A 42,098-nucleotide genomic window follows, 5' to 3' on the forward strand; every position below is an offset into this window, starting at 1 on the left:
CAGAAGGTCTCCGGCTACTGGCACACCCTGGCCACCCTCACCCGCTACTGCCGCCTGCGCACCTACCTCATCAGCGCACGCAACCACGGCGTCCGGCCCATCGACGCCATCCACGCCGCACTCGCCCGCAACCCCTGGCTCCCACCCACAACCACAGCCTGATCACGGCTCACCCCGTGAATGGACACCGTTCCATCGCTGCGCAGGGGTCGGCTGGACGAGGGTCAGGGCGTTCCGAGGATCGGGGGGTCAGCATGGTGAGGCGGGTGGGGTCGGCGTAGATGTCTAGTTCGGCGATCTTGTTGTTGACGACGGTGAAGGCCATTACGGCTATTGGTTCGTCTTCGGTGGCGACTATGAGGCCTGCGGCGCCGTTGATCAGGGCTGGGCGGGCGAACTCTGAGCGGAAGGAGAAGGCGATTGCGCGCTCGGCGATCGTTGTGGCGCCTCGGAGGTGCACGTACTCGCCGTCGGCCTCGGCGTGCAGGATGATATCGGGGGCGAGGGTCGCGACCAGGGCCTCTAGGTCGCCGTTCTTAGAAGCGGTCAGGAAGGCGTCCACTACGGCGCGTTGGCGGCTCATGTCCGGGTCCGGGACAGGGGCCGAGCGGACGCGGCGGCGAGCTCGGCTGGCCAGTTGTCTCGTGGCCGTTGAGGAGCGGTTGAGGATGCGGGCTATCTCGTCGAACGGCATCTGGAACAGGTCGTGCAAGACGAAGGCCAGGCGTTCGGCGGGTGTCAGGGTGTCGAGGACGACGAGCATGGCTACGCCTACCGCGTCGGCGAGTAGGGCCTGTTCTTCTGGGTCAGAGCTTTCCTGGGTAATCAGCGGCTCGGGGAGGCGCGGCTCGTCCAATGGGTCCTCTCGGCGGGACGTCCGGGTGCGCAGCATGTCGATGCAGATGTGGGCGACGGTGGTCGTCAGCCATCCGCTGAGGTTCTCGATGCGGTCGGTGTTGGTGCCAGACAAGCGCAGCCACGCGTCCTGGACCGCATCGTGCGCCTCGGCCGGTGAGCCGAGCATCCGGTAGGCGAGCGCGACGAGGCGCGGACGGTCAGCCTCGAACCGTTTCGCGAGTTGTTCGTCCTGCACGGTCACATCCCTCCCGTCGGGTCCGTCATACCCATGACGGATCGTTCGGGGCGAATGTGACTTCATCGGGAGGAGACATGGGCGCTTTTGTGAACAGCATCGAGATCAACCGGGCGGCGGACGAGGTGTTCGCCTACGTGGTCGACCCCACGAAGTTCCCCGAGTGGCAGCTGGACGTGATGGATGTCAGCGTCGAGGGGAATCGGGTTGGCTCGCGCTTCACCACCGTGCGGAAGGTCGGTGGTGCTGAGCGGAGTATGACCCAAGAGATCACCGAGAACGTGCCGCCGCGCAGTTGGGCGGCTCAGGGTGTGGATGGGCCGGTGCGTCCGAACGCCACTGTGGGTGTCGAGTCGCTCGGCGTCGGCCGGTGCCGGGTGACCTTCGGGCTCGACTTCGACGGACGTGGGATGGCCGCAGCCCTGGTGCCCATGGTCCGGCGTATGGCTGCCAAGGCCGCTCCTGCCAGCCATCAGCGGTTGAAGGAACTGCTTGAGGGTGCGGCTTGATCGCGCTACGGGACGATGACGACCTTTTCGCGGGCGCGTCCGGTCTCGATATGGCACAGGGCGGCCAGGGGTCTCGGCGAGCGGGTACGTCTTACCGACGACCGGCGCCGGCTTCCCTGATTCGATGAGTTCGGTCAGTTCGGCCAGATGCTGGCGGTTCGAGGTCGCGATGTACCTTCGCAGTTTCTGGCGGGTGAAGGGTGAGAGCAGGAGCGGCTGAATCAGGCTGCCAGTGCCGTTGTTGCGAATCAGGGGTCCGGTCGGTGCGAGAGCGCGTCGGCAGTCGGCCAGGGAGTGGTTCTCCACGTTGTCGAGGATGAGGTCGTATCGCCGCTCGCCCGTAGTGAAATTCTCTCGGGTGTAGTCGATCACATGGTCGGCGCCGAGTGACCGCAGCAGGTCCGCGTTCGCCGGGCCGCACACACCGGTCACGTCCGCTCCATATGATGCGGCGATCTGTACGGCGAACGTACCCACGCCTCCAGATGCGCCATTGATCAGGACCTTCCGGCTCGATTCCACCGCTCCTACATCGCGGATGGCGCGCAGCGCAGTGACCGCTGAGGTCGGTATGGCCGCTGCCTGCTCGAAGGTGAGACTGGCAGGCTTCAAGACGAGCCGGTCTTCCCGGGCGCACGTGTACTCCGCGCACGAACCGTTGGACGTGCCGAACACCTCGTCGCCCGGTTGGAACCGCGTCACGGCGTCGCCGACCGCTTCCACCTCGCCCGCCACGTCGCGTCCCGGAATCCCGTGCCTCGGCTTGCGCAGGCCCACGGCCAGGCGGATTGGCAGTGGCACACCCCGCACGGTGAAACAGTCACCTATATGGAGGCCCGCCGCGCGCACGCGTAACAACACTTCCTTGGACTTGGGCCGTGCCCTATCAATCTCCTTGAGTTCCAGGACGTCGAGTGAGCCGTAGGTCTCGTGGACGATGGCCTTCATTCTGTCTCCGCGTAGGTTGCGTATGCGGGGGGTGAAACCAGCAGCACGCCGACCATTTCTTGTCGAGCAAACCTGACCTGCGTGGCGTAGGCAAGGCCCAGATCGGCCCCTTCGGGACGCAGGGCGCTCGTAATGTCCGACGTCCTGCCTAGGGTGGACGGGTGGCTGAGGACCGGGTTGCTTGGGACGAGCTCTTGGCGGCGGGCTTCCTGCATGGGGTGCGGGAGGCTCACCGCGAGGCGACGCTCGCACTCTTCAATGGATTGAGCCGCGCCGCAGGGTTCAAGGAGCGGACGTACGGCGTCGGCGCGTTCGAAACGCTGGCGAGCCACCTCGACCGCGTCTTCGGCCGTGGCGAGTTGGCGAAGCAGGTCGTCCGGGACGATCTGAACGGTTCGCCCGGCTGGCGGTACGGGCCCTATCGCGTCCTGCTCAAGCGGCACGAGTTCGGGAACGTCCAAGGGCTTCGGTGGGATCGGGACAGCCCCACCAAGCAGGCAGTAGCGCGACAGGGATATATCGAAGACCCGCAGCTGACGCTGCCCCTCGGCCTGGAGCCGCACGACACGCCCGGCGTCGTGACCTTGGTTCTCGCGCACAGCGCCACCGACGAACCCCTCGAAATGGAACTCTTCCTGGGCCGACCCCGGTGGAACGCCGACGGCGGGACGGCCTGGCACTGGGTGAAGCAGCTGGACGACACCATCGGGCCCGATCCACGTCGTAAGCTCGTCGAGCGGACGATGCCGCTCTGGGACGACAAGGAAAACGACGTCCCCATGCGGCTCCGCGGGGAGACGAAGACGGCCTAGCAAAGGATGGCGCAGGGTGCTGTTCGACTGCGAGCGGCTGACGCTGGCCCGGCGGCTCAGGGGGATGCGCAAGAACCAGCTCGCGGACACCGTCGGGACGACGCCGAAAGCGATCGGACGGTACGAGGCCGGCGTCCATCACCCAGACGAGATGACGATGAAACGGCTCGCCATCGCGCTCGGAGTGCCGGTCGTGTTCTTTCAGAGCGGACGCAGCCCCGTTTCCATGGACGGCGCTCATTTCCGGTCGCTCAGGTCCACCAGCCAGATCGAGCGGGACCAGGCCCTCGCCTACGGACGCATTGCCACCGACATCGTCGCCGCCCTCGAAGACCTCGTCGACTTCCCTGAAGTCGACCTCCCCGAATATCCGGTGTCACCGGACGAGATCGCCGGCCCCGGCCCCATCGAGGCCGCCCGGCTGACCCGCAAGGCCCTCCTTGAACAGCCCGGCCCGGTACCGCACGTCGTCCGGCTCCTCGAAACGCATGGCGTGATCGTCCTCGTTCTGCCGCAGGCGGCCGAGCGGGTCGACGCGTTCAGCGTGGGCATCCACCCGAGGCCTATGGTCTTCTTCAACCCGGCCAAGGGCGACTACTGGCGCAACAGATTCGACGCGGCCCATGAACTGGGACATTTGGTCATGCACGCGGACGCCGAACCCGGTGAAAAGGTCGTCGAAGACCAGGCGCACAGGTTCGCGGCCGAATTCCTCATGCCCGAGCAGGACATCGCCGCCGAATTGCCCGCCGCCCCCGACTGGGACCGCCTCGCCCACCTCAAAACGACCTGGGGGGTCAGCATGGCGGCGCTCCTCTACCGGGCCCGCACGCTCGGGATCATGAAGGAGCCCGCGTACCGGAACGCGATGAGCACCATGAGCTCGCGCGGCTGGCGGCGGCAGGAGCCGGGGCCGGTGAAGCCCCTTGAGCAGCCCACGATGCTGACCCGGGCGATCGAGATCGTCGGCCAGGCCGGCACCGACCGCGACCGGGTCGCCGAGCGGGCGCGGGTGCCGCGGGCCGATCTGGACCTGCTGGTTTCGCGGCGGTGACGGCCTAATTGGCCTGTTTGGAACGTTCCCGTTTTCCCTTCCGCGGTTACATATCTCTGTCCGAAGGTTTCCTGCGCGTCCGCCATTGCCTGTGAGACCCTCCGAGGGTTGTCGGAACGTACGGGACGCTGGAGACCTTGTGCTGGACAATCGGCAGGCCAGTCCGACCGCGTTGCGCATGCAGATCGGGGCACGGCTCCGGCGGATGCGATAGAGGAAAGGGATCGGACGGGCGGAGGCGGGGGACGCGATCCGCTCGTCGGCGTCCAAGATGAGCCGGCTTGAGCTGGGACGGCACGGTTTCAAGGTCCGCGACGTCCTCGACCTGCTCGACCTCTACGGCGTCCAGGACGAGGACGAACGCGCGAGCTTCATCGAACTCGTCCAGGCGGCGAAGAAACCCGGCTGGTGGCAGAGCTACGGCGACGTGCTGCCGAACTGGTTCGAGCAGTACCTCGGGCTGGAGCAGTCGGCGACGACCGTCCGCACCTATGAGGTGCAGTACATCCCCGGCCTCTTACAGACACGCGACTATGCGCGGGCCGTCATCGGGCTCGAACACCATGACGCCCCGTACGACGGGCTCGAACGACGGCTCGCCGTCCGGATGACCAGGCAGAAGATCCTGCACCGTCCGGTCGGCGCGACAACGCTGTGGGCGGTGATCGACGAGGCGGCGCTCCGCAGGCCGTTCGGCGGGCCGGCCACGATGCGCGCCCAGATCGAGCACCTCATCACGGTGTCGGAGGGCATGCCGAACGTGCGGCTGCAGGTCCTGCCGTTCTCGGCCGGCGGGCACCTGGCCCTCGGCGGACCGATCACCATCGTCCGCTTCGCCGAGCACGACCTGGACGACATGGTCTACCTGGAGCAACTGACCAGCGCCCGCTACCCCGAAGGGGACGAGGCCGCCCAGTACCAGAAGATCATGGACCTGCTCGCGATCCGCGCCGCCCGCCCCGCCCGCACCACCACCTTCCTCAAGGACCTCCTCAACGACTTCTGACCCGGGCCGATGCCACGTCCCCGCACACCACCGCCCAACCAGGCGTGCTCCACCTGGCCAAGAACAGCCCGCGACCGATCCCGCACAACCACCCGCCGGAGCCCCGCCCAGGCCCGTCGCCGCTCCGTCCAAGTCCCGGCCAGGCCCCGTCCAAGTCCCGGCTAGGCCCCGTCGCAGAGCCCGTCAGGCCCCGTCGCAGAGCCCGTCAGGCCCCGTCGCAGGCCCGCCGGGCTCGTCGCAGGCCCGCCAGGCCCCGTCGCAGGCCCGCCAGGCTCGTCGCCGCCCCCGTCACAATCTCGTCCAGGCCCTGCGCCGCGGGTGGTTGCGGGACGAGCGCGGGAGTCTTCCAGGACGTCACGAAGGGTGTGTGGGGCGTTCTTCCACGCTCTCGTCCGCACACAGCGTGTTGGCAGACTCGGCTCCGGGGGCCGTCCGACCGGCGCCAGGGCCGGCGCGGGGGCGGCGCAGGGCGGTCGGGGTCAGCAGGAATGCGGCTGCTCCGACCGGCATGGCTGCGCCCGCCAATGCCACCAGGCCTGGCACGGCTGATTGGGCGACGCCCCACGACGATCCGAAGAACGCGAACCAGCGGGGCCTTTCCGCCTCGGGCGCGACGTCGGCGATCATCGCCTGCCAGCGGCCCTGCAGGACGCTGTCAGCGACCGCCCACGCCAGGTACGCCGCGACCGTGAGCGGGACGGCCTGGCCGACCGTCAGTACAAGCGCGAGCACGCCGAGCACACCACTCCCGACGACGAGGACGTGCTCGTGTTCGAACACGTCCAAGCGACGGCGTCCCAGACGCCCGGTCAAGGGCGCCAGCAGCGCGGCGCCGGTCAGCGTCAGACCGGGAAGCCACGCGGGCGCACCCCGCTGGAGTAGGACGAGCGGCATGAACATCAGCACGGCCAGGTAGCCGCACCCGAACACCGTGCCCGCTACGGTCAGCCGAAGCAGTCGCCTGGACGGCCGCCAGCGAACTCCCGGTGTCCGCTTTGTCGGAGGTCCTCGTTCGACGAACACGGCGGCCACACCTGCCGCCAGCAGGCACGTCGTCCCGTCCACGACGGCGAGCCAGCGCGCGCCGAGCGGCAGCAGGACGGCGGCGAGCAGGCCGCCGACCGCGCCCGCGGCGACCAGCGACGTGCCGAGCAGGCCGTACAGGTCGCCGCGCCGTCCGCTGACCCTGGCGAGCGACTCCTGGGTCGCGGGCTCCTGGATCTCGAACGTCAACCCGACCAGTGCGACCGCAGTTAAGACCTGCACGGGCCCCTGTGCGACGGCGAGAACCAGCAGCGCGATGCCCGTTGACGCCAGGCCGGCGACGATGAGCGTCCGCGGCGCGAACCTGTCGAGCAGTACGCCGCCGAGCCAGCGCGAGACCAGTGCCGCCAGCCCGAAGACGGCCAGCGCCGCCGCGGCGAGGTCGGCGCCCGCGAGCACGGCGAGGAACGACATCACGTATGCGCCGAGCTGGTTGATCACCCGGACGCACACGAGCGCCTTCGCCGGTCGCGGCAGTTCCCCCATCACGCGGGAAGACTACGATCCGCCACCGACAGAACACACTACCCGACCTAGATCGAACACATGTTTGACTGAAACCGGTACAGTGGCGGCATGTTCCAAGGCTCGCTGCTGGACTCCACGGACGAGAGCGGCCCGCGTCCGCTGACGTCGGCGCGGCGCACGCGGCTGGCCCGCAGCGCCTGGGTGGACGTCCTGCCCGGCTGGATTCCCGGCGCGGACGCACTGTTCGAGCGCCTGCTGACGTCCGTCCCATGGCGTGCCGAAAGGCGACGCATGTACGAGCGGGTCGTGGACGTCCCCCGCCTGCTTGCCTTCTACGACGAGGGCACGCCGCTCCCCGATTCCGTCCTGGACGAAGCGAAGACAGCGCTCAACGACCACTACGCCGACGAACTCGGTGAGCCGTTCCGCACCGCCGGCCTCTGCCTGTACCGGGACGGCCGCGACAGCGTGGCATGGCACGGCGACACCACCGGCCGTGGCGCCACCCACGACACGATGGTGGCGATCCTGTCGGTCGGCACACCGCGAAGCCTCACGCTTCGCCCGCGCGGCGGCGGCCAGACGATCCGCCACGAACTGGGCCATGGCGACCTCATCGTGATGGGCGGCAGCTGCCAGCGGACATGGGAGCACGCCATCCCGAAGAGCGCCCGAGTCACCGGTCCCCGAATCAGCATCCAGTTCCGCCCACGCGGCGTCCGCTGACCCTCGCCCCCGCACAGCGACTGCCGTACGTGGGCAAAACGTGCACAGACCGATCAGCAATCGAGAAGCGCGGAGGCCCGAGCCCACCTACTGTGACCCCTATGGCTTCCGTCGAATTCGTCACCCTTGAAGTGGGCGACCCCACGGCCGCCGACCGCTTCTACACCGCCGCCTTCGATATGGGCACCAAGCTGCGCCTGCGAGCATCGGACGCACCGACGACCGGCTTCCGCGGGTTCACGATGTCGCTCATCGCGTCCCAGCCAGCCAACGTCGACAACCTCATCGACGCCGCCGTTGAAGCCGGTGCGACGGCGCTGAAACCGGCCGCGAAGTCCCTTTGGGGCTACGGCGGTGTCGTCCAGGCCCCGGACGGGACCATCTGGACGGTCGCGTCCTCATCGAAGAAGAACACCGCCCCGCCCACCCGGCAGATCGACGAAACCGTGCTCCAACTGGGAGTGGCGGACGTCGCCGCCAGCAAGCGCTTCTACGTCGACCACGGCCTGACCGCGACGAAGAGCTACGGACGCAAGTACGTCGAGTTCGCCGACCCGTCGAGTCCCATCAAGCTGTCGCTCAACAAGCGTCCCGCCCTCGCCGAGGCCGCCGGCGTCACTCCCGACGGCACCGGATCGCACCGGCTCGCGATCGGCAGCGACGCCGGGCCCTTCACCGACCCGGACGGCTTCGAATGGGTGCCACTCCCGCCGCCTTCGCATGATCACCCTCACTGAGATCACCGCCGCAACGACGGCCTTCCTGACAACCGCGGCACAGCTGGACGATTCCCACGTGCGCGCGCCGTCCCTCCTCCCCGGCTGGACGCGCGGGCACGTCCTCACCCACGTCGCCCGCAACGCCGACGGCGGCACCCGCCTGCTCACCTGGGCCCGCACCGGCGTCGAGTCGTACGAGTACCCGAGCCTGGACGCCCGCGCCGCCGAGATAGAAGCGGGCGCCGGCCGCCCCGCCCGCGCCCTCCTGGAGGACGTCCGCCAAAGCGCCGGCCGATTCGCCGAAGCCTTCACCCTCATGCCGGACAAGGCATGGGACCGGACCGTCCAATGGACCACAGGCGCCCGCCACCCGGCCGCCCGCGCCGCCGACGCACGCCTCACCGAAGTCCTCATCCACCACGTGGACCTCGATGCCGGTTTCACCCCCGACGACTGGCCGCCCGACTTCACCAGCCGCCAACTGACCAGCGTCACCGCCGCCTTCGCCCGCCGCGACAACGCCCCGAACCTTCGCCTGCACACCACCGACACCGGCCAAGACCACGGCAACGGTGACCACCTCGTGACGGGCCCCGGATCGGCCCTTCTCGCCTGGCTCCTGGGCCGGTCTCCCGGTACCGCCCTAACCGGCGCCGACCAGATCCACATCCCCTTCCTCTACTGAGGCGATGAGCCAGGGCTCACCCGCGCCAGGGCCCACCGATCGACTGGGCGCTCCGCCCGCCCGCCGGCGGCCTCCCGGCGGCACGATTCGCCAAAGCACCGAGGAACTTCACCCGGACCGTTCCTTTCCGGGCGAGTTCGACCAGGCAGTAGATACGCAGTACGAGGGGAAGCACCATGAACGACACCATGAAGACGTTGAAGGGAACGTCATCGTTGGGAATCTCGTCGGAACCGTACCTAATGCTGGAATAGATCGCGATAGGAATCATCCCAGCGACCATGTAGACCATGGTCAGCAGATCGATGAGCGCGCATTGAACCGCGTGGAACCTGATTTCCCGGCTCCGGCTGAACAGGAGCAGCAGGCTGGTGAAGAACGGCATGAAGTACGCCAGCACCGATCTTCCGTGAAGTGGCTCGCCATGGCCGTCACCCGTTACAGAAACCGGGGGCGGAGTTGACGGCTGCCACGGAAGCGGGGGCGGGGACGAGTTCACGGAAGCTGGCATGGTCGGCGGCGTCCACGTTTCCACAGGCTGTGGATGACCCATCGCCCCATGGAAGGGCGCGCTGTCGACTCGCGGGAAAGGACGGGCGCGCTCGATCTCCACGATGGCCGCCTCCGCAGTGGACGTCACCATGCGGCTGTCGTCATTGAGCAGTGCCTTCAGCCGTCCGTAGGCCAGTCGCCCGACATCGTCGCCTTTCAGAGCCAGGTCCCTGAGCGTACTGACGGACGCGGCGCGCACGCGGGCCAGAGGATGCTCGATCGCCGAGGACACCTCGTCCGGCAACTGCGCCGGACGGACGGTCCCGGGGCTGTACGCGACGATCAACTCCCCGCTCACATCGGAGAACTTGGTCGGCGTCTGATTCGGATTGACGGCGGTGACCTCCGTGAACGTGTAGTCGTACAACTCGTCTATGGAGATGCGCCCGTCGCGGTTCCGGTCGGCCCTCCCGGTCGTGAGGCCGCGCACCAGCGCCTCGGTGAAGACCGACGGGCCGTCACCACCCCGGCTCTCCGCCCCGACCTGCGTGATCTCCTTGGTCACACGCTGCCTGTCGAGCTCGAACGAGTACTCCAGCGCCGACGACGAGGAGAGGATCGCCCTGCCGGAGCCGCTCAGCCTCTCGTTGATGCCGACGCTGCCGCCGCCGCGCACGACCATTCCCTCGACGAACGCCCCGCTGTAGCAGCAGTCCAGAAGCAGGACGATGTTGCGGGACATGCTGTTCGTCATCTGCTCGCTCACGAACGACGATGCGATTCCCGTCGAGCCGAGCCTTCTGACCCGCGTGTTGGACGTGGCGAAGTAGAGCCGTCCCCCATCGTCCTTCACTCCGTGACAGGACACGTAGAGCAGCAGCACATCGTCGGGCTGCTTGTCGCAGAAGAAGTCCTCGATCGCGGCGTTGACCTCATGCGCCTGCCGGTTGAACACCTGGTCGACCTTGAACCCGCCTATGCGCGGATCCGCCAGGACGGCGGCAAGGGCCGTCACATCGTGCACGGGCGAGCGCAGCGAACCGAGATCCGGGTCGTCGTAGCGGTCGGAGGCCACCAGAAGCGCTAGCCTTCTCGGCCGCCCTGTTCCCGTTCCCGTGTTTCCTCGTGACATGTTCGCAGCCATTCGATGAGTCGTCGCTGTTCCTCCGCGGTCGCGGCGGACAGCTCGATCGAGCCGTCACCGCAACTGATCTTCACGCTCGCTCTTCGGGGCCCCAACCAGGCGAATATCCCGTTGACGAGAGCATTCGCAGCGGGCGTTCCGGCGAGCGCCACGAGCAGGCTCGCGACGGCCACCGCCGATCCCGATTTCGCACCGTCCGGCGCCTGGACGGCAGGGCGCTCGATCTGAAGTCCATGTCTTCGCAGGTCGCCCAGAAGCCGGCGAGTCATCTGGTCCAGCCGCGCCGCGTCGGCGTTCGACTCTGAAATCTCGACCAGCACGGTCGGTGCCATAGATCGTTTTTTCCGTTCCACTCAGGTGATCTTGATGTGCCCTCTTCCCCGTACCCATTGGGACGCGACGGGTGTTGTCGATGATGCCAGCCACATTGTCTCAACTTGGACTACACTCACAAGTAACCCTTGCAATAGTCCCAAATTCCGTCTTTTCCCGGAAGATCGATTGTCGCAGGGGAAAAGATCATTAACCGGCCATTTGCGCCGAGCCCGACGCGCGGCGATCTGCACCCCACAAGGACAAGGACACAGCGATCGGGCCGAGCCTGGATCTCCGGTGAGGTCTCCGGCAGGTCGAAGGCCCTCGGCGAGGAGGTCACGCCCGGCACGTCGCCGGAGGCCGTCCAGGGTGCGCGGAGCGGCATGGGAAGAAGCGGAGCGGCGTCAGAGACGCTCACGGCGGCCGGCTGCGGGGAATCGCGCGGGACGACGCAGGGGGACACGTTGACGGCAGCGCGCGGGATCTCACGGTGCGGCGGATCGCGGACGTCGCGCGGCGAGGCGACGGCGCCCGCCACAGGGGCGGCCCTGTGGCGGGCGGCATACGCGGTTGTTGCTCAGACCCGGCGGGGATGGGCGGGAGTTCCTCGGCCGTCCAAGCAGCGCCGAACTCAGGGCCCGGCCCCGGCGCCGGCCGGGCGGCGCCCGCGGTTGTCAAAGATCGCCGGTAAAGGCGTCAGAAAGCGGCAATGGTCAATAACCTCTGACGGGGGCGGGGAAAATGAGTCACGTGACTCAGACCAGATCCAGATCGCCGCCCCGGACGGCGTCCACGAGCGCATTCCATTGGGCGGGGCGAAGAGCGATGACGCCCGCGGAGTGATCGCGCGAGTCGCGGACCAGCACCGACGAGCCGAGCGCCGCCAACTCGACACAGGCGCTATCGTCGGAGCTCGCGCTGCTCTTCCGCCAGTTCAACGCGGCTCCGCGAGTCGACCGGTAGACCATCCAGCAACCTCCGTCCATTGCCGGCGGGTGCCGTCTCGCCAACCGTTCGGCCGAGAACACCCGCCGGACGAGCACCGAGCAGGGCACGACAAACCACGACCTTGTGGATAATTTCCCGATCACGAGTGTAAACGGTTCCAGTTATCCCGCCTACAAGGGAACACAAGATCACGCTGCGTGTTATGACGGCCACTCGCCTTGTCGGATGTCCGCTGCGGCCCTCACCTCCGGTGGAATCGAGTTGCGGTCGCTCAGTCAGGCCATGAGGTCTTCGGCGGCGGTCCGGATGAGCGCGATCGACTGGTCGGCCGGCAGCGCCTGCTCCAGCAGGAGTTCGAAGGTGTCGCGGTACTCGGGGATCCGGTCGTCCTCGCCGGTGATCATCAGGCTGGCTCCCGGACGTCCCTCCAGGTAGAGGACGTCGGCCAGGTCGCCCTCGAACTCCAGGATGGTGAACGGCCCTTCCAGCCCCAGGTGCGCGCCCGCGCTGAAGGGGACGACCCGCACCGTCACATCGTCGCGCTCCGCCAGGTCGGCGATGTGGTTGAGCTGGGCCGGCATGATCGCGGGGTCGCTCCTGATGCCGACATGCCGGCGGACGACCGCCTCGTCGATGATGTAGTGCTGGCGCGGCGGGTTCTCCCGCTTGGCGAGCTCCTGCTGCCGCTGGATGCGCAGCTTCGCCGCGAGGACCCGCGACCGCTCGGACGACTTGCCGGTCGACAGGACCTCGGCGTACTCGGGCGTCTGGATGAGCCCGGGGATCACCGTCCCGTGGAACTGGCGCATGAAGGCCGCGCCCGCCGAGTACCCGACGTAGTTGAGGAAGGTGGGGTCGAGATCGCCGCGGTAGGCGTTCCACCAGGCCGGCTCGCGGGCGCCGCGGGCCAGCGCCTGCAGCCGCTCCTGGCGCCCCTCGGAGGTGACGTCGTACACGCCGAGCAGGGCCTGCAGGTCGGTCCGGGTGATGGCGTTCTTTCCGCCTTCGACCCTGATGAGCTTGGACGGGGACCACTCAAGCTGGCGCGCGACCTGCTCCTGCGTCAGCTTCTTCTCCTTGCGCAGCCGGACGAGTTCCGAGCGCAGCAGCGCACTCTGGACGATCGGCCCCTGGTCACTGGACATCGTGTTCGCTCACTCTAAGTAGTTAGTGCCACCAGCCTGGATGCTACATGGCAAACCGGGACCCGACATCCCGCTTGGCACCACAGCGCCACATTTCTTGGTCATGCGATCTTCGCGCCATGCGCCAGACCCCGTCATATCGCCCAAAACCCGTGTCGGAAGCTTCCAGACTGCTGCATACCTCGCGACTATGTTGTAATGTGCTAGGTAGCAGAATAACAGACGACGTTGTGCAACGGGACGCGGTGCCACCTCCGGCGCCGACGATCTTGACGCAGGGTGAGGTTCCCGGCGGGACGGCGTGTCCCCTGGCCGGGGCACTCGCCACCGGCGGACCCGGGCCCACGGGGTGGTCCGGCCACGGGCCACCCGCCACGGGGCGCCGCAGCAGCAGAAAGCACGAACGGGGAGGCCAGGAACACGAACCAATACCGGCCGCAACAACAGAGTCGCCCGCCACTTTCGGCCGATCACCGGTTGGCAGCCAAGACGATCGACGAAAGTGGAGAGCGACTCCCGGAGCCGCGCGAAAGCGCGCCGGCGGGCCTGCGCAGATACCCTGCGGAAACGCAGAAAGATCCGGGCTGACCTGCCAAAACGTTTTCTGCGGACTCACCCAGTCTAACCGCGATCTCGCGGAACGGGCTATAGGTGAAGCGACTTCGGCCACCGCGATCCGGTGCCGGACGATCCCGGGCATCGCGCAGGGAACCGAAGTCGCGATTCGAGGCATGGGGTCCCTGACATGTCAAGACAGCAGATCCATCCCCCGACCTTTGACGTCCACCCCACCAACTCCGTCCGGTCGATCGTGAGGCGGGTGTGCTGATGGGCGAACACGACCGCCGGCACGACCCGGACCAGATCGTCCTCCCGGAGACGCACGCCGTCGCTCCCCCGCCGCCACGCGGCGAGGCCGCGCACAAAGGCCTGGAGAACACGGTAGTCCAGCCGGACGGGCCGTCCAAGCGGCCCGGATTCTGGCTCTCGCTCACCACCATCGAACGGGCCGAGTTCCTCGCGACCGCGCAGGAGGTCGTGTACCCGGCCGGCGCGGTGCTGTGGGAGGAGGGGCAGGCCGCCGACCACACCATCGTGATCAAGTCCGGCACGGTGCGCGTCTGCGTGGAGCGGGACGGACGCGAGCGCATCATCGCCTTCCGCGGTCCCGGCGACATCATCGGCGAGCGCGCCGCGCTGATGCTGCGCCAACGCTCGGCGACCATCGTCGCGATGGAGCCGCTGCACGCGCTGAGCCTGACAACGCAGCAGTTCGTCACCTACCTGAGCAACCATCCGCGGGTGGTCGCCGTCCTGGAACGCGAGATGTACAACCGGCTCACCGAGCAGTCGGGTTCGATGGACGACCCACAGAACGGCGAGGTGGGCCACGCGTACTCGTATGGCCCTCCCGTCCAGTACGTCACACACCAGGCCTACGCGACGGCCTACATACCGATACCTCCGCTCTGGCCGCACTCCCCCTACGCGCCCACGCCCGCGCCACCCGCCACGCAGCACACACCACCCACTCCGTACGGCGCGTCCCCTGCGGGACACAGAACCGGACCGCATGGTGCGACCGGAAGGCAACGGCCGAGCACCCGGCGTCACGCAAGCAACCGGCACGGCACGACCGGCCCGCGTCCCATAGCCGGACCCCACACCGATGGGTGGGGCTACGTGGCGGAGACGTACGACACTTCCTGGGAGCCGCAGACTGGCCCTGCGGCGACCGTGCACGTCCCACGCCAAGGGCACATGGCGATCGCTTCGTCCGCCCCCAAAGGCGCGTCGTGGGCGGGACGGAACTGCACGATCGTGTACACCGACATCGCCGGTTTCAGTTCGCGCGTCCGTGACGAGGACGACCGGATCGAGGTGCGGCGCGCCATGTACACGGCCCTGCGGGAGTCGTTCGAGGAGTCGGGCGTGCCGTGGGACGCCTGCTACAGCGAGGACCGCGGCGACGGCGCGCTGATCGTCGTCCCGCCCGAGATGCCGACCGCCGCCGTCATCGACCCCATGATCGCCGCGCTGGGGCTGCGGCTGCGGCGGCACAACCACCGGTCGAGCGAGGCGGTCCGCATCCAGCTCAGGGTCGCCATGGACGTCGGCCCGGTGGTGCCCGATCCGCCCGGCATGTCCGGCTGGACGATCATCAACGCGGCCCGGCTCCTCGACGCCGCCCCGCTGAAGGCGAGGCTCGCCGCGACCGGCGCCGACCTCGGCGTCATCGCGTCGAGGTTCGTCTACGACTCCGTCATCGCCCACAGCCCCGGCTACGTGAACGCCGACGAATACGAGCCGATCGCCTGCAGGGTGAAGGAAACGGACATCGAAGGCTGGATCCACCTGCGCGGCCTGCCCGCACGATCCGCCATCGGACCCTTGTAACGCGCCCGCCTCCGGCCCGTCCCCGCGCGGGCCCCACACACCCCCCGCCGACCCCGCGCGCACCGATGCCGCGGGGTTTTCCGCGTCCAGCCCCAGTGCGGGCGGTCAGGCGTGGTGGTTGGGACGGTTCGGGGGATTCCGCGGAAGCCGCAGGACGAAGCGGGCACCGCGCATGCTGTCCTCGATCGTGAGGCTTCCGCCGTGCAGCCGCGCGATCTCCCGTGCGATGGGCAGGCCGAGGCCGGTGCCGCCCGGGTCGCGCGCCTTGCTGGCCTCCAGCCGGGCGAACCGCTGGAAGACGAGGTCGCGTTGCTCCTCGGCGACGCCCGCCCCGTCGTCCAGCACCTCCAGGACGGCCTGGCCGTCCGTGCGCCGGACCGTGACGTCCACTCGCGTCTCGGCGTGCCGCTCGGCGTTGTCCAGCAGGTTCGTGAAGAGGCGGACGAGCCGGAGCCGGTCGCCGCGCACCGTGACGCCCTCCTGGAGGTGCGGGACGATCCGCTTCGTCCGGTCCGATCTCGCCACCTCGATGGTGACCATGGCGCCGAGGTCGACCGTCTCGACGTCCTTCCAGGCGGCGGCGTCCAGCCGGGCCAGCTGGAGCAGGTCCGTGACGATCGCCTGGAGCCGCTCCAGGCTCTGCAGGACGCCCCGCGCCGTCCGCGGCCAGTCGACGTCGTCGGGGAAGAGGAGGGCCTCCTCGATCTGCGTGCGCGCCGCGGCGATCGGGCTGCGCAGGTCGTGGGACGCGTCGGAGGTGAAGCTGCGCTGCCGGGCCAGCGCGCCGTCGAGGCGGTCGAGCGTCGCGTTCGCGGCCTCCGCGAGCCGCCTGATCTCGTCCTGGTTCGCCGGCACCGTGACCCGGCGGCCCGACTGCTGCGCGGTGATCTCCGCGAGCTCGGCGCGGATCGCGTCCACCGGGGCGAGGGTCTGGTCGACCGTCCCCCAGGCGCGCAGGCAGGCCAGCAGGGTCACCAGCAGCGAGACGCTGACCAGCAGCATGATGAGGCCGGGGGCCACGTACCAGGGGACGGTGGGTGCGGCGGCGTAGACGAGCCAGTCCCCGCCCGGCTGGTAGACGCGGAAGCCGATCACCCACGCGCAGCGCGGCAGGTCCACCGACGAGCAGACGTTGCGGGTGGCGTACACCTGGGCCTTGGACGGGAGGAAACGGGCGATCGGCGGCCCGTCCAGCGACGGACCCGGCGTGCCCGCGATCACCGTCCGGTGCTCGTCCATGACCTGGATGACCACGCCGTCCGGCGCGCCGAGGTCGCCGCGCACCGGGCCGCGGCGCATCTCGTAGCTGATCCGCAGCGCCGCGGCCGTCGCCTGGCTGCGCTTGGTGTCGGTCTCGGAGCCGCGCACCTCCACGAGGATCAGCGTGGCCACGATGGCGCAGATCACCGCGGTGACCATTCCGGCAATGACGGTCATCCGCACCCGTATGGACCATGTGCGCCGTCCGAACACCCGACCTCCCGCAGGTGAGGTATTCACCGCTCAGCCCGGAATCAGTCCTCTGAACTGCAGTTACGCCCCCAAGAAGAGCCAAAGAAATGGTTGCCGACGGCTCCGGCCCCCGCGCGGCCGGGCCGAGCCTGGCCAGAAGCCATGGCGCTGGACCGACGTCCGGCTAGCATGGACGGTTATGGAGCTGCGCCAGCTGGAGTACTTCGTCGCGGTGACCGAAGAGGCGAGCTTCACCAAGGCCGCCGCCCGGCTGCACGTCGCCCAGCCGGGCGTCAGCGCCCAGATCCGGCAACTGGAGCGGGAGCTGGGCCAGCCGCTGCTGGACCGGTCCGGGCGGACGGTCCGGCTGACCGAGGTCGGCGCCGCCGTCCTCCCCTACGCGCGGGCGGCGCTCGCGGCCGTCCAGGGCGCGCGGCTGTCGGTGGACGAGCTGACCGGGCTGCTGCGCGGGCACGTCACGGTCGGCACCATCGACTGGATCCGGTCGCTCGACCTACCCGGCATGATCGCCGAATTCCACCGCGACCACCCGGACGTGGAGATCACGGTCATTCAGGAGGACACCGACACCCTGACCGACGGGCTCCGCACCGGACGCGTCGACCTCGCGTTCCTCAGCCTCGGCGCCGAGCCGCCCGAGGGCATCGCCACCAGGGTCGTCATCGAGCAGGACCTCTACGCCGCCGTCAACCTCGACCACCCGCTGGCGCGCCGATCCACGATCACGCTGCGGGCGCTCGGCGACGAGGCGCTGGTCAGCCTGCCAAAAGGGACCGGCGTACGGGCCGTCCTGGACACGGCGTTCGCGGACGCCGGCCTGCGCCCGCGCATCGCGTTCGAGGCCGGCGAGCCGCCCGTGCTGGCGCAGATCGCCGCGCACGGCCTCGGCGTCGCCGTCCTGCCCGAGTCCGCCGCGCGCGCTCTGCCGGACGCGCTGCACGCGATGCCGATCGTCCGGCCCCGGTTGAGCGGGCGGATCGCGCTGGCCTGGCGCGCCGAGGGGCCGCGCAGCCCGGCGGCGCGGGCGCTGACCGCCCACGCCCGCCGGCTGCTTCCCTGATCAGGCGGCCTCTGCCTGGCGCGTCCGGGGCGCCCTCAGGACGTGGCGCAGAACGTCCGGCTTGTTGGTGATGATCCCGTCCACGCCGAGGCGGACGGCCTTCTCCATGTCGCCGCGGTCGTTGAGCGTCCAGGTGAGCACGTCCATCCGGGACGCGTGCACCTTCTTGACGTAGGACGCGGTCAGATCGCCGAACGTCGGGTTGATCTGGTCGGCGTATTTGGCGAGTTTCGGCAGGTCACCGGCCTTCGGGGTGCCGAGCAGGCCGGTCGGCACCTTGGGCAGGACGGCGTGGAAGCGGCGCACCGAGCCCCAGTCGAAGGACTGCACGGCGAGGCGCCGCTCGCTCGGGTCGTGCCGGAGCCAGGACCGCTCGTGCTTCAGCGCCGCGGCGATGCGCTTCTCGATGCCCGGGTAGAGGGCCGGGCTCTTGATCTCCAGCAGCATGCCGAGCCCCTTCCCGCGCATCGCGGTCAGCACCCGGGGCAGCGTCGGGACGCGCTCGCCCTTGTACTTCGCCGCGAACCACGACCCCGCGTCCAGCTTCTCGATCTCGGCGAGGGTGAAGTCGGCGATCTTCCAGGGCTTGCGGTCGGGGTAGACGTCCTCCACGTTCGTCGTCCTGGCCAGCGTGGTGTCGTGCATGATCACGAGCTTGTGGTCCTTGGTCTCCTGGACGTCCAGCTCGAACATGTCGGCGTGCTTGGCCTTGGCCAGCTTGAACGCGGCGATCGTGTTCTCCGGCGCGTAGGCGGACGCGCCGCGGTGCGCGACGTCCACGATCCGCTCGCGCAGCGCGGTCCCGGCACGCGGCCGCGGCTCCGGCGCCCCCGACTGCGCGGCCCCCGGCTGCGAGCCGGGCTGGGCGGCACCGGGCTGTGAGCCAGGCTGGTCAGTGCCAGATTGCGCAGCGCCGGACTGGTCAGCATCGGGCTGCGCCGCGCCGGGCTGCGCGCCGGACTGCCCGCCGGCCTCCGCGCCGGGCTGGGTAGCGCCAGGCTGAGCGGCGCCGGGGCGCGGTGCGCCGGGCTGCGGGGCGATGACGGGTTCGGGACCGGGGTCGGCGGCGGCGGCCGTCGCCGGGACGACGAGGGCCGTGGTGGCCGTCACGGCCATGAGCGCGAGACGATTCCGTCGGTGCATCTGTCACCTCTCGGGAGCGGGGCTGTCCGCCCCAACCCTCGGGCCGTCCGATGACACCGGAGTTACGGGCCGGTAGCAGACCGTGTACACCCGGCGACGATACGCATCCGGCCCGTCCGGGACGGGGAGGACACGGCGCGTGGCGCCAGAACGGCGGCGACGCTACTCCGGCTCGTCCGACTTGTCCGGCATACGCGCGCTCTTGGCCGCCTTCGAGAGGACCAGCGCGCCGAGCAGCAGCCGCCGGCTCCGCCGCAGCGGGCGCGGGAACCGGACACGCCGGGCGACCCGCTCGATATCGACCCCTGCCTCGGGCGGACGGCGCGGCGTACCGAGCCGTGTCGGACGGCTCCGCCCGCGCAACGTGACAGACCGCCCGATGTCCCACTCGTCCGACTCGGCCAGATGCGCCAGGTCCAGGACGGCCGCCGAGGCCAGTACCCGCCCGCCCTCGTCCTTCGCCAGATCGCTGAGCCGCGCCGCCTCGTTCACCGGATCGCCGATCACCGTGTACTCGAACCGCTCCTCCGCGCCGATGTACCCGGCGACGACCGGGCCCGCGGACACGCCGATCCCCGCGTCCAGCATCGGCACCTCGGCGCGCAGCCGGACCGCCAGCTCGCGGGCCGCGCCGAGCGCCCCGCCGGCCGAGTCCTCCAGCTGCGTCGGCGCCCCGAAGATCGCCAGCGCCGCGTCCCCCTCGAACTTGTTGATCCAGCCGCCGTGCTTCGCGATCACCGTCACCACGACGCCGAAGAACCGGTTGAGCAGCCCGACGACCTCGTCCGGGCTCCGGGTGTCGGCGAGCCGGGTCGACCCGGTCAGGTCGACGAACAGCACCGCCACCTCGCGCGTCTCGCCGCCGAGCGTGATGTCGCCGCGCTCCAGCGCCAGGTCCGCGACCTCCTCGCCGACATGCCGGCCGAACAGGTCGCGCAGCCGCTCGTTCTCCCGCAGCCCGGCGACCATGTGGTTGAACCCGGCCTGCAGCTGCCCGACCTCGCTCGCGTCGTACACCGCGACCTCGGCGCCCAGATCGCCCCGCTCGACCTGCGCCATCCCCTTCCGGACGGCCTTGATCGGATCCGCGATCGCCCGAGTCGCCATATAGGTGACATAGACCCCGGCCAGGATCGCCACCCCGCCGAGCCCGAGGATGGTGATCGCAAGCTGCTCGACGTTGATGTCCGGCGCGGCCAGCGCGGCGATCGCGACGCAGATCAGCCCGAACACCGGGATCGCCGTCCCGAGCGCCCAAGCCAGCATCACCCGCGTCGTCACACCGGGCAGCCTGAACCTTTTCGGACGTTCCGTCCCCAACACGAGCGCAGCCGCCGGCCGCAGCAGCCGCTCCGACAGCAGGTACACGATCGTGCAGGTCGTCCCCGCACCAAGCAAACACGTCAACCCGGTCTTCACGGCCAGCCGCCCAGTGAACAGCACCAAATCGAGCACCGCCCACCCAAGGGCACCGACCGTCCACAAGGCACCGATGAGCATCGTCAACCGGAGCGGCCCCAGCAAGACGGCCCGCCGCTGCTGCCGATCAGGCTCTCCACCATCCCGGACGAACATGACGACGGGCCGCCATAGCCACAACCCCATGAGCAGCGCCACCGGAGCGGCCACCACCGGATAACTGAAGAACGCCACCGCGTTCACCATGTGGACGTAGTCGCGGTCGTCCAGCGGTGGGTCGGGCACGACGAACGTCGCGAAAAGCAGCACGACCAGCGAACCGATGACGTTCGCCACGCCGACCACGACCAGCAGGACCCAGCGCACACGGATCTCTAGCTTGCTGGTCACGCGCGCCTCCGGAGGGATGGAACCGCCATACGGGATCATCCCACGGAGGTCAGGCGCTGGCGCTCTCCACCGCCACCTTCGTCTCGGCGCCCTGCGAGTTACGCCGGACGAACGGCCACCCGATCACGATGAGCGCGACCCACGCGGCCATCACGTACAACGCGACCCGTGTATCGGCCTCCCACGCGATCGTCACCGTGACGAACACGAAGAACGCCAGCACGACCCAACTGCTGTAGGGCGCCCAAGGCATCCGGTAGTACGACCTAGGAAGCACCCCAGCCGTAGCCCGCCGCCGGTAAATCATGTGCGCGACCAGAATCACGGTCCACACCAGTAGGGCACCACCGGTCGAAACCGACGTGATGTACCCGAACGCCTTGTCCGGCACGATCGCGTTGACGACGACCCCGATTCCCATGACGAGCGCCGAAATGACGACCGTCAGTACAGGAACCCCACGCCCGTTCAACCGCGAGAGCACCTTCGGCCCATCACCGTTGACTCCGGCCGTCCTGAGCATCCTGGACGTCGAGTACAGCCCGCCCGCGTTGCACGACGACAGCGCAGCGGTCAGCACCACGAAGTTGACGATGTCGCCCCCGCCCGGAATGCCGATCTTGTCGAACGCCAACACGAACGGACTAGCGCCGCCCTTGAAGGCCGTCCACGGCACCACAGCCAGGATGACCAGCAGCGACCCGAGGTAGAACAGCGCGAACCGCAGCGGCAGCGCATTGATCGCCCGCGGAATGTTCCGCTCCGGATCCTTGGCCTCGCTGGCCGTCACACCCACCAGCTCGACACCGAGATAGGCGAACATCACCATCTGCAGCGTCATGATCGTGGCCGAGTACCCCTCGGGGAACACACCACCGTGATCCCACAGATTCCCGACCCCCGCCGTGTCGCCCGCGTCGCTGAACCCGAAGACCAGCACCCCGATCCCCACGAGGATCATCATCACGATCGCCGCGATCTTGATCGCCGCGAACCAGAACTCCAGCTCACCGAAGAGCTTCACCGAGATCAGGTTCACCACGAACAGCACGACCAACGCCACCAGCGCCGTCTGCCACTGCTCGACCCCCGGCCACCACTTCTGGATGTACTTGCCGGCCGCGGTCAGCTCCGCCATGCCGGTCGTCACCCAGATAATCCAGTACGTCCAGGTCGTGGCGTAGCCCCAGAACGGCCCCAGGAACTCCCGGGCATACCCGGCGAAACCACCCTCCGTCCGCCGGTACGTCAGCAGCTCGCCGAGCGCCCGCATGACGAAGAACAGCGCCAGCCCGGCCACCGCGTACGTCAGGATCAGGCTCGGCCCCGCCTTGGCGATGTTCTCCCCGGCCCCGAGGAACAGCCCGGTGCCGATCGTCCCCCCGATCGCCAGCATCTGGATCTGCCGCGTACCGAGCCCTCTCTGGTAGTCCTCGGCGCTCTGGTCTGGGAGCTTTGCGACCACGCCGACCTCCCTTCTAAGGCCGTCCTGACACAGAACGGCGCCACCCTCCGGTCACGCACGGTTGCGCAACCCGGACAGACTAGGACCCCAAGCCGCAAACGCGTAGCACCCGCCAGCAACCCGCATTCACCCGATGCCTCTCCGTTACCGCTCTATCCCCCGCGACCTCCCCCGTTAACGAGTTGGCGCCGCCCTCAGCCATCGCGTATGCTCTCGGACGTGCCAAACGCCGGGGCAACCGGCCAAGACACCCCTCCGAAGCCGCTAAGCTCGGAGCAGCAAGGTCCTGTGGAGCAGTTAGGAGTGCTCGCCACCCTGTCAAGGTGGAGGCCGCGGGTTCAAATCCCGTCAGGACCGCCAGACGCACCACGCGTCCTGGGCAGGTAGCTCAGTCGGTACGAGCGTCCGCCTGAAAAGCGGAAGGTCGGCGGTTCGACCCCGCCCCTGCCCACTCTCACGACCAGCCAAAAGGCCCGGAACCACACCAGGTTCCGGGCCTTTTGACAGCAACGGTGACAGCAACGGCCTCAGCCGAGCGCATCCCCCAGCTTCCGAAGCGCCGCCCGCTTCTCGTCGACGGCCGCATGAGCGTAAATCGTCATGGTCACCCCGATGTCGCTGTGACCGACGATGTCCCGGACGATGTGCGGCGGGACGCCGAGGTCCAGGAGCAGCGTGACGCAGGTGTGCCGCATGTCATGGAAGCGGACGCCGTCGAGTCCGGCCGCCGCGCGGATGCGGCCCCAGCTACGGCGAAGGTTGTCCGGCTCCATGGGAGTGCCGAGGCGGGACGGGAAGACGAGCCCGTGATCCTGCCAGTCCGGCCAAGCGTCGGCCCGTTCGGCATCCTGCTTCACCCGGTGTTCGCATAGCGCGGTGATGCACAGATCCGGGAGCGGGACCGTGCGCTTGGAGTCGACCGTCTTGGGCGGGACGAACCGCAGCGCTCCCCCGACCCGTTGCAGCGTCTGGACGACTTCGAGCGTGGCCGACTCGACACCGGATTCTGTGCACCGGCCGCACGGGTCGCCGTCGAGGGTGCCGCCCTCACCGCCGCAGGCCCGGCAGCCGACGAGCCGCACGTCTTCCCAGCGCAGCCCGAGCAACTCGCCGCGCCGCAGGCCGAGGCAGAGCGCCAGGACGTACAGGGCGTAGAGCCGTTCGTCCTGGGCCGCCTTGAGGACGTCCCGCACCTGGTCGACCGTGAGGCCCCGATTGACCCCGTATTTGGGCGTGGAGACGGTGACGAGCTTGGCGACATTGCGCGGGATGATCTCTTCCCGAACGGCCGTCTGCAGAGCGTTGCGCAGGACCGCGTGTACGAACTGGACCATGCGCGGCGACAGCCGGGAGCCGCAGCACTCACCACCCTTGAGCGAGCAGCAGCGCGGCACCTCCCGAGCGTCGTCCCAGCCGTTGCGGCAGCACTGGCACGCCTCCCGGATCCGGGTGAAGGCCAGGCGCACGTCACGAGCGGTGAGCTTGCCGAGCCGCCTATTGCCCAGTTCCGGGACCAGGTACCGGCGGACGGCCCCCTCGTATCCCTGGTACGTCTTGGGCCGCCGCTCGACCTGGACGACGTTCTTGAGCCAGTACGCCAGGTACTCCGCCACCGTCCAACTCTCGGACGAGACCGGGATGCCCTGGTCGGCCTGCTCCAGAAGCTTGGTCAGCTTCTTGCGAGCGTCATCGTGGGACCGGGCGTACCCCTGGACGCGCTTGAGGGTGCCGGCGGTGGTGGGGACGTAGGCGGCGAAGCCGTACCGGCCATCCTTGCGGAGCCAGATGCTCCCCTCACCGTTCCCCCGCTTGCTACGCCTCTTGCGGGACCGTGGCCGTTCTGGTTCGTCGGGAGTCCCGAGCGCCGTTGTGGTCATCAGGCAGCAACCTCCGAGAGCTTGTCGAGGCATTCGGCGAGGGCGTTGACGGGGACGAGGCGGCGGCGGCCGATCTTGACCGTTCGGAGCTGGTTGGAGCGGATGAGGTTGTAGAGCGTCCAGCGGCTCACGCGCAGGCGTTCGGCCGCTTCGTCGACGGTCAGGACCAGGTCGGTCAACACGTGCTCCCTAGTGGCGAGGTGGACGGGTCGAGAGGAGGCATGGGCTTACCGGTGAGGGCAGCGGTGAGCAGTGCTTCGCCGGGCGTCATCCCTTGGCCGAGGTAGCGCCAGTGCGCAATCACAAGGACCTGGTCGTCGTCGAAGGGCAGACGACCGGTCGTGATCTCGTCAGCGTGTTCGCGCTGGCTGTGTTCGATGCGTGCGGCGCGCAGGCGGCCGAGGGTGGTGGAGTAGCGGCGGGATTTGGTGGAGAAGTGGCCGCGGAAGCCGAGCATGTGGGCCCACTCGGCGAGGCGCAGCCCGGCGTATTCCTCGATTGCAGCCAGGCGCAGGCATTCGGCGATGAGCCGCCGCGCGTGGCCGGACACGGGGAGGTCGGCTAGGTCGTCGGTGGGGCGTATGCGGCGGTCGAGGGTGCCGACGCATTCGGCGGCCTTGGTGGCGTATTTGGCGATGTAGCCCGCCACCGCGCTATCCGTCAGTTCCCCCGAGGTGGTGATGGGGCGTACGTCGATCTGTGAGCCCCACACGTGCTCTGTGGCCGGGACGTCCCCGGCCGCAGGAGTCGACACCGTGACCGCGCCCGCCGCGTGGTCCACGGCCGCCTTGAGCAGGTCGAGGGACGCCCAGGCCGGAGGCGGAGCGTCGGGGCCGCCGGGTCCGTCGAGGCGGATGACCGCGTGGAAGTGGACCAGGCCGCGCCGCTGATATTCGGCGACCTTGGCGAACGAGACCGTGAGCACGTCCCGCAGGTCGGACACCCGCAGGCCCGCCGACCGCGCGACGTACCGGCGGAAGGCCAGGGTGAACCGGCGCCATAGTTCCGGGGCGTGCGCGTTCCACAGCACGGCCCCGGCGTAGTCGAAGCAATCGGGGCAGATCGGTTGCCCGAGTCGCGGGTCCCCATCGGAGTGCCGGACGGTGCAGGACACCGGCCGCCCATGCGGGCACGTCCCGCCACCCCGCCGAGGACGGCAGGCCACCACGCCCCCGCCCTTACCGGTACGCCGGGTGTGGACCGGGCCGAAGGAGGGCGCGGTCAGGGTGACGAACGCCGCCGGATGCGCCGTGACAGTGTCCGGGACGCCCTTGCCGCCGACCAGGCCCGCGCGGACGAGTTGGTAGGTGTCGGCGCGGTAGGTCTCGGCGCAGGCCGGGCATCGGGACGCGCGCCGGGTTTTGCAGGCCACCCGCAGCGCCCCGCCCGGTTCCCGCGCAGTGGAGTAGTGGCGCAGGATCTCGCCGGTCTGCGGGTCCAAGTGAGTGACGCGGCCACGCAGGTGGACCGGTTGGGCACAGCCCCCGGTGGAGTGCGCGCGGCGCGCCCAGGCCTTGAAGTCGGCCCGGTTGTACCGGTTGGCCATGTCGCGGGCTGCAACACCGGTGATGAGTGGTGCCGGGTCGGGCATGATTGGGCGGGTCTCCTCGTCCGTTTCAGGCGGGTGGTGGGATGGCCCGGCGTGGCCGCGGATGCTTGCCGGCGATAGCGGCCACGCCGGGGGTTAGAAGGCGGTGGTGAACCGCGCGAGGGCATCGGCGACCAGGGCCAGGCCGCCGACGATGGCGCGGACGGCGTGCGCGGCCCGTTCGGGTTGGCGGCCCAGGACGAGCCAGAAGCAGATGAAGGCGCAGCGGCGCAGGGACATCGGGACGTCCCCTCAGACGGTGTGGCCGTGGCCGTTGCAGTCGGGGCAGGTGGAGCCGTCGGAGGCGACCCCGCCCCCGCCGCACGTCCCGCACACCCAGCCGAGGACCAGCCCGACGAGCCGGACGAGGATGGGCAGCGGTCGCGGGTGGCCGGTACGGGCGCGCATCAGGCCGCCTGCCCGGTGTCCTGGCCGCCGTTCTGGTCGTCCTGGTGGGTGTCGTCGAGGGTGATGTTGTCGCGGTAGCTGGTCTCGGCGCGGTACTGGTGGCGGCGGCGTTCGGGGATGTGGACCATGCGGTAGGTGATGCGGTCGAAGGTGCGGGTGGCGATGTAGTGGCCGCCCCGGTGGGTGTCGTCGGTGACCTCGACGTCCAGGAGCGCCGCCGTCCAGTCGACCAGCGCGACGGCCGCAGCGTCGTCCATGTTGCGGACGCTGAAGGTGAGGTTGTAGCCGTACTCCTCGACGGGCACGGCCGGGTTGGCCTCCAGGAAGTCGGCGAGGGCGCGCAGGCCGGTGATGGTCTGGTGGCGGGCGAACAGGTCGCCGGGCACGATCGGGGTCGTCTGGCCGGTCGGGTGGGTGTGGGTGGTCATGGCGGTTTCCTCCAGCGGGTCAGGCGAGGGATGCGGTTTCGGTGCGGAGTTGGCGAAGCAGGTCGGAGGCGAGCTGGTTGGACACCCCCAGGCGTGCGCGCAGCGCGTCACGGGTGATCGGCCGCCCGTGCTCGGTTTGGTGTTCGGCGACGACACGGCGCGCGAACTCGACGAGCGGTCCGTCCGGACCCGGCGAGGACGAGGCGGACGGCGTCGAGGCGGAGTGTTTGGCGGGGACGGGGATGGAGGTCTGGCCGTCCTGCTCGTCCTCGTCCCGCTCGGTGGTGTGGTGCTGGACGGCCGGGACGGCGGCGGCGACCGTGGGCCGCTCGTTCTCCCACACCACCCACGGCGACGAGACCGAGGACGGTACGGACGAACGCGCCGAGGAAGGCGGCGGGGACGGCGTCGAGGCCGAGGGCGGGCGGCCGAAGGAGTCCGGGACCGGCGAGGGACGAGCCGCAGCAGCAGGGCCGGCCTTGCGGCGTTCCAGCATCGACACCGCGACCAGGAACGCGCCCGCCGGAGTGCCCGCGGTGATCCAGCCCCAGACCGACGGGTCGGCCTGCGCCAGGTTCGCGGCCAGCGACAGCAGGATCCCGCCGACCAGGACGACGGTCGGCCACGACAGCCGCCCGGTTGCCCGTCCGGTGCTCTTGTCCCGCTGCCGCTCCCCGGCCGCCATCACGCATGTCAGGTCGATGCACACCGCGATAGCCCAGGCCATCCAGCCCCGTTGACCGTGCTCGGTAGCCGTGTCGCGGATGTGGGTGAAGGAGCCCGCCGCCGCGATGCCCGCCAGGACCACCACCGGCCCCGAGTCGGCGACCGCACCGAGAATGCGCCGGGTCATGCCGCCCGCCCCGAGGTGATGAAGGCCAGGAGCGCGGCCAGTTCGACGTCACACCGGTGCGCGTCCGCCCAGTCGTCGACCTCGCCGCAGCAGGACGAGGCGAACGACTCGGCGCAGCGCTGGCAGCGAGCGATGTGCAGGGAGCGGAACTCGTCCCACTCGACGCCGACCGGCCACACGTCCCAGGACGACACCGCCGAGGACGAGCGGGACGGGGACGAGGACGACGAGGCGTACGGCGAGGACGGGGACGGGACGGCGACGAACCGGGGGCGAGGACGGGGACGAAGGACACGGACGCGGGCGACCATCGGGCAGCCTCCAGGACGGGTTTCGGGCATGGGTCGGGTAGGGACATGGCGCGATCGAGGGCTCACACCGAGCCGAGAGAGAAGGAAGGAGAGGAAGTCGGGGCGGTTAGGCGGCCGGGTGGACGACGGGGACGGAGCCGACGAGGGCATCCCAGTCCGGGGTCAGGTGCGCCCAGTCGCGCGCCGCCTGCTCGGCCTCGCACTCGGGGACGAACACTGAGCGGGCACGGTGCCAAGCGCCGTCTTGACCGGCCACGACGCATACACCGGGTGTCTCGGCGGGGATGGCGCGGGCGGCGTCGAGGGCGGCCGGGTCGAGGTCGCCGAGGGTCATGTTGGCGGTTTCGGGGTCGTTGACCCGGTGGCACACCCGCCCCGACAGTTGCGCACGCAGCGCGGTGACGCCAGGTCCCAAGTCGGAGCCGATGCGCTGCCCGCACACGATCAGGTGGACGGCGAACGCCCGTCCGAGCTGGGCCAGGCGCAGCAGCGCGGTAGCCGTCCGCGACACCTCCTCTTTCTCAGACTTGTCGGCCATCAGGAACAACTCGGCGACCTCGTCCACCAGGACCACGACCGGGACCGGCCGCAGGTGTTCGGGCAGGGTCCAGACGTTGCGGGCACCGTGCGCGCGGCAGGTGGCCATGCGGTTCTCGACCTCGCCGACCAGATCCGACAGCAGGTCGACCGACTCTTTACGGGTGGTGGCCAGCGCCGACAGACGCGGCATGTACGGAGTGAACTCCACGCCGCCCTTGAGGTCGAAGCCGACCAGCGCGACCGGTTGGGGAGCCAGGTCACGAATGACGGCGTTGGCAAGGTTCGACTTGCCGGACTGTGTCGCCCCGGCGTTGAGCCAGTGCGGCACCGCGCGGAAGTCCATCACCCACTCGTGCCCGTTCTCCAGCCTGCCCGGCCGCACCCGCAGCAGTTCCACGGGCGCCGGCGACAGCGTCACCTCGGTGAGCGGGTCACGCATCGTCGCCCACAGCGTCACGTAACCGGGCCGCACGTCGACCACCCGTACCGAGTGGACGCGCCAGGCGTGCGCGATCCCCTCCGCCGCCTTCTCATAGTCCGCCGGGACCTGGCCATCGTGCAGGCGTAGCCGCATGCGCCAGCCGAGCCGGGTCGGACGCAGCAGACCGAGGCGGGGAGCGCGCTCGACGTCGACCCGCCGCACCCGCCGCTTCTGCTCGACCACCGTCGCGGCGTTGCGGGCCGCCGGGCCGACGACCGGGACGGCGTCGAGGGTGAGCCGGAACCGCCGCCGGTTACGGGTCAGTCGACAGCCGGAGGCGACGTGATGCCACGTCAGGTACACCAACGCCGCACGCGCAGGGAAGGCGACGCCGTACCAGAACGAGGCCGGGTGGTATCGGCGCCAGGCCCAGAGCCCGGCCGCCGCAGCGGCCAGGACCCCGAGCACCAGGAGCAGGTCAGTCATGACCGGGCCGCCGTTCAGGCCACGTCCGCCGAAGCGGACGTACCCGACGAGCCCGACGAGGAGGCCGAGGGCGGGGCGACCGAGGAGACGGGCGCGATGCGGTCGGCGCGGTAGGCCACACCCCAGCGCTTCTCACCACCGAGCACCGCTTCCCACGGGAACGCCACCAGCCCCACCGGGGTCACGACCTCGCCGATCGTCACCGACTGGTCGCCGGTCAACGCGACGTTGAGCAGGTCGACCCGCCCGGAGGCGTCGGCGGCCGACAGGCCGACGGTGAACACCGTGTGCCCGTTGCGGTCGGTCTTGACCTCGCCCGTGTCCTGGTTGACCAGCTTGGGGCGCGGCGGCGAGACGCACACGAATGTCAGCGCCGACACGTCCACCGGGATGTTGCGCATGGAGAACCTCCGAGATCCAACGAACTACTTAGACAACATAGTCTGCTTAGACGGCCAAGCTGTCAAGGCAGCCATGGTTTTCTTGGCGGGTCGGGTGTGCTGAACTTGAGTGGGAGCCCCCGACGGAAGGCAGATGAGTGGTCGAGAGGACCGGACGGCCCGGATACCTGCAGATAGCCGATGACCTGCGGCAACAGATCCGGGACGGACGCCTTGCCGCCGGGCAGGCCCTACCGTCGACGGCCCGACTCCGCGAGGAGTACGAGGTATCCGCCGGAGTCGTGAAGGCCGCCATCAGCGTGTTGCGGACCGAAGGCGTCGTGATCGGCCAGCAGGGCAAGGGAGTATTCGTCCGCGACCAGGCCGACGCACGCCCACCCAGCCAGGCCGCGCCGACGACCGGCGAGGACGACGTGACGATGAAGCAGCTCACGGAAGTACTCGCCGCCGTCCGCGATCTGGGAGAGCGCGTCGCCCGGATCGAGCGGACCGTCTTTCCAGAGCCTCCGCAAGCTGGTCAGTCCGGCAAATGAGCTCGTCCAACTCGGCAAGAATCAGCTCCAACTGTTCCCGCGGAGTTCGCCCCTGCTCGCCGCTGCCCGCCACCGGTGATCGCCTCCCGCCATGATCTGTTCTCTCGTTCGGCACACCGATATTTCAGTGCAGGAGACGCCTCTAGCCCATCACTAATGCATCATCGGGTTCTTTCACGTCCGTTTATACGTCCGCTTTCACACCCCCATGGCAGACGCTCGGTACATGCCCATATGTGCCGACATCTGCGGCGAAACGGAAGGCCACGAATGACCACGACCAAGCAGCGTCCCGGTTGGCAGCCCACCAGACTGCGCGAACGCCGAGAGACTCACGGCCTCAGCCTGGAGGCCGCCGGAGACAAGTTGCGCGTGGTCGCCGAGCGAGGAGGGCTCAAGGTCGCGGCGAACTTCCAGACGCTATGGGGCCACGAGAGCGGCAGTATGTACCCAGGCCCGCACTACCGCCGCGCCTACTGCCTCCTGTACGAGGCCACCGAGCCTGAGCTTGGCTTTCGTCTGCCGCTCCCCGGCGAGGAGTCCGGAGACCTCACGCTCCCGCTCCCCGCCCCGCTCAGCCCCGCGGCCACCGAGGACGCCGCTAACACCATTACGCAGGGGCTCGACCGCGTCTCCGACCAGACGCAGCGCCGGGACCCCACCGCCGGCGACGCCCTCAAGGCCCGCGTGGTCAGCGCATGGCGAGGCCGCGCGATGAGCGGCAGCATCGGCACGACCACACTCGTCCTGGTCGGAGGCTACGCCGGATCAGGAAAAACCGAGTTCGCGCGCTTTCTGGGCGACGTGTCCGGATGGGCTTTCCTGGACAAGGACTCGATCACCCGTCGCCTCACCGAACGCCTACTGATCTCCTTGGACGGCGACCCGCACGACCGCCACACCGACCTCTACCTAAAGGAGGTCAGGCCGCTTGAATACAAATGCCTCATGGACACTGCAAACGACAACATCGATTGCGGCATATCCACCATCCTCGCCGCCCCGTTCATCGCCGAACTGAACGACGAGGCATGGCTAGGACGCCTCACCAACCGCTGCAAGGCCAAGGGCGTCGACGTCGCCGTGATCTGGGTCCGGTGCGACGTCGACTCCATGCGCGAGTACATCGAGTTCCGCGACGCCCCGCGCGACGCCTGGAAGCTGGCGAACTGGGACCAGTACGCCGCCGGACTCAACACCGACACCAGCCCGCCCGGCGTACACCTCACCGTCGACAACCGCCTAGGCGCGGCAATCAGCATCGCCGACCAGACACGCGAGGCCCTGCGTAGGGTTCTGCCATGACCAGCCCCGGTGTGATCCTGTACGGCCCGCCGACCAGCGGCAAGGACACCACCACGGCCGAACTGTCCCGCCAAGACGACCGGTACGCCCTACTGCCCAAACTCAAGACCGGCACCGGCCGAAGCGCCGGCTACCGACTCGTCTCAGACGCCGAACGCGAGACGCTCCGCAGCGCGGGCCGCCTGGTCGTCGAGACCCGCCGCTACGGCAACGTCTACGCCATCGACCGCGACGACATTGCCGCCCTGGTCGACGCCGACCGTATCCCCGTCGCCCACATGGGCAACGTCGCCGACCTTCAACGCCTACGCGCCGCCGTCCCGCTCGCTTGGACGAGCGTCCTGTTGTGGGTCCCGCGCGAAGTCTGCGCCAAGCGCTCAGAGCACCGAGGCGACCCCGACACCCCCAAGCGCCTCCGGGCATGGGACGAGACCCTTGCCGACCTACGAGCCACCGCCGCCACGCCGGTCTTCAACACGATCATTCACACCGACGACACCGACGCCCGCGAGACGGCCCGCCGCATCATCACCACCGTGACAGCCGACCCCGGCGAGCCCATCACCATCCCGGCCGACCTCCTATAGAGGACCGCGCGGCAGGGCCGTCCACGACACCCCAGCCGTCTACCCTGCCGCGCGGCCGCCCTCACGGCCACGGCCACCCGTCCGGAGACTCGATAGCCCTAGCCAGCTCTCGCAGCGACAACGCCTCCACCAGACGCCACCGCCCACACGCGGGCACCAGCGCCCAATACGCCCGAGTGTACGGACCCCACCAGCACGGCACCCCGAAGCGCGCCCCGATCTCGTCCAGCGAGGCCCCGCCGCTCATCACGGACCGTCCGCGCCCGCAGACGGGCACGCCGCAGTCACCCACGGGAGCAGCAACGCCGATACCTCGGACGCGGCCAGGTCCACATGGCTGCACGGCGCGAGCAGGTCACCGGTACTCGACCGGAACCACCACCCGCCATCACCGCGGACAACCGTGATGCTGTCCCCGATACACGGCACAGCCGACGAGTACACCCGCAGCATCACCAGCGACCCGCCATACCGGCGTTGCGCCACCCACCCCTCACGCCGCAGCGCCCGCCGCAACCGATCCAGCAGCAGACGCGACCGCCAGGGCCGAGGCGACACGGCCAGTGCATCCGGGGGGATAAGCACCGACCGCGCCGCCTCAGCCCCCTCCTTTGGGGCCGCCCCGGTGGCGACCCCGTCCGGTGATGGCAGGGGAGCCGGAACCATCACCAGGCCCTATTGGTCGGCACCGCGCGCTGACGCTCACTGACGAGCGCAGACCGCAGCGCCTCAGCGTCCGAACGGATCACCGTCAGGTCGACACCCGCCGCCGGGTCGAGCAGCGTCGCCACCCAGTCGCCGGCGCGCCCGTCCCACCGACGAGCGCGCCAGATGCGGTGTCCAGGGAACTCCTCTTGCATCCGGCTAAGAACCGGGTCGTCTTGCAGCGAACGCGCTTCCATCAGGGGTGTCCTTGTGGTCGACGGCGAGCCCGCTCCGAGGCCCGTACGGCATGCCAACCAGCGTTCCGCCGCACCACGATTTACAAAGGAGCCTGACAGTGGGCCAGGTGTGGGCCACACTCGACTACAGGAGGTAGCACCGCATGCCCACTGAGAAACGACGGGAGTTCGGCGCCTACCTAGCGCGCCTACGAGGCACCCGCAGCCAAAGCGCACTAGCCGCCGAGCTATGCGACCTCACCGGCTCTGACACCCTCACCCGACACGAGATCTCCCGATGGGAACGCGGCGAACGCATCCCCGACGACTGGTTGCCGCACCTGGCACGCGTCCACAACATCCCGCTCACCGTCCTAGAACGCATGGCCGCCGACGCACGCGGCAAGACCCCAGGCCCAGACGGAGCCCCCTTCGACCTGTCCGCGTTCTTCCCCGACACCATCCCCCTCACCACCCGCCTAGCCAACGCCTGGCACGGCCGCGCCATCGCCAACGCCGGCGGCAACCCCACCCTCGTCCTGGTCGGCGGCTACGCCGGATCCGGCAAGACCGAGTTCGCCCGCTTCCTATCCGACCTCTCAGGCTGGGCGTTCCTCGACAAGGACGCCCTCACCCGCCGCCTAGCCGAACGCCTACTCATCTCGTTGAACGGCGACCCGCACGACCGCCACACCGACCTCTACCGCGCCGAGGTACGCCCCCACGAGTACCGGTGCCTCATGAACGCCGCCTACGCCAACATCGACTGCGGAGTGTCGATCATCCTCGCCGCCCCGTTCATCACCGAACTCAACAACCCGAGCTGGCTCCCCCGCCTCACCCACCGCTGCCAGGCCAAGGGCGTCGACGTCACCGCCATCTGGGTACACAGCGACATCGACACCATGCACGAGTACATCGAGCTACGCGACGCCGCCCGAGACGGCTGGAAGCTGGCCCACTGGGACGAGTACACCGCCGGACTCAACACAGACGACCCACCCGACGCCGCACACCTCACCATCGACAACCGCCTAGGCGCAGCCACCAGCCTCGCCGACCAAACCCGCAGAGCCCTAACCAAGCTCATCCCATAACCCCAGGTCAGCCGGGTTGCACCCGCGCCCGATGAGAACTTTCTCTACGTCTTCAAGGGCGCCGCTACGCGTCGCCGACGGCCGCCCGCCCCGGCGCGCCGGGCATGCGGCCTGTCCCGTCCGGTCCCGCCGCGCCGGACCGCCCGTCCGCACCAGCCTGGCCCGGTTATCTGCAATCCATGGCTCAGGCGTCCACGAGCTCCACTGACGCAGCATCGACACCAGCCAGTTTGGCTAGAACTCTCGTCTCCGTATCCGATACTTCACGTACGGACTCGATGACCCCGTTCAAGAACCAATCAACTGCGTCAAGTAGATCCGATTCGACCGTATGGACGGCATAATTGCGCCCTATTCGGTCATTGCGGGCGGTGGCGATAACGATCTCGGACCCCTTGAACAGAGAATCGACACGCTCACGCAGCGCGGAGATCGATTCAAAGCGAGGCTTGGCGAGTTCCTTGGCTTCTTGCGAGGTCAAGACCTTGTACGCCCAGACGGAAAGACCACGCTCGCTCTCCAGCACCATGGAGAAGAGGACCATGTGCCCCTCATCCATGAAGGTGCCCACTAGCGGTGCCTCATACTCATGCCAAACATGGAGGTCGCATGCCCGATCGTTTGGACGCCAGGGCAGACGGCCTCGCTTCACCAACGAATCTAGGTTCATGTGGTCCACCTCACGAGTCAGCATCCCCATCAAAGCATCGGGTGAAACGGTCCGCCACCTCTTTGGACCAGGGGATCTCTTGTCTCTCCATAGGGTCATCAGCAGGCCAAACCACCGAAACGTGAGGACCATCCTCAATCGCGCCAGGGGTATGAAGTACCGCAAACCCGGCACTTCGAAGTTTTCCGGCAGTCGTAAAGCGCACAACAGCTCGAGCTAGCTGGCGGGCAGTGGGATGAGGGTATCGATAGCAAGTGGCATCCTCAGCCGTCCATTTGCCTCGCAGGAGCGACACATCACGCTCCGGCTTGCGACCCTGCCCTTGGTCGATGCGAGGCGCATCAATGAAGGCATCAGCCGACTTGCCATGATGCGTCAAAACCTCATCGTCAGGTAGACAAAGTTCCGGAGACGACCCACAGTCGCACGCAGAGCGACTGAAATAGCCATCTTTCGGCGCACGACCACCCATGGCACTCAACTTAGCGCCAGCAAAGCGCACTATGTGGCACTTCTATGTCAACATGTGGCCAATCATCACAACACCTCCAATATTGGGTCACATCAGCCCACTTCATGCATGCTATGCGACACATGTAACGGTTTGGTAAAGTTGATCTCACGGAGGCGCCTCCACCGGCTACGCTACGCAACTGCTTGCGGTTAGTTTACGGCGTAGCGTAGCCGGTGGACTAGTTTGCGGTTCGTGAGGCCACTACACAGCGTGACGCCACTGCTGATACAAATGCTCGGCCGACTTCGGCAGATGCTCACAGGACCATCGAAGGACGTGTGAAGCGGGGGCCTCGCGGCCCCCAGCCCCCCGCGGGCCGGAGGGCACGCCCGCGCGAAGCTGTCTGTCACACCGTCTCGCCGTTCGCGCGGGCGCACCCTCCGGGACGGGTGCGGGTGCTAACGCTCTTGCTAACAACGGGGTCGGATGACCTTGGACGGGTGTGGACGGGCGAGAGGTTGTCGCGCTGGTCAGGAGACACCCGGGGACATGCCTGAACGGTTCTGATCTTGCTACGGATCAGAAGGCGGACGCCGACAAGCTGACAGCCGAGACCTGCTCACCGATGATGGGAGCGTGGTCCAGCGAGAGCAGTACGAGCGGCTGGAGCGTCATCTTCGGTCAGACGGTCGCGAGCGTATCGACATGACGTTCTCTGAGGTGTCGGTAGTGATCGGTGCGGCATTGCCCCGGAGCGCCCGCAACCACCTGGCTTGGTGGGGTACAGACCCGAAGCACACTCAAGCGGTCTGGCTGGGCGCCGGCTACCAGGCCCGCGCGAACCTGACCGCGCAGCGCGTGACCTTCATCAGGACCGCCCGAGGCTGACAGCAACGGTGACAGCAACAGCAGCAACCAGCCCCAACTTTGAGCGCACGCCGACAGCCGTCCAACCTCGGCCGACTCCCATCCGGCAGGGGTGTTGTTATAGCTGAAAAGCGGAAGGTCGGCGGTTCGACCCCGCCCCTGCCCACTTCTACACCTCTGACCAGCAGAAACACGGTCAGAGGTGCTCTCATTTCCGCCCCCGAAGCGCCCTCAAGCGGATGTACACCGCTCGAACACCTTCCGCCTATCGCATGACGAAGGCCGCACTGCCGCTCGATGGACCGAACTCCACGCCCCGACACTCACACCTGTAACCGGCAACGACTCGATAAGACCGCCCAGCGGCGTGTGAGTGAACTGATCCGGGCCGTGCTGTCATTCAGCGAGCCACTGGCGGATCAGTGAGAAGTCCAACTCAGCGAGACCGACACGCGGGTCAATTCGGTGCAGTAAAGCTCTCCCCGCATGGTGTACCACCACCCATCGCCGATCGGCGTCCGTCATCTCATCGTCGAGCCGGAGGAACGGGCGTCCGGCCGCCCACCGCGTGACGAACATCGTCTTCCAGTGCAGGCCATGAGGCGGCTCGTCGTCCGAGGCGGGCCAGTCCACGACGGGTAGTTCTGGTGCGTCATCCGGATCGAGTCGGCCCAGCAGCGGATTGCCGCCCCCATCAGGCCTCATCAGTCCTGGCGCCGCCCGAGAGGAACGGCCGCTCGGCCGGTCATGGGGCGCCGGAAGGGATGAGCGGTCCGTCCATATCGGGAAGATCAGTGACCGACCGGCGGCGCCGGAGATCACCGGGCGAAGCTGTCATCCGTCTCGCCCTCTGGATGCCGGCTCGCCCATGGGCGAGGTCATGGCGCTGTCGGCGGCAGAAGCCGATGAGCGGATCCGTCTCCGTCATCTGATCGCGATGACCGACACCGATCGCCGTACACTACGCGACCATGGCAGAGCGTGCTGCTCGGCGAGGTGACCTGTCCGTCGGGCGAGTTGGTGCTGATGGATGGCGGCTACCTCGGGCTGTGGTTCGGCGACCGCGTACCGGACGACGTGCGGCCGCCCGACGTCCCGCCGGCCGTCGACTTCGAGGTGGTCGGGCGTGATGCGGACACCGCGGCGCGGTCGTTCGACCGGCAGTCCGGCCGCACCGTCTACGACATCCCACAGCATGCCGTCACGGACTTCACCTCGCTCTTCGGTGATCACTGCCGTGAGCGCGGACACCAGGCGTCGCTGCGCCGCTTTCCGCAGCAGATCCCGCATCGTGACCGCGTCCGGCGGGCGATCGCCGGGAACGACCCGGACTTTTTGATCAGCGGTGTGCCGGTCATCACCATCGGTGGGCTGCCAACCGACCGTCCGCTGCCGGTCACCGCGACACCGCACAGCGACTGGGGCTGGACGCACATCCACATCGTGGTCAGTGACGAACCAGTCGTCAGTACCTGCTCGCTGGGCAAGATCGGCGTCGACTACGCCCGCTTTGTGTTCGCGGACGCGTTGAACGCATGGATACACGACGAGCCGATCGACGGCCTCGCGGACGTCGTGTTCTGGGGCAGGCACGAGACCGAGATCGCGGCCGAGTTCGGTGCCACTCGTACCGGCACACCCGGCGAGGATCACTACGGCTGGCTCGACCTGCCGGTCCGCGACGCGTACGCGAAGGCGATCGCGTTGCACGATCGCCTGAAGACAGCATCGGACCGTAAGTTCGCCTTCGACTTCCGTCCACACTCACACCACTGGCGGGTGATGGCCGATGTTCGCGCGTCCGAGAACGAGGCCGCCTCGATAGACGTCGGTGGTACCCGCATCATGTTCGCGATGACATCCATAGGCGACGGGTTCTTCCCCGTCCATGTCGAATTTGATGCGGCGGGCGCCCCGGCTGCCATCGAGGTGACGATCCGAGACGCCCAAGATTGACCGTGGTCTGATCAACTCACATCCCGGTTGAAGGCGAGCCGTCCGGCGACTACACCCGGAGACTCATTGCCAGTTCGCGGGTTCGGGCGGCTCGACACGCGACCAGCGGCAGAAGAGTACGCCTGGGACGTTGACGAAATATCCGGTGGCCCGTGAACGCCTCGATCGGCCCCAACGGCGAGGTCATAGCACTGTGGTCGACCGCCGCCGACGTGCAGGCCGTGACGTCGACGACGACGCAACCGGGCTGGGCGATCTTCCCGGACCCTCGGGCTCCTCGCCCGGTGACCATTCGCGTGACGCTGCACTCGCCGACACTGACCAACGTGATCACGATCCACGACTTCTCGCTCGCGCACCCGACCCTCCAACCGCTACCCGACGGCCGAGTTCTGGCCGTGGGCACTAGGGCTCGATGGCGCCAGGACGGTCCGGACCGCAACACGATCATCTACTCCGCCGACGGACCGGCTCTGGCCGCTGAGACGCTCGGGGACGGCACCGAGCACGTCTTCACCACCAAAACCGGTCACGTCTGGGTGGGATACTCCGACGAAGGCGTCTACGGCAACTATGGCTGGGGCGAGGCCGACAGCCCGCAACCGATCGGCTCCTGCGGGCTCGCACGGTTCTCCCCGGATCTGAAGGCCGACTGGCGGTTCCCCTCCCACGCGAACAACCCGTGGGGCGCGATCAGCGACTGCTATGCGCTCAACGTCGACGCGGACACCGCCTGGACGTGCTACTACACCGACTTCCCCATCGTCCGCGTCCACGATGGGACTCTCACCGGCTGGCACGGCGCCGGCGCCGCAGCAAAGGCACTCATCACCGACGGCTCACGCGTCGCTCTGTATGGCGGATACGGCGCCGACCGCGACCGCCTGGTCGACGGACTGGCCGACGGCCGAATGCGGAGCACCCGAAACTACCGGGTCGTACTCCCGGATGGGCAGGAACTCCCCAGCGACGCGCTGGTCATTGGACGCGGCCCCGACCTGCACATCCTCACACACGCGGACTGGTACCGGCTCGACCTCAGCGACGTCCCAGCCGAGCCATGACGCCGCCCGCCGGAGCGGATGCCGCGACCAGCAGCGCACCACCAGCGGCATGAGCGGACATCCGGTTCGGTCGGGCGTCAGGTTTCTTGAATTGCGGCTTGGCACCCAGACCGCCGTCGGGCGCTACTGGGCCAGGCTGTCGTAGGCGGTGAGCAGGTCCTCTGTGAGGGCGATGAGTGAACCGGTGACCGTAGAGGGATCTTCCAGAACTCCGACGGCCTGGGCGGCCAGGGTGGCGAGGGGGCCGTCCGGGTCGGTTCCGTGGTCGCGGAGCGCGTGGACGGTCTGGTGTGTGGTCTCCTCGGAGAGCGGGTGGGCAGTCAGGTCTGCGAGGCGCCGGGCGAGGGGGTCGGTGTCTGTTGTCTGGAGCAGGCGCAGGATGTCGAGGCCGTCCTTGGGCCGGAGGCGAGCTTGGCCACGCCGTTCCTCGATTTTGATCACCTTGGCGACCAGAAGCGCCGCCGGGCCGGCGACTCCTACCGTGAAGGTGCGCTTGTCCGTATCGTCGAGTGCGGACAGTTCGTGTCCCTCGAAGTCCACCAGGGCTGCTTCGAGTCCCGCCGTTCGGCGGGCGACCCGGTTTCCGTGGACCGGGAGGCGGGCGCCGCGACGGCCGCCGGAGCCGCTGAGCGCTTCGGGCACCATCAGGTCGACGGCGACTCCGTGCGCGCCGACCCATGATCCGGGGTTGGGGCCCTTGAGGAAGCCGGCCATACGCAAGGCGTCCTCAAGGAGGGGCTGGTCTCGGAGTCGGTTCGGGGCCAGGGCGATGTCGGCGTCCGTGGTGGTGGGGGCGACCGCCAGGTCGGCGTCTCCGGTGTGCAGGTACACCGCTTGAGCGCCCACTAGGACGATGGCTTCACGGTGCGCGCCCAACGCGTCGAGCGCGTCGAGCAGGACGCTGCGGGCGAGGACGTACTCCTTCGGAGGGCGGTCTTGGTTCACTGAGCCCATTCCTTGTCCTTGGTCGCGAGAACGTCCATGAGCTGCCTGCCCTCTTCCGGGGAGCGTCCGGGGCCCGTGAGCAGATCGGCGGCCCCCTGGCCGGGGCTGACGTGACGGAGTCGGTCGCGCACGATGGATTCGCGGTAGACGACCTGGTCGAACGGTTCGATGAGCAGCACGTTGGAGCCGCGGTCCGTCGGCCGCAACTTCAGCTCCTGCTGGGCGGTCACGGCATCGTCGACGAACACCGCGAGCAGCGCAAGAGGCGCCACGGCGGCGGCGTCCGGAGGCAGGTGCGCACGTAGTGCCGCCGCTCCGGTCAGCGCGTACAGCCGTCGGTAGTCCGCAAGGTCCCGGAGTACCCGGTCGATGCCTCTGGGCGCAAGTACCGGAACGGCGTTATTGGTGGTCGTCAGCCCGTAGTCCTGTGCCCACCGGTGCACGAGCGACCGCTTGCTCACCGCAACCACCGCGCCTTCTCTGCTCCGCTCGATCAGGTCCTCGCGGACGAGGAGTTCAAGCACCCGCGAGCCGGTCGCCGCGCTGACCTCCGCTCGTGCGGCCAGCTCCCGCACTCCGATGGGAACGCGGTCATCAAGCAGCGAGCGAACGATACGTGCCGCTCCTCGACCTCGCAGGGATCGCAGCCGCCGGTCCTTTGTGTCGCTGTACGGATCGCGGTCGGCTCCCCGGCGTTCCACGAACAGGCCTGGCCGGTCCAGCCGAACCCGCATGTTGCCGGTGGAGTCATACCACCCCGCTCCGGCATCGGCGAGCAGCTCGCGAGCGCGCGGGGACAGGTACGGGGCCGCCACCAGACGTCCTTGGCCACCTGCTCCCGGGGCGTCGATCTGCACGTGTCGGTCGAGTTGACGGAGAACCGCAGGAACGTCCCGAGGCTCCACGTTCAGCTTGGTCTCTACGAGGATCTGACCACCTGCCCGGTCCGGGGCTCGGACCTCAAGTAGCAGGTCCACACGCACAGGCCCCCTTCCCTTCGGCTCACGCACCACCCCCAAGTCCCACCCCGGCGGCAACACGGAACGAAGCTCCCGCTCAAGGGCGTGCAGAAGCGCCGTTCCGCTAAGTGGCCTGTTCCGCCTCATGCGGAACAGCCTACAATGCGGAACATCTCAGGTCCGAGAGTTAACAGGAAGGCCCGCCGACGAGGGCACTTCCTCGACGCTAACCGTCCCGTGCCTGCCGGAACACATCGGCGATCTCGGAGGGCATCCAATACACCGTCGTTTCGCCCTCCGCTCCCCGCCATCTCCAGCAGGCTTCGCGTGCAGCCTCCCTACAGTGCCGGCCCGGCCACGTCAGCAGGGCGGCGATGCCGCTCCGCCCACCCTGAAAAGCTATCTTTTGAGCTAGCTCATCCCACGGGAACTCCCGATCCGGCTCGTCGATCATGACGGAAAAGAGAGCCATGGCGGGTTCACTGAACCTGCCCCAGACGGCTCTGGCGAGGTTCACATCCGCACCAGCCCACTTGCCTACCTCCCCAGGCATACCGTCCGCATCGGTGTCCGCATCCCCGCCCCCTTCCAACCAGCGCCCGTACATGGAATAGAAGTCGGCCAGCCGCCCCTCGGGCACCTTCACAGTGACATCGATCAACTACGCCTCCCAGCGGCCGCTCGTTTGACAGCAGTGAAACCATAAGCTAGCTCTGGCTAGCTTACAAGGGATCTTAGCCATGTGGAGTGCCGTTAGAAGAACTGACCCGAACCATCGAGATCATGGACGGCCGCACCGTCTACCGCCTGGTCGTGTCCATTCACGGGTGTTGCTGAGCTGCGGTGATGGGTGTCGGGTTTTGCCCGCGGCGTCCGAGTTGATCTTGGTGGGTTGATCGTCGATCATCGTCGGGTGTCCCCTGCCGATCAGCCGTCGACCTCGTATGAGGAACTGGCCGGACTGGTGGCCTCGCTGGTGGCCCGGGTGGATGCGCTGGAGGCCGAGAACTCC

41 protein-coding genes, 2 tRNA genes and 1 pseudogene are annotated in these 42,098 nt (G+C 68.5%); 18 read left to right on the top strand and 26 right to left on the bottom strand.

The features are described 5' to 3' along the window. Positions 1-169: 169 nt before the first annotated feature. Positions 170-1,099 (bottom strand): sigma-70 family RNA polymerase sigma factor, encoded by a 930-nt coding sequence (locus HUX53_RS16645; protein WP_309237271.1) that lies wholly within the window; start codon positions 1,097-1,099, stop codon positions 170-172. Between the two features lie 71 nt (positions 1,100-1,170). Between HUX53_RS16645 and HUX53_RS43045 the strand changes: the two genes are divergently transcribed. Next, positions 1,171-1,602 (top strand): SRPBCC family protein, encoded by a 432-nt coding sequence (locus HUX53_RS43045; RefSeq protein WP_176404117.1) that lies wholly within the window; start codon positions 1,171-1,173, stop codon positions 1,600-1,602. A gap of 129 nt (positions 1,603-1,731) precedes the next feature. On the opposite strand, the pseudogene HUX53_RS43050 reads toward HUX53_RS43045, so the two are convergent. Beyond that, positions 1,732-2,550, bottom strand: a pseudogene (locus HUX53_RS43050) (NAD(P)-dependent alcohol dehydrogenase); the annotation flags it as partial. A 161-nt stretch (positions 2,551-2,711) separates the two neighbouring features. Between HUX53_RS43050 and HUX53_RS16660 the strand changes: the two are divergent. The 3 genes from HUX53_RS16660 (at position 2,712) to HUX53_RS16670 (ending at position 5,422) form a co-directional block, all read left to right on the top strand. Then, complete coding sequence (locus tag HUX53_RS16660) at positions 2,712-3,362, top strand: hypothetical protein (protein WP_176404118.1); 651 nt, start codon at positions 2,712-2,714, stop codon at positions 3,360-3,362. A 16-nt stretch (positions 3,363-3,378) separates the two neighbouring features. Then, positions 3,379-4,416 (top strand): XRE family transcriptional regulator, encoded by a 1,038-nt coding sequence (locus HUX53_RS16665; protein ID WP_309237272.1) that lies wholly within the window; start codon positions 3,379-3,381, stop codon positions 4,414-4,416. 223 nt (positions 4,417-4,639) lie between these two features. After that, positions 4,640-5,422, top strand: coding sequence for a helix-turn-helix transcriptional regulator (locus HUX53_RS16670; protein WP_309237275.1), 783 nt, complete (start codon positions 4,640-4,642; stop codon positions 5,420-5,422). A gap of 354 nt (positions 5,423-5,776) precedes the next feature. On the opposite strand, the gene HUX53_RS16675 is transcribed toward HUX53_RS16670, so the two are convergent. Beyond that, entirely contained in the window at positions 5,777-6,952 is a 1,176-nt protein-coding gene (locus HUX53_RS16675) for an MFS transporter (RefSeq protein ID WP_255205328.1), read from the bottom strand. 90 nt (positions 6,953-7,042) lie between these two features. On the opposite strand from HUX53_RS16675, the gene HUX53_RS16680 reads away from it, so the two are divergent. The 3 genes from HUX53_RS16680 to HUX53_RS16690 all read left to right on the top strand — a co-directional run bounded on the left by HUX53_RS16680 (position 7,043) and on the right by HUX53_RS16690 (position 9,064). Further along, positions 7,043-7,660 carry an alpha-ketoglutarate-dependent dioxygenase AlkB gene (locus HUX53_RS16680; protein WP_176404120.1) on the top strand — a complete coding sequence of 206 codons (618 nt, stop codon included), beginning with the start codon at positions 7,043-7,045 and terminating at the stop codon, positions 7,658-7,660. A gap of 101 nt (positions 7,661-7,761) precedes the next feature. Further along, entirely contained in the window at positions 7,762-8,397 is a 636-nt protein-coding gene (locus HUX53_RS16685) for a VOC family protein (protein WP_176404121.1), read from the top strand. Continuing rightward, a complete protein-coding gene (locus tag HUX53_RS16690) occupies positions 8,381-9,064 on the top strand; it encodes a maleylpyruvate isomerase family mycothiol-dependent enzyme (protein ID WP_176404122.1) in 684 nt (227 codons plus the stop codon). The genes HUX53_RS16685 and HUX53_RS16690 overlap by 17 nt, the downstream gene beginning before the upstream one ends. Positions 9,065-9,080: 16 nt before the next feature. Here HUX53_RS16690 and HUX53_RS16695 read toward each other — a convergent pair whose 3' ends face one another. The 4 genes from HUX53_RS16695 to HUX53_RS16710 form a co-directional block, all read right to left on the bottom strand. Beyond that, complete coding sequence (locus HUX53_RS16695; RefSeq protein WP_176404123.1) at positions 9,081-10,631, bottom strand: caspase family protein; 1,551 nt, start codon at positions 10,629-10,631, stop codon at positions 9,081-9,083. 8 nt (positions 10,632-10,639) lie between these two features. Further along, on the bottom strand, positions 10,640-11,020 hold the full coding sequence (locus tag HUX53_RS16700) for a hypothetical protein (protein ID WP_176404124.1): 381 nt from the start codon (positions 11,018-11,020) through the stop codon (positions 10,640-10,642). A gap of 750 nt (positions 11,021-11,770) precedes the next feature. After that, the gene (locus HUX53_RS16705) at positions 11,771-11,953 is read right to left on the bottom strand and encodes a DUF397 domain-containing protein (RefSeq protein ID WP_176404125.1); all 183 of its coding nucleotides are present in this window, start codon (positions 11,951-11,953) and stop codon (positions 11,771-11,773) included. Between the two features lie 285 nt (positions 11,954-12,238). After that, positions 12,239-13,108 carry a helix-turn-helix transcriptional regulator gene (locus HUX53_RS16710; protein WP_176404126.1) on the bottom strand — a complete coding sequence of 290 codons (870 nt, stop codon included), beginning with the start codon at positions 13,106-13,108 and terminating at the stop codon, positions 12,239-12,241. Between the two features lie 828 nt (positions 13,109-13,936). Here HUX53_RS16710 and HUX53_RS16715 point away from each other — a divergent pair. Continuing rightward, positions 13,937-15,505 carry a cyclic nucleotide-binding domain-containing protein gene (locus HUX53_RS16715; RefSeq protein ID WP_176404127.1) on the top strand — a complete coding sequence of 523 codons (1,569 nt, stop codon included), beginning with the start codon at positions 13,937-13,939 and terminating at the stop codon, positions 15,503-15,505. A 105-nt stretch (positions 15,506-15,610) separates the two neighbouring features. On the opposite strand, the gene HUX53_RS16720 is transcribed toward HUX53_RS16715, so the two are convergent. Continuing rightward, positions 15,611-16,942: a HAMP domain-containing sensor histidine kinase gene (locus tag HUX53_RS16720; RefSeq protein ID WP_176404128.1), complete on the bottom strand. Its 1,332-nt coding sequence runs from the start codon at positions 16,940-16,942 to the stop codon at positions 15,611-15,613. Positions 16,943-17,156: 214 nt separating this feature from the next. Here HUX53_RS16720 and HUX53_RS16725 point away from each other — a divergent pair, with 214 nt between their 5' ends. Further along, positions 17,157-18,038 (top strand): LysR family transcriptional regulator, encoded by an 882-nt coding sequence (locus HUX53_RS16725; RefSeq protein ID WP_176404129.1) that lies wholly within the window; start codon positions 17,157-17,159, stop codon positions 18,036-18,038. Here HUX53_RS16725 and HUX53_RS16730 read toward each other — a convergent pair whose 3' ends face one another. The 3 genes from HUX53_RS16730 to HUX53_RS16740 all read right to left on the bottom strand — a co-directional run bounded on the left by HUX53_RS16730 (position 18,039) and on the right by HUX53_RS16740 (position 22,455). Then, complete coding sequence (locus tag HUX53_RS16730) at positions 18,039-19,154, bottom strand: glycerophosphodiester phosphodiesterase family protein (RefSeq protein WP_217919517.1); 1,116 nt, start codon at positions 19,152-19,154, stop codon at positions 18,039-18,041. Between the two features lie 189 nt (positions 19,155-19,343). Beyond that, complete coding sequence (locus HUX53_RS16735) at positions 19,344-20,990, bottom strand: adenylate/guanylate cyclase domain-containing protein (protein ID WP_309237273.1); 1,647 nt, start codon at positions 20,988-20,990, stop codon at positions 19,344-19,346. 49 nt (positions 20,991-21,039) lie between these two features. Next, on the bottom strand, positions 21,040-22,455 hold the full coding sequence (locus tag HUX53_RS16740) for an amino acid permease (protein WP_217919519.1): 1,416 nt from the start codon (positions 22,453-22,455) through the stop codon (positions 21,040-21,042). A 282-nt stretch (positions 22,456-22,737) separates the two neighbouring features. Here HUX53_RS16740 and HUX53_RS16745 point away from each other — a divergent pair. Both HUX53_RS16745 and HUX53_RS16750 read left to right on the top strand, forming a co-directional pair. Further along, positions 22,738-22,815, top strand: a tRNA-Asp gene (locus tag HUX53_RS16745). 17 nt (positions 22,816-22,832) lie between these two features. Further along, a tRNA-Phe gene (locus HUX53_RS16750) sits at positions 22,833-22,906 on the top strand. A 76-nt stretch (positions 22,907-22,982) separates the two neighbouring features. Here the strand turns inward: HUX53_RS16750 and HUX53_RS16755 are convergent. The 10 genes from HUX53_RS16755 to HUX53_RS16800 form a co-directional block, all read right to left on the bottom strand. After that, positions 22,983-24,332 (bottom strand): site-specific integrase, encoded by a 1,350-nt coding sequence (locus HUX53_RS16755; RefSeq protein ID WP_176404130.1) that lies wholly within the window; start codon positions 24,330-24,332, stop codon positions 22,983-22,985. After that, on the bottom strand, positions 24,332-24,514 hold the full coding sequence (locus tag HUX53_RS16760; protein WP_309237274.1) for a helix-turn-helix domain-containing protein: 183 nt from the start codon (positions 24,512-24,514) through the stop codon (positions 24,332-24,334). Before HUX53_RS16760 ends, HUX53_RS16755 begins: the two co-directional genes overlap by 1 nt. Beyond that, the gene (locus HUX53_RS16765) at positions 24,508-25,923 is read right to left on the bottom strand and encodes a replication initiator (RefSeq protein ID WP_176404132.1); all 1,416 of its coding nucleotides are present in this window, start codon (positions 25,921-25,923) and stop codon (positions 24,508-24,510) included. The genes HUX53_RS16760 and HUX53_RS16765 overlap by 7 nt, the downstream gene beginning before the upstream one ends. A 93-nt stretch (positions 25,924-26,016) precedes the next feature. Then, a complete protein-coding gene (locus HUX53_RS16770) occupies positions 26,017-26,160 on the bottom strand; it encodes a hypothetical protein (protein WP_176404133.1) in 144 nt (47 codons plus the stop codon). Between the two features lie 12 nt (positions 26,161-26,172). Next, positions 26,173-26,328 carry a hypothetical protein gene (locus HUX53_RS16775; protein WP_176404134.1) on the bottom strand — a complete coding sequence of 52 codons (156 nt, stop codon included), beginning with the start codon at positions 26,326-26,328 and terminating at the stop codon, positions 26,173-26,175. Beyond that, positions 26,328-26,756, bottom strand: a complete 429-nt coding sequence (locus HUX53_RS16780; protein ID WP_176404135.1) for a hypothetical protein — start codon at positions 26,754-26,756, stop codon at positions 26,328-26,330. Before HUX53_RS16780 ends, HUX53_RS16775 begins: the two co-directional genes overlap by 1 nt. 19 nt (positions 26,757-26,775) lie before the next feature. Further along, positions 26,776-27,609: a DUF2637 domain-containing protein gene (locus HUX53_RS16785; RefSeq protein ID WP_176404136.1), complete on the bottom strand. Its 834-nt coding sequence runs from the start codon at positions 27,607-27,609 to the stop codon at positions 26,776-26,778. After that, entirely contained in the window at positions 27,606-27,920 is a 315-nt protein-coding gene (locus HUX53_RS16790; protein ID WP_176404137.1) for a hypothetical protein, read from the bottom strand. Before HUX53_RS16790 ends, HUX53_RS16785 begins: the two co-directional genes overlap by 4 nt. A gap of 106 nt (positions 27,921-28,026) precedes the next feature. After that, entirely contained in the window at positions 28,027-29,367 is a 1,341-nt protein-coding gene (locus HUX53_RS16795; RefSeq protein ID WP_176404138.1) for an FtsK/SpoIIIE domain-containing protein, read from the bottom strand. A 14-nt stretch (positions 29,368-29,381) separates the two neighbouring features. Next, positions 29,382-29,768, bottom strand: a complete 387-nt coding sequence (locus tag HUX53_RS16800; RefSeq protein ID WP_176404139.1) for a hypothetical protein — start codon at positions 29,766-29,768, stop codon at positions 29,382-29,384. Between the two features lie 137 nt (positions 29,769-29,905). On the opposite strand from HUX53_RS16800, the gene HUX53_RS16805 reads away from it, so the two are divergent. The 3 genes from HUX53_RS16805 to HUX53_RS16815 all read left to right on the top strand — a co-directional run bounded on the left by HUX53_RS16805 (position 29,906) and on the right by HUX53_RS16815 (position 32,193). Beyond that, complete coding sequence (locus HUX53_RS16805; RefSeq protein ID WP_176404140.1) at positions 29,906-30,301, top strand: winged helix-turn-helix domain-containing protein; 396 nt, start codon at positions 29,906-29,908, stop codon at positions 30,299-30,301. A gap of 270 nt (positions 30,302-30,571) precedes the next feature. Continuing rightward, entirely contained in the window at positions 30,572-31,606 is a 1,035-nt protein-coding gene (locus HUX53_RS16810; RefSeq protein ID WP_176404141.1) for an AAA family ATPase, read from the top strand. Then, on the top strand, positions 31,603-32,193 hold the full coding sequence (locus tag HUX53_RS16815; RefSeq protein WP_176404142.1) for a guanylate kinase: 591 nt from the start codon (positions 31,603-31,605) through the stop codon (positions 32,191-32,193). The genes HUX53_RS16810 and HUX53_RS16815 overlap by 4 nt, the downstream gene beginning before the upstream one ends. Positions 32,194-32,858: 665 nt before the next feature. Here HUX53_RS16815 and HUX53_RS16820 read toward each other — a convergent pair. Next, positions 32,859-33,095 (bottom strand): hypothetical protein, encoded by a 237-nt coding sequence (locus tag HUX53_RS16820; RefSeq protein ID WP_176404143.1) that lies wholly within the window; start codon positions 33,093-33,095, stop codon positions 32,859-32,861. A gap of 143 nt (positions 33,096-33,238) precedes the next feature. Between HUX53_RS16820 and HUX53_RS16825 the strand changes: the two genes are divergently transcribed. After that, positions 33,239-34,171 carry an AAA family ATPase gene (locus HUX53_RS16825; RefSeq protein ID WP_176404144.1) on the top strand — a complete coding sequence of 311 codons (933 nt, stop codon included), beginning with the start codon at positions 33,239-33,241 and terminating at the stop codon, positions 34,169-34,171. A gap of 184 nt (positions 34,172-34,355) precedes the next feature. Here the strand turns inward: HUX53_RS16825 and HUX53_RS16830 are convergent, their stop codons facing one another. Then, entirely contained in the window at positions 34,356-34,742 is a 387-nt protein-coding gene (locus HUX53_RS16830) for a hypothetical protein (RefSeq protein ID WP_176404145.1), read from the bottom strand. Between the two features lie 1,189 nt (positions 34,743-35,931). Here HUX53_RS16830 and HUX53_RS16835 point away from each other — a divergent pair. The 3 genes from HUX53_RS16835 to HUX53_RS16845 all read left to right on the top strand — a co-directional run bounded on the left by HUX53_RS16835 (position 35,932) and on the right by HUX53_RS16845 (position 39,182). Then, positions 35,932-36,183, top strand: a complete 252-nt coding sequence (locus tag HUX53_RS16835; protein ID WP_176404146.1) for a hypothetical protein — start codon at positions 35,932-35,934, stop codon at positions 36,181-36,183. Positions 36,184-37,143: 960 nt separating this feature from the next. Further along, on the top strand, positions 37,144-38,118 hold the full coding sequence (locus HUX53_RS16840; protein WP_217919520.1) for a hypothetical protein: 975 nt from the start codon (positions 37,144-37,146) through the stop codon (positions 38,116-38,118). A 152-nt stretch (positions 38,119-38,270) separates the two neighbouring features. Beyond that, on the top strand, positions 38,271-39,182 hold the full coding sequence (locus tag HUX53_RS16845; RefSeq protein WP_176404147.1) for a hypothetical protein: 912 nt from the start codon (positions 38,271-38,273) through the stop codon (positions 39,180-39,182). A gap of 123 nt (positions 39,183-39,305) precedes the next feature. Here HUX53_RS16845 and HUX53_RS16850 read toward each other — a convergent pair whose 3' ends face one another. The 3 genes from HUX53_RS16850 to HUX53_RS16860 all read right to left on the bottom strand — a co-directional run bounded on the left by HUX53_RS16850 (position 39,306) and on the right by HUX53_RS16860 (position 41,747). Next, on the bottom strand, positions 39,306-40,127 hold the full coding sequence (locus HUX53_RS16850; RefSeq protein ID WP_176404148.1) for a hypothetical protein: 822 nt from the start codon (positions 40,125-40,127) through the stop codon (positions 39,306-39,308). Then, positions 40,124-40,942: a hypothetical protein gene (locus tag HUX53_RS16855; protein WP_176404149.1), complete on the bottom strand. Its 819-nt coding sequence runs from the start codon at positions 40,940-40,942 to the stop codon at positions 40,124-40,126. Before HUX53_RS16855 ends, HUX53_RS16850 begins: the two co-directional genes overlap by 4 nt. 370 nt (positions 40,943-41,312) lie before the next feature. Further along, complete coding sequence (locus tag HUX53_RS16860; RefSeq protein WP_176404150.1) at positions 41,313-41,747, bottom strand: DUF6416 domain-containing protein; 435 nt, start codon at positions 41,745-41,747, stop codon at positions 41,313-41,315. Positions 41,748-42,098: the final 351 nt, after the last annotated feature.

This window comes from Actinomadura sp. BRA 177, from assembly GCF_013372625.1.
Taxonomy (GTDB): domain Bacteria; phylum Actinomycetota; class Actinomycetes; order Streptosporangiales; family Streptosporangiaceae; genus Spirillospora.

Bases quoted from the DNA above. Each gene is read 5' to 3' on its own strand.
- HUX53_RS16800 (WP_176404139.1), bottom strand. From the start codon at position 29,768: ATGCGCAACATCCCGGTGGACGTGTCGGCGCTGACATTCGTGTGCGTC.
- HUX53_RS16815 (WP_176404142.1), top strand. From the start codon at position 31,603: ATGACCAGCCCCGGTGTGATCCTGTACGGCCCGCCGACCAGCGGCAAG.
- HUX53_RS16690 (WP_176404122.1), top strand. From the start codon at position 8,381: ATGATCACCCTCACTGAGATCACCGCCGCAACGACGGCCTTCCTGACA.
- HUX53_RS16730 (WP_217919517.1), bottom strand. From the start codon at position 19,154: ATGGCCGTGACGGCCACCACGGCCCTCGTCGTCCCGGCGACGGCCGCC.
- HUX53_RS16755 (WP_176404130.1), bottom strand. From the start codon at position 24,332: ATGACCACAACGGCGCTCGGGACTCCCGACGAACCAGAACGGCCACGG.
- HUX53_RS16710 (WP_176404126.1), bottom strand. From the start codon at position 13,108: ATGTCCAGTGACCAGGGGCCGATCGTCCAGAGTGCGCTGCTGCGCTCG.
- HUX53_RS16790 (WP_176404137.1), bottom strand. From the start codon at position 27,920: ATGGTCGCCCGCGTCCGTGTCCTTCGTCCCCGTCCTCGCCCCCGGTTC.
- HUX53_RS16795 (WP_176404138.1), bottom strand. From the start codon at position 29,367: ATGACTGACCTGCTCCTGGTGCTCGGGGTCCTGGCCGCTGCGGCGGCC.
- HUX53_RS16780 (WP_176404135.1), bottom strand. From the start codon at position 26,756: ATGACCACCCACACCCACCCGACCGGCCAGACGACCCCGATCGTGCCC.
- HUX53_RS16685 (WP_176404121.1), top strand. From the start codon at position 7,762: ATGGCTTCCGTCGAATTCGTCACCCTTGAAGTGGGCGACCCCACGGCC.
- HUX53_RS16720 (WP_176404128.1), bottom strand. From the start codon at position 16,942: ATGACCGTCATTGCCGGAATGGTCACCGCGGTGATCTGCGCCATCGTG.
- HUX53_RS16820 (WP_176404143.1), bottom strand. From the start codon at position 33,095: ATGGAAGCGCGTTCGCTGCAAGACGACCCGGTTCTTAGCCGGATGCAA.
- HUX53_RS43045 (WP_176404117.1), top strand. From the start codon at position 1,171: ATGGGCGCTTTTGTGAACAGCATCGAGATCAACCGGGCGGCGGACGAG.
- HUX53_RS16680 (WP_176404120.1), top strand. From the start codon at position 7,043: ATGTTCCAAGGCTCGCTGCTGGACTCCACGGACGAGAGCGGCCCGCGT.
- HUX53_RS16765 (WP_176404132.1), bottom strand. From the start codon at position 25,923: ATGCCCGACCCGGCACCACTCATCACCGGTGTTGCAGCCCGCGACATG.
- HUX53_RS16725 (WP_176404129.1), top strand. From the start codon at position 17,157: ATGGAGCTGCGCCAGCTGGAGTACTTCGTCGCGGTGACCGAAGAGGCG.
- HUX53_RS16825 (WP_176404144.1), top strand. From the start codon at position 33,239: ATGCCCACTGAGAAACGACGGGAGTTCGGCGCCTACCTAGCGCGCCTA.
- HUX53_RS16810 (WP_176404141.1), top strand. From the start codon at position 30,572: ATGACCACGACCAAGCAGCGTCCCGGTTGGCAGCCCACCAGACTGCGC.
- HUX53_RS16775 (WP_176404134.1), bottom strand. From the start codon at position 26,328: ATGCGCGCCCGTACCGGCCACCCGCGACCGCTGCCCATCCTCGTCCGG.
- HUX53_RS16785 (WP_176404136.1), bottom strand. From the start codon at position 27,609: ATGACCCGGCGCATTCTCGGTGCGGTCGCCGACTCGGGGCCGGTGGTG.
- HUX53_RS16675 (WP_255205328.1), bottom strand. From the start codon at position 6,952: ATGGGGGAACTGCCGCGACCGGCGAAGGCGCTCGTGTGCGTCCGGGTG.
- HUX53_RS16715 (WP_176404127.1), top strand. From the start codon at position 13,937: ATGGGCGAACACGACCGCCGGCACGACCCGGACCAGATCGTCCTCCCG.
- HUX53_RS16770 (WP_176404133.1), bottom strand. From the start codon at position 26,160: ATGTCCCTGCGCCGCTGCGCCTTCATCTGCTTCTGGCTCGTCCTGGGC.